At 70.4% G+C, this 57348-nt stretch carries 48 protein-coding genes, 1 tRNA gene and 3 pseudogenes (1 of these 52 cut by a window edge); 26 read left to right on the top strand and 26 right to left on the bottom strand.

Annotation, left to right across the window (positions count from 1 at the left end; translation table 11 throughout):
- The 5 genes and pseudogenes from thrC to OHB13_RS25890 all read right to left on the bottom strand — a co-directional run.
- Positions 1-204, bottom strand: partial view of a threonine synthase gene (thrC, locus tag OHB13_RS25910; protein WP_266853055.1) — the start only. Its footprint begins 870 nt before the window's first position; 204 of the gene's 1074 nt are visible here — the first part of the coding sequence; its start codon is at positions 202-204; the stop codon falls past the left edge of the window.
- Between the two features lie 6 nt (positions 205-210).
- Positions 211-1512, bottom strand: coding sequence for a homoserine dehydrogenase (locus OHB13_RS25905; protein ID WP_266853056.1), 1302 nt, complete (start codon positions 1510-1512; stop codon positions 211-213).
- 94 nt (positions 1513-1606) lie between these two features.
- Complete coding sequence (gene lysA, locus OHB13_RS25900) at positions 1607-2998, bottom strand: diaminopimelate decarboxylase (protein ID WP_266853058.1); 1392 nt, start codon at positions 2996-2998, stop codon at positions 1607-1609.
- Positions 2999-3010: 12 nt separating this feature from the next.
- The gene (locus tag OHB13_RS25895; RefSeq protein ID WP_328378666.1) at positions 3011-3940 is read right to left on the bottom strand and encodes a DALR anticodon-binding domain-containing protein; all 930 of its coding nucleotides are present in this window, start codon (positions 3938-3940) and stop codon (positions 3011-3013) included.
- A gap of 55 nt (positions 3941-3995) precedes the next feature.
- A pseudogene (locus tag OHB13_RS25890) lies at positions 3996-4497 on the bottom strand (response regulator).
- A 107-nt stretch (positions 4498-4604) separates the two neighbouring features.
- Here OHB13_RS25890 and OHB13_RS25885 point away from each other — a divergent pair.
- Positions 4605-4676, top strand: a tRNA-Arg gene (locus OHB13_RS25885).
- Positions 4677-4890: 214 nt separating this feature from the next.
- On the opposite strand, the gene OHB13_RS25880 is transcribed toward OHB13_RS25885, so the two are convergent.
- The 7 genes from OHB13_RS25880 to OHB13_RS25850 all read right to left on the bottom strand — a co-directional run bounded on the left by OHB13_RS25880 (position 4891) and on the right by OHB13_RS25850 (position 13466).
- Positions 4891-5565 (bottom strand): hypothetical protein, encoded by a 675-nt coding sequence (locus OHB13_RS25880; protein WP_266853062.1) that lies wholly within the window; start codon positions 5563-5565, stop codon positions 4891-4893.
- Between the two features lie 262 nt (positions 5566-5827).
- Entirely contained in the window at positions 5828-7036 is a 1209-nt protein-coding gene (locus OHB13_RS25875; RefSeq protein ID WP_328378665.1) for an IS701 family transposase, read from the bottom strand.
- A gap of 219 nt (positions 7037-7255) precedes the next feature.
- Positions 7256-9106: an MFS transporter gene (locus OHB13_RS25870; RefSeq protein WP_328378664.1), complete on the bottom strand. Its 1851-nt coding sequence runs from the start codon at positions 9104-9106 to the stop codon at positions 7256-7258.
- Between the two features lie 329 nt (positions 9107-9435).
- Positions 9436-10521 (bottom strand): hypothetical protein, encoded by a 1086-nt coding sequence (locus tag OHB13_RS25865; protein WP_328378663.1) that lies wholly within the window; start codon positions 10519-10521, stop codon positions 9436-9438.
- Positions 10522-10615: 94 nt separating this feature from the next.
- Positions 10616-11380 (bottom strand): VC0807 family protein, encoded by a 765-nt coding sequence (locus OHB13_RS25860; RefSeq protein ID WP_328378662.1) that lies wholly within the window; start codon positions 11378-11380, stop codon positions 10616-10618.
- Positions 11381-11569: 189 nt separating this feature from the next.
- Positions 11570-12706, bottom strand: a complete 1137-nt coding sequence (gene ku, locus OHB13_RS25855) for a non-homologous end joining protein Ku (protein WP_328378661.1) — start codon at positions 12704-12706, stop codon at positions 11570-11572.
- A 187-nt stretch (positions 12707-12893) separates the two neighbouring features.
- On the bottom strand, positions 12894-13466 hold the full coding sequence (locus OHB13_RS25850) for a TetR/AcrR family transcriptional regulator (protein ID WP_266853071.1): 573 nt from the start codon (positions 13464-13466) through the stop codon (positions 12894-12896).
- 135 nt (positions 13467-13601) lie between these two features.
- Between OHB13_RS25850 and OHB13_RS25845 the strand changes: the two genes are divergently transcribed.
- On the top strand, positions 13602-15068 hold the full coding sequence (locus tag OHB13_RS25845; RefSeq protein WP_328378660.1) for an FAD-dependent oxidoreductase: 1467 nt from the start codon (positions 13602-13604) through the stop codon (positions 15066-15068).
- A 46-nt stretch (positions 15069-15114) separates the two neighbouring features.
- Positions 15115-16005, top strand: a complete 891-nt coding sequence (ligD, locus tag OHB13_RS25840) for a non-homologous end-joining DNA ligase (RefSeq protein ID WP_328378659.1) — start codon at positions 15115-15117, stop codon at positions 16003-16005.
- A gap of 99 nt (positions 16006-16104) precedes the next feature.
- Here the strand turns inward: ligD and OHB13_RS25835 are convergent, their stop codons facing one another.
- A complete protein-coding gene (locus tag OHB13_RS25835) occupies positions 16105-16986 on the bottom strand; it encodes an NERD domain-containing protein (RefSeq protein WP_328378658.1) in 882 nt (293 codons plus the stop codon).
- Between the two features lie 100 nt (positions 16987-17086).
- On the opposite strand from OHB13_RS25835, the gene OHB13_RS25830 reads away from it, so the two are divergent.
- From OHB13_RS25830 to OHB13_RS25810, 5 genes are all read left to right on the top strand, one after another.
- Entirely contained in the window at positions 17087-17398 is a 312-nt protein-coding gene (locus tag OHB13_RS25830; RefSeq protein WP_266853078.1) for a zinc-ribbon domain-containing protein, read from the top strand.
- 166 nt (positions 17399-17564) lie between these two features.
- Positions 17565-18944 carry an FtsW/RodA/SpoVE family cell cycle protein gene (locus OHB13_RS25825; protein WP_328378657.1) on the top strand — a complete coding sequence of 460 codons (1380 nt, stop codon included), beginning with the start codon at positions 17565-17567 and terminating at the stop codon, positions 18942-18944.
- Positions 18941-20398: a penicillin-binding transpeptidase domain-containing protein gene (locus OHB13_RS25820; RefSeq protein ID WP_328378656.1), complete on the top strand. Its 1458-nt coding sequence runs from the start codon at positions 18941-18943 to the stop codon at positions 20396-20398. The genes OHB13_RS25825 and OHB13_RS25820 overlap by 4 nt, the downstream gene beginning before the upstream one ends.
- Positions 20399-20465: 67 nt before the next feature.
- Positions 20466-21593 (top strand): amidase, encoded by a 1128-nt coding sequence (locus OHB13_RS25815; protein WP_328378655.1) that lies wholly within the window; start codon positions 20466-20468, stop codon positions 21591-21593.
- A gap of 89 nt (positions 21594-21682) precedes the next feature.
- Positions 21683-24382, top strand: coding sequence for a SpoIIE family protein phosphatase (locus tag OHB13_RS25810; protein ID WP_328380390.1), 2700 nt, complete (start codon positions 21683-21685; stop codon positions 24380-24382).
- Positions 24383-24562: 180 nt separating this feature from the next.
- Here OHB13_RS25810 and OHB13_RS25805 read toward each other — a convergent pair whose 3' ends face one another.
- Positions 24563-25663: a ferritin-like domain-containing protein gene (locus tag OHB13_RS25805; RefSeq protein ID WP_266853086.1), complete on the bottom strand. Its 1101-nt coding sequence runs from the start codon at positions 25661-25663 to the stop codon at positions 24563-24565.
- Between the two features lie 127 nt (positions 25664-25790).
- On the opposite strand from OHB13_RS25805, the gene OHB13_RS25800 reads away from it, so the two are divergent.
- The 3 genes and pseudogenes from OHB13_RS25800 to OHB13_RS25790 all read left to right on the top strand — a co-directional run.
- Positions 25791-26723 carry an AurF N-oxygenase family protein gene (locus tag OHB13_RS25800; RefSeq protein WP_266853088.1) on the top strand — a complete coding sequence of 311 codons (933 nt, stop codon included), beginning with the start codon at positions 25791-25793 and terminating at the stop codon, positions 26721-26723.
- Positions 26724-27371: 648 nt separating this feature from the next.
- Positions 27372-29135, top strand: coding sequence for an RICIN domain-containing protein (locus tag OHB13_RS25795; protein WP_328378654.1), 1764 nt, complete (start codon positions 27372-27374; stop codon positions 29133-29135).
- A pseudogene (locus OHB13_RS25790) lies at positions 29126-30043 on the top strand (class I SAM-dependent methyltransferase); the annotation flags it as partial. The gene OHB13_RS25795 and the pseudogene OHB13_RS25790, both read left to right, overlap by 10 nt.
- 93 nt (positions 30044-30136) lie before the next feature.
- Here the strand turns inward: OHB13_RS25790 and OHB13_RS25785 are convergent.
- Positions 30137-30670 carry a PadR family transcriptional regulator gene (locus OHB13_RS25785; RefSeq protein WP_266853099.1) on the bottom strand — a complete coding sequence of 178 codons (534 nt, stop codon included), beginning with the start codon at positions 30668-30670 and terminating at the stop codon, positions 30137-30139.
- A gap of 101 nt (positions 30671-30771) precedes the next feature.
- Between OHB13_RS25785 and OHB13_RS25780 the strand changes: the two genes are divergently transcribed.
- Together OHB13_RS25780 and OHB13_RS25775 are read left to right on the top strand one after the other, a co-directional pair.
- Complete coding sequence (locus tag OHB13_RS25780; RefSeq protein WP_328378653.1) at positions 30772-31572, top strand: alpha/beta fold hydrolase; 801 nt, start codon at positions 30772-30774, stop codon at positions 31570-31572.
- A 308-nt stretch (positions 31573-31880) separates the two neighbouring features.
- Positions 31881-32441, top strand: a complete 561-nt coding sequence (locus tag OHB13_RS25775; protein ID WP_266853103.1) for a DUF3291 domain-containing protein — start codon at positions 31881-31883, stop codon at positions 32439-32441.
- Positions 32442-32636: 195 nt separating this feature from the next.
- Here OHB13_RS25775 and OHB13_RS25770 read toward each other — a convergent pair whose 3' ends face one another.
- Positions 32637-33293 carry a class I SAM-dependent methyltransferase gene (locus OHB13_RS25770; RefSeq protein ID WP_328378652.1) on the bottom strand — a complete coding sequence of 219 codons (657 nt, stop codon included), beginning with the start codon at positions 33291-33293 and terminating at the stop codon, positions 32637-32639.
- Positions 33294-33679: 386 nt separating this feature from the next.
- On the opposite strand from OHB13_RS25770, the gene OHB13_RS25765 reads away from it, so the two are divergent.
- The 3 genes from OHB13_RS25765 to OHB13_RS25755 all read left to right on the top strand — a co-directional run bounded on the left by OHB13_RS25765 (position 33680) and on the right by OHB13_RS25755 (position 36087).
- Complete coding sequence (locus OHB13_RS25765; protein WP_328378651.1) at positions 33680-34336, top strand: DinB family protein; 657 nt, start codon at positions 33680-33682, stop codon at positions 34334-34336.
- 124 nt (positions 34337-34460) lie between these two features.
- Positions 34461-34955 carry a hypothetical protein gene (locus tag OHB13_RS25760; protein ID WP_328378650.1) on the top strand — a complete coding sequence of 165 codons (495 nt, stop codon included), beginning with the start codon at positions 34461-34463 and terminating at the stop codon, positions 34953-34955.
- A gap of 754 nt (positions 34956-35709) precedes the next feature.
- Positions 35710-36087, top strand: a complete 378-nt coding sequence (locus OHB13_RS25755; RefSeq protein WP_328378649.1) for a DUF6193 family natural product biosynthesis protein — start codon at positions 35710-35712, stop codon at positions 36085-36087.
- Between the two features lie 107 nt (positions 36088-36194).
- On the opposite strand, the gene OHB13_RS25750 is transcribed toward OHB13_RS25755, so the two are convergent.
- On the bottom strand, positions 36195-36932 hold the full coding sequence (locus OHB13_RS25750; protein WP_328378648.1) for a dienelactone hydrolase family protein: 738 nt from the start codon (positions 36930-36932) through the stop codon (positions 36195-36197).
- A gap of 246 nt (positions 36933-37178) precedes the next feature.
- On the opposite strand from OHB13_RS25750, the gene OHB13_RS25745 reads away from it, so the two are divergent.
- Both OHB13_RS25745 and OHB13_RS25740 read left to right on the top strand, forming a co-directional pair.
- Entirely contained in the window at positions 37179-37925 is a 747-nt protein-coding gene (locus OHB13_RS25745; RefSeq protein ID WP_328378647.1) for a hypothetical protein, read from the top strand.
- Positions 37926-37948: 23 nt separating this feature from the next.
- A pseudogene (locus tag OHB13_RS25740) lies at positions 37949-38308 on the top strand (ATP-binding protein); the annotation flags it as partial.
- 85 nt (positions 38309-38393) lie between these two features.
- Here OHB13_RS25740 and OHB13_RS25735 read toward each other — a convergent pair.
- Positions 38394-39620 (bottom strand): 4-hydroxybenzoate 3-monooxygenase, encoded by a 1227-nt coding sequence (locus tag OHB13_RS25735; RefSeq protein WP_328378646.1) that lies wholly within the window; start codon positions 39618-39620, stop codon positions 38394-38396.
- Positions 39621-39781: 161 nt separating this feature from the next.
- On the opposite strand from OHB13_RS25735, the gene OHB13_RS25730 reads away from it, so the two are divergent.
- The 3 genes from OHB13_RS25730 to OHB13_RS25720 all read left to right on the top strand — a co-directional run bounded on the left by OHB13_RS25730 (position 39782) and on the right by OHB13_RS25720 (position 42525).
- Positions 39782-40513, top strand: a complete 732-nt coding sequence (locus OHB13_RS25730; protein ID WP_328378645.1) for a TetR/AcrR family transcriptional regulator — start codon at positions 39782-39784, stop codon at positions 40511-40513.
- A 181-nt stretch (positions 40514-40694) separates the two neighbouring features.
- Positions 40695-41084 (top strand): hypothetical protein, encoded by a 390-nt coding sequence (locus tag OHB13_RS25725; protein ID WP_405753830.1) that lies wholly within the window; start codon positions 40695-40697, stop codon positions 41082-41084.
- 163 nt (positions 41085-41247) lie between these two features.
- Positions 41248-42525: a C40 family peptidase gene (locus OHB13_RS25720; protein WP_328378644.1), complete on the top strand. Its 1278-nt coding sequence runs from the start codon at positions 41248-41250 to the stop codon at positions 42523-42525.
- A 131-nt stretch (positions 42526-42656) separates the two neighbouring features.
- On the opposite strand, the gene OHB13_RS25715 is transcribed toward OHB13_RS25720, so the two are convergent.
- Genes OHB13_RS25715 through OHB13_RS25695 form a run of 5 tightly spaced genes read right to left on the bottom strand, consistent with a single transcriptional unit; the run spans position 42657 to position 47970 of the window.
- Positions 42657-43892 carry a styrene monooxygenase/indole monooxygenase family protein gene (locus OHB13_RS25715; RefSeq protein ID WP_328378643.1) on the bottom strand — a complete coding sequence of 412 codons (1236 nt, stop codon included), beginning with the start codon at positions 43890-43892 and terminating at the stop codon, positions 42657-42659.
- 14 nt (positions 43893-43906) lie between these two features.
- Positions 43907-44533, bottom strand: a complete 627-nt coding sequence (locus OHB13_RS25710; RefSeq protein WP_266853121.1) for a GTP-binding protein — start codon at positions 44531-44533, stop codon at positions 43907-43909.
- The gene (locus tag OHB13_RS25705; protein WP_323183639.1) at positions 44514-44903 is read right to left on the bottom strand and encodes a DUF742 domain-containing protein; all 390 of its coding nucleotides are present in this window, start codon (positions 44901-44903) and stop codon (positions 44514-44516) included. The genes OHB13_RS25710 and OHB13_RS25705 overlap by 20 nt, the downstream gene beginning before the upstream one ends.
- Positions 44900-45385, bottom strand: a complete 486-nt coding sequence (locus OHB13_RS25700) for a roadblock/LC7 domain-containing protein (protein ID WP_266853123.1) — start codon at positions 45383-45385, stop codon at positions 44900-44902. Before OHB13_RS25700 ends, OHB13_RS25705 begins: the two co-directional genes overlap by 4 nt.
- A complete protein-coding gene (locus OHB13_RS25695; protein ID WP_443062969.1) occupies positions 45382-47970 on the bottom strand; it encodes a sensor histidine kinase in 2589 nt (862 codons plus the stop codon). The genes OHB13_RS25700 and OHB13_RS25695 overlap by 4 nt, the downstream gene beginning before the upstream one ends.
- A 376-nt stretch (positions 47971-48346) precedes the next feature.
- Here OHB13_RS25695 and OHB13_RS25690 point away from each other — a divergent pair, with 376 nt between their 5' ends.
- Positions 48347-49129 carry a protein phosphatase 2C domain-containing protein gene (locus OHB13_RS25690; RefSeq protein WP_266853126.1) on the top strand — a complete coding sequence of 261 codons (783 nt, stop codon included), beginning with the start codon at positions 48347-48349 and terminating at the stop codon, positions 49127-49129.
- Between the two features lie 30 nt (positions 49130-49159).
- On the opposite strand, the gene OHB13_RS25685 is transcribed toward OHB13_RS25690, so the two are convergent.
- Positions 49160-49642: a MarR family winged helix-turn-helix transcriptional regulator gene (locus OHB13_RS25685; protein WP_328378641.1), complete on the bottom strand. Its 483-nt coding sequence runs from the start codon at positions 49640-49642 to the stop codon at positions 49160-49162.
- Positions 49643-49889: 247 nt separating this feature from the next.
- Here OHB13_RS25685 and OHB13_RS25680 point away from each other — a divergent pair, with 247 nt between their 5' ends.
- Positions 49890-50717, top strand: coding sequence for a lysozyme (locus tag OHB13_RS25680; protein WP_266853130.1), 828 nt, complete (start codon positions 49890-49892; stop codon positions 50715-50717).
- Positions 50718-50844: 127 nt separating this feature from the next.
- On the opposite strand, the gene lon is transcribed toward OHB13_RS25680, so the two are convergent.
- The gene (gene lon, locus OHB13_RS25675) at positions 50845-53247 is read right to left on the bottom strand and encodes an endopeptidase La (protein ID WP_266853132.1); all 2403 of its coding nucleotides are present in this window, start codon (positions 53245-53247) and stop codon (positions 50845-50847) included.
- Positions 53248-53353: 106 nt separating this feature from the next.
- Complete coding sequence (locus OHB13_RS25670) at positions 53354-54100, bottom strand: rhomboid-like protein (protein ID WP_328380389.1); 747 nt, start codon at positions 54098-54100, stop codon at positions 53354-53356.
- 137 nt (positions 54101-54237) lie between these two features.
- On the opposite strand from OHB13_RS25670, the gene OHB13_RS25665 reads away from it, so the two are divergent.
- From OHB13_RS25665 to OHB13_RS25655, 3 genes are all read left to right on the top strand, one after another.
- Positions 54238-55038, top strand: a complete 801-nt coding sequence (locus OHB13_RS25665) for a spermidine synthase (protein WP_328378640.1) — start codon at positions 54238-54240, stop codon at positions 55036-55038.
- A 132-nt stretch (positions 55039-55170) separates the two neighbouring features.
- Positions 55171-55908: a response regulator transcription factor gene (locus OHB13_RS25660; protein WP_266853138.1), complete on the top strand. Its 738-nt coding sequence runs from the start codon at positions 55171-55173 to the stop codon at positions 55906-55908.
- A gap of 83 nt (positions 55909-55991) precedes the next feature.
- Positions 55992-57083: a HAMP domain-containing sensor histidine kinase gene (locus tag OHB13_RS25655; protein ID WP_405756072.1), complete on the top strand. Its 1092-nt coding sequence runs from the start codon at positions 55992-55994 to the stop codon at positions 57081-57083.
- Positions 57084-57348 lie beyond the last annotated feature (265 nt).

The following is a 57348-nucleotide window of genomic DNA, read 5'->3' as shown; positions in this document are numbered from 1 at the left end:
CCGGTCCTTGAAGGACCCCGTGGGGTTGGCGCCCTCGACCTTGAGGTGTACCTCGCAGCCGGTGCGCTCGGAAAGGACCTGCGCGGGGACGAGCGGCGTACCGCCCTCACGGAGTGTCACGACCGGTGTCGTGCTCGTGACCGGGAGACGGTCCCGGTACTCCTCGATGATGCCGCGCCACTGGTGGGTGCCCTTGGTGGTCATGGGTCCTTACTCCCCTTCAACACGCATGATGCTGGCGACACCGAGCACGGTGTCGAGCTTGCGCAGCGCCTCGACGGTCCCTGAAAGGGCGGCGTCGGGCGCGCGGTGGGTGACGACGACGAGGGATGCCTCGCCGCCTCCGTCCTGCCGGCCCTGCTGGCGTACCGTGTCGATCGATACGCCCTGCTCGGCGAAGACCGTGGCCACCTGGGCGAGAACGCCCGGTTTGTCGGCCACGTCGAGGCTGATGTGGTAGCGCGTGACGACATCGCCCATGGGACTCACGGGCAGCATCGTGTACGCCGACTCGCCGGGCCCGGTGGCCTCGTTGAGCCTGTTCCGGCAGACCGCGACCAGGTCGCCGAGGACCGCGGACGCGGTGGGTGAGCCGCCGGCGCCGGGGCCGTAGAACATCAGCTGCCCGGCGGCCTCGGCCTCGATGAACACCGCGTTGTACGCCTCGCGCACCGAGGCCAGCGGGTGGCTGAGCGGGATCATCGCGGGGTGGACACGGGCGGTGACGGACTTGCCGTCGGCGGCGCGCTCACAGATGGCGAGCAGCTTGACGGTGCAGCCCATGCGCTTGGCGGACGCGATGTCGGCCGCGGTGACCTCGGTGAGGCCCTCGCGGTGGACGTCGTCGAGCCGTACCCGCGTGTGGAAGGCGATTCCGGCGAGGATCGCGGCCTTGGCCGCCGCGTCGAACCCCTCGACGTCCGCCGTCGGGTCGGCCTCGGCATAGCCGAGCGCGGTGGCCTCGTCCAGCGCCTCCGAGTACCCGGCGCCGGTGCTGTCCATCTTGTCGAGGATGAAGTTGGTGGTGCCGTTGACGATGCCCAGGACGCGGTTCACCTTGTCGCCCGCGAGCGATTCGCGCAGCGGGCGGACGAGCGGGATCGCACCGGCCACGGCGGCCTCGTAGTAGAGGTCCCTGCCGTGTCCCTGGGCGAGCGCGTGCAGCGCGGTGCCGTCCTTGGCGAGCAGCGCCTTGTTGGCGGAGACGACGCTCGCGCCGTGCTCGAAGGCGGCGGCGATCAGCGTACGGGCGGGCTCGATGCCCCCGATGACCTCGATCACGACGTCGATGTCCCCGCGTTTGACCAGGGCCATCGCATCCGTGGTGATGAGCGAGGGGTCGATGCCCTCACGGACCTTGGAAGGGCGGCGGACGGCCACACCGGCGAGCTCGACGGGGGCGCCGATGCGCGCCGCGAGGTCGTCGGCGTGCGTCGTCATGATGCGCGCCACCTCTGAGCCGACGACTCCACAGCCCAGCAGCGCCACCTTCAGCGGACGCGTACGCATCATCCGACCTCACTTCTCATACTTCTACGTTTGGACCAGTCTCACTCACCGGACGGGGGTTTCTGTCCCCCGTCCGGATTCTGAGATGACTATTTCACTAGCCGACATCGAGGCGCAGGAGATCTTCCTCCGTCTCACGCCGGACGATCACCCGGGCCGCACCGTCCCTGACGGCGACGACGGGCGGGCGCAGGGCGTGGTTGTAGTTGCTCGCCATGGCGCGGCAGTAGGCGCCGGTGGCCGGGACGGCCAGCAGATCGCCCGGCGCGAGGTCCGCGGGCAGGAACGCGTCCTTGACCACGATGTCGCCACTCTCACAGTGCTTGCCCACGACCCGGGCGAGCATCGGCTCGGCGGTGGAGGTGCGGGAGACCAGCGCCACGCTGTACTCGGCGTCGTAGAGGGCGGTACGGATGTTGTCGGACATCCCGCCGTCGACGCTGACGTAGGTGCGCAGCCCTTCGAGCGGCTTGATGGTCCCGACCTCGTACAGCGTGAAGGCGGTGGGCCCGACGATGGCGCGCCCCGGCTCGACGGAGATACGCGGGGTGGCGAGACCGGCCGCCTCGCACTCGCGGCTGACGATCTCGCCGAGTGCCTTGGCGATCTCCTGCGGCTCGCGGGGGTCGTCCTCCGAGGTGTACGCGATGCCGAGGCCGCCGCCGAGGTCGATCTCGGGGAGCTCCACGCCGTGTTCGTCGCGCACCTCGGCGAGGAGCTGCACGACCCGGCGCGCGGAGACCTCGAAGCCCGCCATGTCGAAGATCTGCGAGCCGATGTGCGAGTGGATGCCGATGAGTTCGAGCCCGTCGAGCTTGAGCGCCCTGCGCACGGCTTCGGCGGCCTGGCCGTCGGCGAGCGCGATCCCGAACTTCTGGTCCTCGTGGGCGGTGGCGATGAACTCGTGGGTGTGCGCCTCGACGCCGACCGTCACCCGGATCTGGACCCGCTGGCGCACTCCGCGGCTCTGCGCGATGTGGGCGACCCGGACGATCTCCTGGAACGAGTCGAGCACGATACGGCCGACTCCGGCCTCGACGGCCCGCTCGATCTCATCGGCGGTCTTGTTGTTGCCGTGGAAGGCGATGCGTGCGGCGGGCATCCCCGCGGCGAGCGCGGTGGCCAGCTCGCCGCCGGAGCAGACGTCGAGGTTGAGCCCCTCCTCCTGGAGCCACTTCACGACGGCGCGCGAGAGGAAGGCCTTGCCCGCGTAGAACACGTCCGCGTCTCGCCCGAAGGCGTCGGCCCAGGCCCGGCACCTGGCCCGGAAGTCGGCCTCGTCGAGGAAGTAGGCGGGGGTGCCGAACTCCTCGGCCAGCCGGGTCACTTCGATGCCGCCGACGGTGACGACCCCGTCCGCGTTACGGCCGACCGTACGCGACCAGACCTTCTCGTCCAGGGAGTTGAGGTCATCGGCGGGGGCGGAGTAGTGGCCCTCGGTGTAGACATCGGCGTGCCGGGGTCCGGCGGGGTGTGCGGAACGGCTCATCTCTTCGCTCTTTCAGATGTGTTCGGGTGCGCTGATACCGAGCAGGGACAGGCCGCCTGCCAGCACCGTCCCGGCGGCCTCGGTGAGGGCGAGCCGGGAGCGGTGGGCGGCCGAGGGTTTCTCGTCCCCGACGGGGAGCACCCCGATGTGGAACGCCAGGAAGGCATCGGCGACCACGACGAGCTGCCGGGCGATCCGGTGCCCCGCGCCGAAGGACGCGGGTGCGGTACGGGGGGTCTCGCGGGGGCCGGGGCCGGTCGCGGACTCGACGGCCGCCGGGTAGTCGGCGAGGGCGGCGACCAGCGCGGCTGCCTCGCGGTCCCGCTCGCAGGCCGCGTCGTACTCGGTTCCGTACGCGGCACGGAAGCCGAGGTCACGGGCGTTGCGCAGCAGGGCGCGGCTGCGGGCGTGGGCGTACTGCACCCGGAACAGCGGATTGCTCTCGCGCCGCACCAGCAGCCCGGCGCCGGCGCCGCCGAAGAGGGCGCCCCAGCGGGCGGCGTCGAGGCGCGGGTGGTCGGTGGCGGTGGCGGACGTCCCGCGGGCCGGGCCGCCGGTGCCGGCCGGGGCCGTCGCAGGGTGCGGCTCCGTCCCGCTGCTGCCCGTCCCGTAGCCGGCGCCCTCCGCGAGCACCGTGCGTACGACCGTGCCGGAGCCGTCGGGCACCAGCGTGAAGTTCAGAAAGCCCGGGCCGGTGATCTCGACCCGTTCGATCCCCCGCGTACCGGCGATCCGCTGCCGCAGGGCCTCGGCCACCGCGCGGGGGGCCATCCCGGCGGGGCCGGCGAGCTGGAGCGCCGCGCTGGTCGCGTAGTCGCCGCGCCCGCCGGGCCTGGGCCGCTCGACCCTGACCCGCTCGGGAACGGGCACGGACAGGGCACCCTCGTCGACCGCGCGGCGCACGGCGCGCGCGACGGTACAGGAGAGCTCTGCGGGAGTCACAGGTCCAGCGTATGGGAGAAGGGGGGCCACTCCGCGAACCGGTTTCGCCATCCGGTCAGCCGAGGGTGCTCCCGGCCCACCCGGCGGGCCTGCTGCCGCCGGGATTGCTCCGGTCCGGCCCGCCGGCGGGTGACTGCCGGCGCATCAGCCCGCCCACCAGCCGGACCAGGTCGGCCGGCTCGAAGGGTTTGGCCAGGAAGGCGTCGACGCCGGAGGCGAGCCCGCTCTCCACCTCCTGGTGCGAACAGGCGCTGATGATCGCGAGCGGGAGCCGGCTGGTCCGCGGGTCGGCACGGAGCCGGGCGGCGGTGCGCAGACCGTCGAGACGGGGCATGACGACGTCGAGGGTGATCACATCAGGGGAGACCCGGTGGACGACTTCCAGACATTCGGCACCGTCGGCCGCGGTCACGACCTCGAAGCCCTCCAGTTCGAGATTGACCCTGATCAACTGCCGGATGACCTTGTTGTCGTCGACAACGAGCACCCTGCCGTACGTGCCTGACACACCCACGAGCGTAGAACCGCGGCCACCACCGCGTCCGGGTTTTGCCCACTTCCACCCCGTGCGGGCACCGAACGCCGGTCACCGCCCAAACCTGTTCCTGGTCACCCCCGCTGAGCTGGTAGGGTTCTACCCGTCGCCGCTCAACGCAGCGACAACGCCCCCGTAGCTCAGGGGATAGAGCATCGGCCTCCGGAGCCGGGTGCGCAGGTTCGAATCCTGCCGGGGGCACCGTGTTTCAGGTGCCAAATAGGCCCTCTGATCAGGCAATATGTCTGACCAGGGGGCCTGTGGCGTATGTGGCGGCGCTCCACCGGAACCACCCCCTGACTTCTGCCGTTCGACCCGGGCAGCCAGGGCGTTGTGCGGTGGCACCGTTGCTCACATGTGTCCGGCGGGCGCGGAGCCGGCACCGCCCGCGCCCCGGCTTCTGTGCAACAGGCGCTCACCGCACCGGCGGGCACTGCCGTCCCATGGCCGCGCAACGTGCTTCGAAGCCCGGGGGCAGCCAGTCGCCCTGGAGCAGACGGGGGTGCGCGGGAAAGGCGGCGCGTGCGGCCAGGACGAAGACCAACGAGGCCCAGAGCGTGTGCAGTTGTACGGTCATATAGCCGTTGCCGTACGTGTCCTGGAAGCTGCACTGGACGATCTCGGGCGCGATCAGCTCCACCGAGTCCAGGCCCGTCCAGCCCAGGTCCAGCGGGTTCTGCTGCTGGCCGAAGACCGCGCGGCGGTCGGTGACCGTGAGTTCGCCGGGGCCGTCCGGTATCCAGCGGGGTTGCGCGTCGGCGATCGCCCTGTTCCTGCGGGCCGCGTTGCCCACCGCCGAACCGACCATGCTGCCGATCACGAAGGAGGCGGAGCCGAACGCGACCGTGCTGCTGTTCACGTACGAACCGTTGCCCAGGGCCCGCCAGGTCGAGCGGGCGGCCGGGCCGACCGCCAGGGACAGTTCGCCCTGGTGGAGCCGCGCCCTCGTGGGAATCGGCGCCCGCCCGCCGATACGGCCCGCTCCGAGGTCGTGCACCAGGCCGCAGGTGTACAGCAGGTGGTCGTCCAGCACGTTCCAGCCGTGCTGCTCCGTGATGTCCGGGCCTTCCCCGCGCCACTTGGATCCCATGGTTTCCCCCGATCTCCCGTTCCCGGCCCCCCCTTTCCGGCCGGTGACTGACATCGTAGAGATCGTTCCGTGGCCGCCGCCCCATGTTTCGCCGGGGACCCGGCCGGCAAGCCGGGTCCCCGACCTCACAGGGCAATACACCTAGTAGGGCTTTGTTAGGTGGTGTCGTAGGTCTGCCATGGGGTGGGTTGTCGGCAGGTGGGGCAGGTTCCGGTCCAGGTGGCTAACAGGTGTTGGAGGAGTGCCAGGGCCTGGTAGAGGGTCAGGCCCTGGCAGGGGCTTTTGGGGAGGACCGCTGTTCGGTCAGGAAGAGGTGGGCGGCGGTGACGAGGGTGACGTGGCGGTGCCAGCCGGTGAATGAGCGGCCCTCGAAATGGTCGAGTCCGAGCGTCGTTTTCAGCTCGCGGTAGTCGTGTTCGATGTGCCACCGTAGTTTCGCGAGGCGGACGAGGTCCCGGGCCGGAATGTCGGCCGGAAGGTTGGAAATCCAGTACTTGACCGGCTCGTTCTCCCCTTCGGGCCACTGCGCGATCAACCACCGAAGAGCGATGGCACCGTCCGGGGCGGGTTTCGGGCGGCGGCCGGCTAGGCGGACGCGCAGGAACACGAAGCGGGCGGACATGGCTGCTTTGGAGCCCTTGCGCCAGGTGACCGTGACCGCTCGTGCACGTCCGGCGGCCAGGACGTGTTCGCGCAGGCTGATGGGCCGGGTCCGGTAGCGGGGCAGCGGACGCGGTCCGAGCCCGCCGTAGGGCGGCTGGTGTGGCACGGCCGATTCGGTATGGGCGGTCATCTCGCCCTTGACCTGCAGGGCGTAGGCGAGGCCGCGGTCCTCCAGGCCGTGGCGGAAGTCGGCGTTCGCTCCGTAGCCGGCGTCCGCGACCAGCACCGCGGGCCGCAACCCCAAGGCCGCCAGTTCGTCGAGCATGTCCAGCGCGAGCCGCCACTTCGGCCGGTGCTGTTGCTCATCAGGAATGCGGCAGCGGGCCCGACGGCCGGCAGCTTCGGCCCCGTCCCAGCTGCCGGGCAGGAACAGACGCCAGGACAGTGGGCACGACGCGGTGTCGGACGCGGCGTGGACGCTGACCCCGATCTGGCAGTTCCCGACCTTGCCCAGGGTGCCGGAGTACTGCCTGGCTACCCCGGGCGAGGACGTCCCGTCCTTCGGGAACCCGGTGTCGTCCACCACCCACACCTGCGGACGCACCACCGCCACCGCCCGGCGGGCCAATCCGGCACGAACCGTGTCCACCGGCCAGGTCGACGACGTCATGAACTGCTGCAACTGCTGATGGTCCACCCCGAGTCGCCCGGCCATCGGCTGCATCGACTTCCGACGCCCGTCCAGCAACAGACCCCGCAGATACAGCCCGCCCTTCACCCGCTGATCAGCACGCGCCAAAGGCGCGAACACCTCCCCAGCGAACTCCTCCAACCGGCCCCGGCACGCTGCGAGTTCATTCGCCCTCATACCAGCAGGAAACCACCAACGCGCCCACTTGCCTAGAGACGTAACAAAGCCCTACTAGGGGCTGTCCGGCGGATCTTCGTGGATCAGGCCGCGGCGTCTGGTGCCGTGCATCGCAAGGCGGAGAATCATCCGCGTACTGGACGTACTCGGGTGATTCCGACAACACGGCGAGGTGCGGTACCAGGCGTCGCGGGCCCGCGAAGATCCGCCGGACAGCCCCTAGGCGCGCGGTGGGCCGCCGCGCCCCGCCGAGGTCGCCCCGCGCCCGGGATCTGCCGACCGGGTGCCCTCACCGTCCGGTACGACCGGCTCGCTCAGGCCCAGGCCTGCGCCTCCGGAGACACCGGCCATCTCGGAGCCCAGCGACTCCGGCGACAGCACCCGGTGCTTGCGGCCCACCCTGCCCGTCAGCAGCGAGGAGAGCGCGGCCACCAGGCAGGCCGCCACCGCGAACCAGAAGGCGATGACCAGCCCCTGGTGGAAGGGGCCGGAGATCAGATGCGGGAAGAACTCCTTACTGGTGAGGTGCTTGCCGCCGTCCGGCAGCTTGGTCAGATGGTCCCCGAGGAGCTGCTGAAGGGGGTTGTAGCCGAGGAAGGCCGCGAAGAGCACGGCGATCGGCGGGAGTTGGGACACCTGCGTGGCCTCGGCGCCGGGCACGCCCTGCGACACCAGACCGTCGTGCATCGCGCTCGGCAGGCTGTGCGAGAGGCCCGCGATCATCAGGCTGAAGAAGATGCCGATCGACAGGACCATCGCGGAGTTCTGGAAGGTCGCGGTCATCCCGGATCCGGCGCCGCGCGACTCGGCGGGGACGGCGTTCATGATCTCGGCCCGGTTCGGTGAGGCGAAGAGGCCGGAGCCCACGCCGTTGACCACCAGCAGCAGCGCGAAGATCCAGTAGTGGAAGTCGGTGGGCAGCGTCATCAGCGCCAGGAAGCTCACCGCGGTGAGCAGCGCGCCGCCGACCGTGAAGGGCCGCGCCCCGAGCCGGTCCGAGAGCCAGCCCGAGAGCGGGGCCGAGAGCAGGAAGCCGACGGTCAGCGGGATCATGTAGATACCCGCCCAGAGCGGGGTCTTCTCGAAGCTGTAGCCGTGCAGGGGCAGCCAGATCCCCTGGAGCCAGATGATCAGCATGAACTGGAGGCCGCCGCGCCCCAGCGCGGTCAGCAGGCTGGCGATGTTGCCCGCGGTGAAGGCCCGCAGCCGGAAGAGCGAGAGCCGGAAGAGCGGCTCGGCCACCTGTGTCTCGATCCAGACGAACGCCCCCAGCACGACCACCCCGCCGATCAGCGCGGCCAGCACCCACGGGTTGAGCCAGCCCATGGTGCTGCCGCCGTAGGGCTGGATGCCGTACGTGATGCCGACCAGTACCGAGATCAGCCCGACGGCGAACGTGACATTGCCCCACCAGTCCATCCGCGCCTTGGCCCGCACCCCGGTGTCGTGGAGCTTCAGATAGGCCCAGATGGTGCCGAAAACGCCGAACGGCACCGACACAAGGAAGATCATCTTCCAGTTCACCGGGGCCAGCACACCGCCCAGGATCAGCCCGAGGAACGAACCGGCGATGGCGGCGATGGAGTTGATGCCCAGCGCCGTACCGCGCTGGTTCGCCGGGAACGCGTCGGTGAGGATCGCCGTGGAGTTGGCGAAGAGCAGCGCACCGCCGACCCCCTGCGCGATGCGCCAGCCGATGAGCCAGAGCGCGCCCGCGCTGCCGTCCATCCAGGTGACCGAGAGCATGACCGAGCAGAGCGTGAAGGCGGCGAAGCCGAGGTTGTACATACGGACCCGGCCGAACATGTCGCCGAGCCTGCCGAAGGTGACCACCAGCACCGCGGTGACCACCATGAAGCCCATCAGCATCCAGAGCAGATAGCTGGTGTTCGCGGAGTCCAGCGGGTCAAGATGAATGCCGCGGAAGATGTCCGGAAGCGCGATCAGCACGATCGACTGATTGATCATCACCATCAGCACGCCGAGCGTGGTGTTCGACAGCGCGATCCACTTGTAGTGCTCCCCCGGTCCGGCCGGGGGCGACGACTCTGCGGGTATTCGACCGGTCATGCCCACGATGCACGTTCCCCTCTGCGCGCGCCCCTGCCCGCCGACACCGGTGGACACGGGTCGTTAGTTGACGCAAGCAATCTAACTCTTGTAGGTGGCATCCACATTTCGTGGCGGCGGGAAGATCCGCTCGCAGGCCGGGGCGGTGCGCCCCCCTTACCCCTCGCGCCCCAGAGGCCACGAGCAGCGATGCGCGGGCGCGCAGTCCGGAACCTTCAGCAAAGATGCACGTCAGGCGGTGCGCGACCCGGCGCTCCATGGATTCGGCGGGGGCGCGGGCGCAGGGCGCACGACCTTGCCATGGATCGTACGCATATTCGATTTATGACTCAGGTCACAGATCTGCCATAGCGGGCGGCCATCGCATGGAAGACCTCCTTGGGCTCCCAGCCGAGTCCGGCGTACGGCGAGTCCGGAGCCCCCGCAGCCGAACCCCCCGGAGCGGTACCCCTGGCAGCTGAACCGCCGAGCACCGGTGCATCCAGCATCTTCACCACGCCGTACGCGGCCATGTCCAGGTCATGGCGGGGGTCGTCGGGGCGGTGCGGTGCTCCGTAACCGGCGAAGCTGAACCAGAACGCCGCGTCGAAGCCCTCCTCTTCGAACACCGTGAGCAACTCGTCGAAGTAGCGGACCTGTTCCCCCTCGTCCCGGGTGTACTCGCCGTCGAGCGCGGGGGGTTGCGCCTGCTCGTCGACGATCGTCCAGCCGGTGCCGCCCCGCAGGCCCGCGCCCCGGTAGGTGCAGCAGCCGAACTCCGTTGCCACCACGGGCTTTCCGTGTGCCAAGTGCCCGCGGACCTCTTCCCGGAAGTGCTGCTCGTTGTGCGCGGCGCGGTAGGCGTCCACGCCCACGATGTCGAAGGGCGTCCAGTCGATCCGCTCCCAGGGGCCCGACGCATAACTCAGCCGGCCGCCGAAACGCGGCCGTACGGCTTCGGCCGTCTCCCGGAGGAACCCTCCGAGCTTCTCCATCGCCTCCGTGTACAGCGCGCGCCGGTCCCCTCCGGCGGCTCCCTTGAGCACCGCCATCCGCTCGAACAGGGTCGCCCCCGCGAAGAATCCGTGGTTGAAGAGGGTGATCTCGCAGCCGGTGACATAGACGGTTTCGGCACCGGTACGCCGTACCGCTTCCGCCCGGTCCGCGCAGTCGAGCAGGACGTCGTGCAGTGCGTCGGGCCGCAGACCGCAGGGGAAGGGTGCGAACCAGACCTCCAGACCGGCGGCGGCCGCGGCCTCCGCGGCGGTCGACAGCCGGTCCGGGTCGCCGCCCGAGACCCGGACCGCGTCGCAGTGCAGCTCGTCGGCGATGATCCGCATCTCGCGGCGGACGACGCCGGGGTCGAAGTCCTGACGTGAGATCTCCTCGCCGATCGGGGTGAATCCGGTGTCGTAGTTGATGCCGTGGCGTCGCATGGGGCTGCTCTCTCCGTCTCGGGGTCCGGTCTTCCAGCCGTGGGGTGGTGGGTGGCACCGCGTCTCGCTGCCTTGCCGTCTCGCCGTTCCGGCGTCAGGCCGCCTGCCCGGTGCCGGTGGCCGTGTTGATGCCCGTGGCGCCGGTGGAAGTGGGGTGCGCCTGCGCGGCAGCGCCGGTGGAAGTGGGGCGGGCCTGCGCGGCGGCGTCCGCTGTACGGGCGGCCACGTCCGCCGCCACCAGCTTCTCCATCGGACCCGCCGCGAGTCCGCCGCCCACCAGCATGGCCAGGACCACGAAGCAGCCCATGATCACGTTGCCGAGCCAGACCATCGTGTCGACCGGCAGGGAGTACACGGCGATCACCCGGACCACGCACTCGGCGAGCAGGGCGACCCCCCAGACCAGTGAGAACAGCGACTCCAGGCGGCGGAAGGGCCGGGATTCCACCGAAAGCCGTTCCCACGACGCGGCCTTGTCCTGGCTGCTCTTGACGAGCCAGGGCTTCAGGCCGGCGGACATCAGCGGCCTTCCGATCAGGACGGAGATCAGCACACCGATGCCGACCGCGCTGCTGCCCGCGCTGTCCTTGACGAGCATCAGCCGCGGGTCACCGGTGAGCGTGGTGAGCGACAGGCCGACGACGTTGACGAAGAGGATCAGGGCGGCGAGACCGTTGACCCGGCGCTCCTTGACGATGCCCCACACCGTACGCACGGCGGGCAGGGCGCTGCTCCAGGCGAGGGCGGCGACCGTGCCCATGCCCTCGTGCTTGAGGAGGTAGTAGGCACCCATCGGGATGACGATGTCCACGACCAGCGGACTCATGCTCTTCTTCGGGTTCTCCGTCGCGTTTTCCATGCGTACAGCTTCGCGAGCGGAGGGGGGTCCCCGGCAGATGCAGCTGTCCTCAACCCGGCAGGACATTTGTCAGTGCCGCGTCCGTGATTCGTCAGTGCTTCGCCAGTGCCTCGTCAGTACTTCGTCAGTGCCGGAGCATGACCCGGGACGGGCAACCAGCCCTGGCGCAGGGCCGGGTGACGCCGCGTGTCACGCCGATGCGCGCTTCTTCCCGCGCGTCCCTGAAGCCCCGCTGCCCGCCGCCGTCTTCTTGGAGCTGCTGCTCCTGGCCGACGTCCCGCCGGCTGAACTCTTCTTGGCTGTCGTCTTCTTCGCAGCGGTCTTCTTCGCGGTGGTTCTCTTCGCCGCGGCCTTCTTCGGGGCCGCCCGTCCCGAAGTGGCCTTCTTCTGGGCGGACTTGGGCTTGTCGGTCCCGGCCTTGGTGTGCGCTCCCCCGCCCCCGCCCTTCGCGTCCGCCTTCCGCCTGCCGCCCGGCCGCAGCTCCCGGACCTCGGCGTCCTCCCCGTCCCCGGTTCCTGCTGCCCCTTCCCCTTCTTCGCCCTCTTCGCCGCGCGTGGACTTGGCTGCCCGCACGCTCTTCTCCAGCGCCGACATCAAATCGATGACCTTGCCCGCACCGGCGTCCGCCGCGGGCTGGGCGGGGGTCTCCTCGCCGGATGTCTTCGCGGCGATCAGTTCCTCGACCGCCTCCCGGTAGTCGTCGTGCAGCGAGTCCATCTCGACCTCGCCCAGGGTGTCCATCAGGGTGTCGGCCAGGTCGAGTTCGGCGTCGCGCACCGTGACGGAGGTTTCCGGGGCGGCCCCTTCGTACGACCTGATCTCGTCCGGCCAGAGCAGGCCGTGCATCGCGATGGCGTCGCCGACGACCCGCAGCATCCCCAGCCGCTCCCGCCCGCGCAGTGCGAACTTGGCGATGGCGACCCGGCGGCTGCGCTTGAGCGCCTCGCGCAGCAGGGTGTACGGCTTCGCGGCCGTGGGCCCGCCGGCGACCAGGTAGTAGGCCGCGCCCATCTGCAACGGGTCGATCGAGTCCAGCGGCACGAACGCCACGATGTCGATCGTCTTCGCGGTCGGCAGCGGCAGCGCGGCCAGGTCCTCATCGGTGATCGGGATCATGGAGCCGTCGTCCGCCTCGTACGCCTTGCCGATCTCGTCGGCGGTCAGCTCCTCGCCGTCCAGCTCGCAGACCTTCCGGTAGCGGATGCGGCCGCCGTCGGCGGTGTGGATCTGCCGGAAGGAGACCGAGTGGTTCTCGGTGGCGTTCACCAGTTTGATCGGGATGCTGACGAGGCCGAAGGAGATGGCCCCGTTCCAGATGGATCGCACGATGGCTCCTGTCCGTCAGTACGGCACTGTCCTGCCCTGACCAGTCTCCCGACAGTGCGGCTTCTCTGCCACCGGCTCACTGCGGGGCTACTCCATGGGGGCGCGCGCCGGGCCTGACCGGCCCTGGGTCTTCCGTCCGGATCCGGCCTGATCCGGACGGAAGACCCCCTGATCCAAAACGCAGACCCTACGGGTGCTCGGACGTCAGGTAGCGGTGGACCGTCGGGGCGAGCCAGTCGACGATCTCGTCACGGGACATCGCCACCGCGGGCTCGATGCGCAGGACATACCGGGCGAGTGCCATGCCAAGGATCTGCGAGGTGACGAGCGCGGCACGGCGAGGGGCGTCGGCGGGGTCGGGGCAGACAGCGGCAGCCACCGGTCCGACCTGCCCGGCGAAGATGGCCCGCATCCGCTCGGCCCCCGCCTCATTGGTGACGCCGACCCTGAGCAGGCCCGTCAGCACCTCGTCCTGGTCCCAGCGGTCCAGGAAATGCCGGACGAGGACCGCGCCGATGTGCCCGTCCGGCAGTGCGGCCAGGGCGGGCAGCCGCAGATCGATCGTGCACGCCGCGGCGAACAGCCCCTCCTTGGAGCCGTAGTAGCGCATCACCATCGAGGGGTCGATGCCCGCGTCACGGGCGATGGCCCTGATCGTGGCGCGTTCGTATCCGTCGGCGGCGAACCGCTCCCGGGCGGCTTCGAGGATCGCCGCCTTGGTGGTGGCGGCAGATCGGCGCGGGACGGAGGAGTCAGACATGCCAACGAGCGTAGGCCAACAGGCGTTGACATGCCATCCCGGCCCGCTCTAACCTTGCCAACAAGCGTTGGCCCACAAGCGTTGGCCCACAGGCGTTGGCCAGCAAAGGTCGGCATGTGCCATTCGGAGGCCGCCATGACGGACACGCACAGCACCGGAGCGAACTGCACGGACACCACCGACGTACTGATCGTGGGCGCCGGCCCCACCGGACTGCTCCTGGCGGGCGACCTCGCAGCCCAGCAGCTGTCGGTCACCGTCATCGAGCGGCGCCCGCCCGGGACGGGCAATCCGACGCGCGCCTTCGCCGTCCACGCCCGCACCCTTGAGCTGCTCGACGCACGCGGTCTCGCCGATGCCCTGATCAGGACCGGCACCCGCATGGAACGGATGCGCCTCTTCGGCCGCGCCTCGCTCGACCTCACCCGGCTGCGGACGCGTTTCCCCTTCCTCCTGATCACCCCGCAGTACGAGGTCGAACACCTGCTGAAGGCCCGCGCGCTCAAGGCCGGCGTGGACTTCCGCTACGGAACGGAGCTGATCGGCCTCAGCCAGTCCCCCGCCTCTGACACCGTGACCGCCGACCTGCGCGGCGCCGACGGGACCCGCTCCACCGTCGAGGCCCGGTATCTCACCGGAACGGACGGGGTGCACAGCGCGGTCCGCCGGTCCCTCGGGCTGCCGTTCCCCGGCGAGTCCGTGATCAGGTCCATGGTCCTGGCCGATGTCCGGCTCACCGGGACACCCCCCGAACTGCTCACGGTGAACGGTGTGGGCGACGCCTTCGCCTTCATCGCCCCGTTCGGCGACGGCTGGTACCGCGTCATGGGCTGGCACCGCACCCGGCAGGCCGACGACAACGATCCCGTGGAGCTCGACGAGTTGCGCGAGATCGCCCGCCTCGCGCTCGGCACCGACTACGGGATGCACGACGCCCGCTGGCTTTCACGCTTCCACAGCGACGAGCGCCAGGTGCCGGCCTACCGCACCGGCCGGGTCTTCCTCGCGGGCGACGCCGCCCATGTCCACTCCCCGGCGGGCGGCCAGGGCATGAACACCGGCCTCCAGGACGCGGCGAACCTCTCCTGGAAGCTCGCGGCCGTCCTGCGCGGGCAGTCCGCGGACCCCGAGAAGCTTCTGGACAGCTACCACGCGGAGAGGCACCCGGTCGGGTCGCAGGTGCTGCGCGCCAGCGGAGCGATCATCCGTCTCGCCATGGCCGGGACGCCGTGGCAGCGGACGGTGCGCGCCGCCGTCGCCCACCTGCTCTCCGCCGTACGGCCGGCCTCGGACAAGGCCATCGGAAGGATCTCCGGCATCGGCATCTCGTACCCCGCCCCCAAGGGCAGCCACCCTCTGACGGGCACCCGGGCACCGGCCCTGCGCCTCGCCGAGGGGCACCTGCTGGAGTTGTTACGGGACGGAGCCTTCGTCCTGATCACGCCCCCGAACACCCCCGGACACACCGGGCCGGTCCCGCTCGTCCACGCGCACTGGACGGACGACCGCGCCACCACCCTGCTCGTCCGCCCCGACGGATACATCGCCTGGGCGGGTACGCGCCCCGCCCCGCAGACCCTGGACGCGGCACTGGGCCGATGACCGGTCGCCGATACTCACTCTCCGCATTTCGTGGGATTCTCGACATATGTCCCCGATCACCGAGGTGGAGGGGCGGCGCCTGGCACTCACTCACCTCGACAAGGTCCTCTATCCGGCCACGGGCACCACGAAGGGCGAGGTCCTGCACTACTGCGCCAGCACGGCGGGGGCGCTCCTCGCCCATCTGCACGGCCGCCCGGTCTCCTTCCTGCGGTACCCGGACGGCCCCGGCGGCCAGCTGTTCTTCACCAAGAACGTGCCGCCGGGCACCCCTTCCTGGGTCCATACGGCGGAGGTGCCGCGCTCCAGGAGCAGGGACGCGCGCCAGGTGCTGGTGCAGGACCTGGCGAGCCTGATGTGGGCGGCCAATCTGGTGGTCGAGTTCCACACACCGCAGTGGCAGGCCGACGCACCGGCCCTCGCCGACCGGCTTGTCCTCGATCTGGACCCCGGGGCCCCGGCCACCGCCGTCGAGTGCTGCACGGTGGCGCTGTGGCTGCGTGAGCGGCTGTCGGCGGACGGGCTGACCGCGTACGCGAAGACCTCGGGCTCCAAGGGGCTCCATCTGCTGACGCCGCTGGAGCCGACGCCTTCGGACGACGTGTCGGCGTACGCCAGGACGCTCGCGGTCGAGGCCGAGGCCGCCCTGCCCGATCTGGCCCTGCACCGGATGAAGCGGGCGCTGCGGCCGGGCAAGGTCTTCGTGGACCACAGCCAGAACGCGGCGGCGAAGACCACGGCGGCGCCCTACACCGTGCGCGCACGGACCGAACCGACCGTCTCCACGCCGGTGACCTGGGAGGAGATCGAGGGGTGCGCGGCCCCCGCCGACCTGGACTTCAGGATCGACGACATCGGCCCCCGGCTCCGGCGGTACGGCGATCTGCTGGGCCCGCTGATCAACCTCAACCGGGCCAGGCCACTGCCCCGCACCTGACCCGGCAGCCCGGCAGCCCGGCAGCCCGGCAGTCCGGCAGCCCGGCAGTCCGGCAACCCCGCACCCCCGGCCCGCAATTCGCAGCCCGCGCCCGCCCGGTCACACCCGCAGCCAGGTCCTCCGGTCGCGGGCCGTCGCGTACAGCGACTCGATGTCGGCCGGCTTCAGTACACCGCCGAGCCCGGCCAGCGCGCCCACCTCACCGTCCCGCAGCAGCCGTACGCCCACCTGCCCGCCGTCCCGCAGCAGCCACTCCTCACCCGGCCGGGCCCCGGAGGCGCCGGGGCCGCCGCGTTCCCCGGCGCCCCGCGCCGCCGTTTCCACCCGTGCCGCGCCGACGATCCCGAGCACCGGACGTACCGCCGTGGCCAGGGCCAGCGCCGCGCGCTCCGCCTCGTGGCGGGCCCAGCGCAGCTGTGGTTCCGGCTGTCCGCGCCCGGCCGCGACCAGCGGATCCGCGATCCGGACCGTCCGCTTCCTGGCGTACAGCGTCCGCACGGACAGCACCCCGGCCGGGCCGATCAGGAGATGGCCGATATGCCCGCCGCCGGGCAGCGGCACCGAGTGCAGCACCCGCCACCCCGCGCCCTCCAGCGTGTCCAGCTCGGCCCCCAGCGCCTCCTGGGCGGTGAGCGCGTCGAGCGCGGCGCGCCGGGGAGCCGGCCGGAAACGGGAGACGGCGATCCCCGCCAGGGCGGCGTGCAGCGCCTCGCCGGGCCGGTTGGGTGCGAGGTCGTCGTCGGGGTGCAGGGTGAGCAGCGCGAGTTCCGCCGGGGTGGGGACCGGCGGCGGGCCCACCTCGGGGTCCCCGCTCAGATAGGGCGCGAGGGCGTCGAGCACCTCGGCCCTGTACTCGTCCAGCACCAGGCTGACCTGGCCCGATTCCCGGTCGTACCAGGCAGCGGCCGGGCCTCCCGGCAGCGTGACGTACAGCCGCGTCCGGCCCTGGTACCGCCCCGGTGTCACCTTGAGTTCCGCCATGCCGCATCACCCCACCCCGACCATGGGAACAGCCCGGGCGCCGCAGGGGCAAGAACCCGGTTACGGTGTACCGCGATTACCGACCAGGAGGGGACCCATCATGATCATTTTTGGCAGCAGAGGCTATCTCTACCAACTGGCCATACTGACGCTGGTGTGCGGACAGTGCGGGAACCCGTCCGCGCACACACTCCGTAAGCGCGTCACCAAGTTCACGCTGTTCTTCGTGCCGCTCTTCCCGTTCTCCACCAAGTACGCGACGCAGTGCACCTTCTGCGGTGTCGAGAACCGGGCGACCAAGGAGCAGGCCGAGCAGCTTCTCGCACAGAGCGCAGGCCAGCCGCAGGGCCCGCAGCAGGGATACGGCCCGCCCACGCCGCAGCAGCAGGGACAGAACCCGTACCAGCGGTGAGCCGCGCCGCCGCCCGGCGCGGGTCCGGGCGGCCCTGACACAGCGTCACACCTGCGCCGTCCCGCAGCTGTCCGGTCACCGCCCCCGCCGCGCGCGGCACCGGCTCCCCATCGGCGCACGGTGACATTAACGGACATAGCGTCACCGTCTTGCTACGTTGCCTGGCATGACCGCAACGACGGCGGACGCTCCCCCGCCCGAACTACGTCTGCCGAAGCGTCGGGGCGTCGAACTGGTGCTGCTGATCGGCGCCGTACTGATCTCCGTCTACGGCTACATCGACGTCGGACTCGCCAAGAACGACGCGGTACCGGCGGACACCCTGAACTACGGTGCGGGTCTTGGCCTGCTGGCGCTCCTCGCCCATCTCGCCGTCCGCTTCCGCGCCCCGTACGCGGACCCGTTGCTGCTGCCGATCGCCGTGCTCCTCAACGGCATCGGCCTCGTGCTCATCTACCGTCTCGACCTGGAGACCCCGGGCAACAGCGCGGCCCCCACCCAGCTGATCTGGTCCACGCTCGCCGTGGCGCTCTTCATCTGCTGTGTGCTCTTCCTGCGCGACCACCGGGTCCTTCAGCAGTACACCTACCTCTCGGTCGCCGCCGCCCTGGCCCTGATGATCATCCCGATCTTCTTCCCGGCGGTGAACGGCGCGAAGATCTGGATCCGGGTCGGCGGTTTCTCCATCCAGCCCGGCGAGTTCGCCAAGATCCTGCTCGCGGTCTTCTTCGCCTCGTACCTCTCGGCCAACCGCAACGCGCTCTCGTACACGGGCCGCAGGATCTGGCGGCTCCAACTGCCCACCATGCGCGTGCTGGCACCGGTGCTGGCGATCTGGCTGATCAGTGTGGGCGTCCTCGTCCTGGAGCGCGACCTCGGGACCTCGCTGCTCTTCTTCGGCCTGTTCGTGATCATGCTGTACGTGGCGACGGGCCGGCTCAGCTGGATCGCCATCGGCATGGTGATGGCCGCGTTCGGCGCGTTCGTCGTGGGCAGCCTCGAACCCCATATCCGCGGCCGCGTCGAGGACTGGCTGCACCCCTTCGCCTCCATCGACGCGGGCCAGGGCGCCAATCAGCTCGCCCAGTCGCTCTTCGCCTTCGCGGCCGGCGGCATCCTCGGCACCGGTCTCGGCCTCGGCCACTCGATCCTCATCGGCTTCGCCGTGAAGTCCGACTTCATCCTGGCCACGGCGGGCGAGGAGCTGGGGCTCGCCGGGCTCTCCGCGGTCTTCCTGCTGTACGCCCTGGCGGTGGCCCGTGGCTACCGGGCCGGGCTCGCGCTCCGCGACTCCTTCGGCCGACTGCTCGCGATCGGTCTCTCCTCGATCCTGGCGATCCAGGTGTTCGTGATCGCGGGCGGGGTGATGGGGCTGATCCCGCTGACCGGTATGGCGATGCCCTTCCTCGCCCAGGGCGGCTCCTCGCTCGTCACCAACTGGGTGATCGTGGCGCTGCTCATCCGGATCAGCGACTCCGCGCGCAGACCGGATCCGGGGTTCGTGGAGACCGGGATCATCGCGCCGATCGTGGAGGACGAGTCGTGATCCGCTACATCCGGCGTGCCGCCGCCTGCTGTCTGCTGCTCCTGGTCGCGCTGCTGGCCAACGCCGCCAGAATCCAGGTGTTCCAGGCGGACTCGCTGGACAAGAACCCGGCCAACCGCCGCCAGACCATTGCCCGTTACCACGAGCCGCGCGGCAACATCCTGGTCGGCGGGCACAGTGTCACCGGGTCGAAGGACACCGGCCAGCAACTGCGGTACGAGCGCACGTACCGCGACGGACCGCTGTACGCACCGGTCACCGGCTACGCGTCGCAGACCTACGGCACCACCCTGATCGAGAACGCCGAGGACGGTATCCTGTCCGGCACCGACTCGATGCTCGCCCCCTTCCCGCTCTGGAACGAACTGACCCGCGCGCAGCAGCCGGGCGGCAGCGTGGCCACCACCATCAAGGCGTCGATGCAGGAGGCCGCGTACAACGGGCTCGGCGGCAGGCGTGGCGCGGTCGCCGCCGTCGAGCCGTCGACCGGGAAGATCCTGGCGCTGGTCAGCAGCCCTTCGTACGACCCGGGGGACCTGTCGGGCACCGGCCCGTCCGTCAGCAACGCCTGGTCGCGGCTGACCGGCTCCGCCGACCAGCCGATGCTCAACCGGGCCATCCGGCAGACCTATCCGCCCGGTTCGACGTTCAAGATCGTGACGGCGGCGGCCGCCCTCGACTCGGGCGTGGTCACCGATATGAACGCGGACACCGACACCCCCGATCCGTACACGCTGCCCAACACCACCACCGTCCTGCCGAACGAGGCGAGCGGCTGCGGGAACGCCTCACTCGCGTACGCCATCGAGGTCTCCTGCAACACCGTGATGGCCAACCTCGGAGTCAAGGTCGGGCTCAGCGGGATGGACGACGCGGTCGGGAAGTTCGGCTTCAACGACGCCGGCCTGAGGATCCCCTCCGGGGTGGCCAGGAGCAACTTCGACACCGACATGAGCAAGGACCAGCTGGCGCTCTCGTCGATCGGGCAGTTCAACACCTCGGCGACACCGCTGCAGATGGCGATGGTCTCGGCCGCCGTCGCGAACGGGGGCGAGCTGATGTACCCGCATCTGGTCGACGAGACCCGCGCCAAGGGCGGCCGGGTCGTCAGCCGTACGGGATCGAAGTCCTACCGCCGGGCGATGGACGCCTCCACGGCTGTCCAGCTCCAGCAGATGATGGTCGACGTCGTGACCCAGGGCACCGGGTCCAACGCGGCGATCCCGGGCGCGACGGTGGGCGGCAAGACCGGCACCGCGCAGAACGGGGTCAACAACGCCGGTACGCCGTATGCCTGGTTCATCTCCTGGGCGAAGGCCGACGGCGCGAGCCAGCCGGCGGTCGCGGTGGCCGTCGTGGTCGAGGACGCGTCGGCCCACCGTGCCGACATCACGGGCGGCGGCTTCGCGGCCCCGATCGCACGGGCGGTCATGCAGGCGGCACTGGGACACTGACGGCGAGGCCGGCGGGCGGGCACCGGCAGCCGGCGCGGGTGGGACGAGGGGGACGCAGGTGGTGGCGATGAACGCGGCGGTGGCGGAAGCGCTGGGACGGATCGCACGGCTGGACCCCGCGCTCAGCGCCTTCACCGAGGTCTGGCCGGACGCGCCGCCGGGCGGCCCATCGCCGGGCGGCCCAGCGGGCCACCCGGTGGACGGCGGGCCGCCGCGCTCCGGGGTTCCGCTCTCCGGGATGCCGCTCTCCGGGGTTCCGTTCGCGGTGAAGGGCCCGTCCGGCATCCGCGGGTACGCGGCCCGGCGGCTGCGGGCCGCGGGCGCCGTCCCGGTCGGCTCGACGGCGGTGCCCGGGCCCGGGACGCACTGGCAGACCTGGGGTCTCGGCGCACACGGTCCCACCCGCAATCCATGGCGCCCGGACCGTACCCCGGGCGGTTCGTCGGCCGGGTCGGCCGTGGCTGTGGCCACCGGCATGGTCCCGCTGGCCACCGGGAGCGACGGTGCGGGATCGGTGCGGATACCGGCCGCGTGGTGCGGCGTGCTGGGCCTCAGGACGACGGCGGGGCTGCTGCCGTCGCCGGACAGGACCGGGCTGGCGTCGGCGGGTGTCCTGGCGGCCGGCGCCGACGGGGCGCAGGCGTATCTGCGCGCGGTGACGGGCCGGTACGAACCGTCCCTGCCGGAGTTCCCGGTGCCCGCCGTATGGTCGGCCGACCTGGGCTTCGCCGCGGTGGACGACGAGGTGGAACGGGTCGCGAGGCGGGCCGTGGAGCGGATGGCGGCGGCCGGTCTCGTACGCCTCGACGCCACCTCGTACGACCTGCTCGACCCGTGCGACGCCTGGCTGGCGGTGCGCGGCGGGCAGCCTGACCTGGCCACGGCGGTCCGCGCGGAGAACGACCACCGGCTGGCGTCCCTCTTCGCCCGGACCCCGTTGCTGCTCACACCGGTGACACCGAATCGGCCGCATGGCCACGAAGGACCGGGCGAACGGTACTCGACCTCGCTGACCTGGGCTTTCAACCTCAGTGGCCATCCGGCGGCGAGCATTCCCGCAGGGTTCGGGCCTGACGGGTGCCCGGTGGGGCTGCAGATCGTCGCGGCACCCGGGCAGGACGCCTCGCTGGTGGAGATGGCGCGGGCCGCCGAGTCGATCACGGAAAGAAGCGCTTGGTCCGCTTCGCCCCACTAAGGGATCAATGCTATGAAACGAGGGTGACCGCACACCGCCGGAGCCCCGTGCCGCACCCGTCGCGCTGGGGGCTGCGCCGGAGCCTCGCCATGCAGGTGTTCGGTATGCAGGTGGTGCTGATCGTCCTGCTGGTCGCAGCCGCCGCTGCGGTGCTGGTGCTGCAGTCCAGGTCCGACAGTGTGCGCGGGGCGCGGAGCCGCTCGCTGGCCGCGGCCGAGGCATTCGCCCACGCTCCCGGGCTGCCGCGGGCGCTGCGCTCACGCGATCCGACGGCCGTACTGGAGCCGCTGGCGGAGGGCGCCCGCAAAGCGGCCGACATCGACTTCGTCACCGTGATGAACACCAAGGGGATCCGCTACACGGACCCCCAGCGCGCGCTCATCGGCAAGCGGGCCTCAGGTGATCTGAGCAGGGCCGTGGCGGGGCACCCCTTCACCGAGGTCTTCTACGGGGCCCCGTCCGACGCCGTGCGCGCCGTCGCCCCCGTGCTCGACGGCCACGGCCGTGTGGTCGGCCTGGTCGCGGCCGGGATCGAGATCAGCAATGTGACGGATCTGGTCAGCCAGAGGCTGCCGCTCTTCCTCGGCACCGCCGCGGCCGCCCTCGCCCTGGCCACCATCGGGGCGGCGCTCGTCAGCCGCCGGCTCGGCCGCCAGACACACGGTCTGGGACCCGCCGAGATGACCCGGATGTACGAGCACAACGACGCCGTTCTGCACGCGGTGCGCGAGGGCGTGCTCATCATCGGCAGCGACGGGCAGATCCTGCTGGCGAACGACGAGGCGCGCCGGCTGCTCTCCCTGTCGCCCGATGCCGAGCTGGACCGGGTCGCGGACCTCGGGCTCGCCCCGGCCATGGAGCGACTGCTGACCCGGGGCGAGGCGGTGACCGACGCCGTACACCTGACCGGGGACCGGCTGCTGGCGGTCAATATGCGGCGCACCCGGACCCGCGCCGGACTCGGCAGCAGAGTGGTGACCCTGCGGGACACCACCGAACTGCGCGCCCTGACCGGCCGCGCCGAAGTGGCGCGGGAACGGCTGCAGTTGCTGTACGACGCGAGTGGGCGGGTGGGCACATCGCTGGACGCCGTGCGGACGGCCGAGGAGCTGGCGGAAGTGGCCGTGCCGCGGTTCGCCGACTTCGTCACGGTGGATCTGACGGAGCCCGTGCTGTCCGGCGGGGAGCCCGGCGGCGCCTTCACCTCGATGCGGCGGGCTGCCGTGCGCGGTGTCCGCGACAGCGATGCGCTGGACCCGGCCGGCACCCGGATCGACGTGGTGCCCGGCACCCCGCTGGCGCAGTATCTGGCCTCCGGAGAGCCCACTCTGGAGGTCGATCTCCCCGGGGCGTACGACTGGCGGCAGCAGGACCCGTCCGGCGGCCTGCGCGCCGTCGACGAGGGGTTCGGTTCGCTGATCCGGATGCCGCTCACGGCGCGCGGGGTCGTGCTGGGTCTGGTGAGCTTCTGGCGCGCCGTGGAGCGTGAGCCGTACGAGGAGGACGACCTCTCCTTCGCCGAGGAGCTGGCCCTGCGGGCGGCGCTGAGCGTCGACAACGCCCGCCGGTTCACCCGCGAGCACACCACGGCGGTCACCCTCCAGCAGAGCCTGCTCCCCCACGATCTGCCGGAGAACCGGGCCCTGGACGTGGCCCACCGCTATGTTCCCGCCCGGACCGGGGTGGGCGGCGACTGGTTCGACGTCATCCCGCTGCCCGGCGCCCGGGTCGCGCTGGTCATCGGCGATGTCGTGGGGCACGGCCTGCACGCCGCCGTGACCATGGGCCGGCTCCGTACGGCCGTCCACAACTTCTCCTCGCTGGATCTGTCCCCAGACGAGATCCTGGGCCATCTCAACGACCTGGTCCTCACCATGGACGAGGGGAACAGCTCGCTGGGTGACGGCACGGTCGTCACCGGGGCCACCTGTATGTACGCGGTCTACGAGTCCGTGTCGGGCCGCTGCACGGTGGCCAGCGCCGGCCACCTCGGCCCGGCGCTCGTCGGCCCCGACGGAACGGCGCGGTTCCCGGCCGTCCCGCTGGGTCCGCCGCTGGGCACCGCCAGCCTGCCCTTCGAGACCGCGGTGCTCGACCTGGCCGCCGGGAGCAGCCTGGTGCTGTACACCGACGGCCTGGTGGAGGAGCGCGGCCGGGACATCGATGTGGGCCTTGAACTGCTGCGCACCACCCTGGAGGAACAGGCCGGGCTCGACACGGAGCCGCAGGAGATGTGCCGGAGCGTGTTCGACGCGCTGTCGCCCTCGCACCGGGAGGACGACGTCGCCCTCCTCGTGGCCAGGACCCGGCTGCTCGACCCGTCGTCGGTCGCGGACTGGGAGCTGGAGGCCGATCCGGCGGCGGTCGCCACGGTACGGTCCGAGGCGGCCCGCAGACTCGGCGAATGGGGCCTGGACGAGATCGCGTTCAACACCGAGCTCATCCTGAGCGAACTGCTCACCAACGCGGTCCGCTACGGCACCGCCCCGATCCACGTGCGGCTGCTCCACAGTGCGACCCTGACCTGCGAGGTCGCCGACAGCAGCAGCACCTCACCGCATCTGAAGCGGGCGGCGGCTATGGACGAGGGCGGGCGCGGGCTCTATCTCGTCGCGCAGTTCGCGGAGCGCTGGGGCACTCGGTATCCGCCGCACGGAAAGATCATCTGGGCCGAGCAACTCCTCACCGGGCCACAGGCGCAGCCCCAGCAGTGGTCCGTGGACCTGGACGATCTGGATGACCTCGATGACCTGGAAGGCCTGGGAGGCCCGGAGGGCTCTGGCCTGTGACGGGAGACGGGGACGGCGCCGACGCCGGCGCGTAACGGGATACGGGATACGGGATACGGGGACAGCACCGACCCGTAACGGGACACGGGAACAGCACCGGCCCGAACGGGACACCGGAACAGCACCGGCCCCGCGTCGGCGGAGCGGCGGCAACAGCACCAGCGCCGGAGCGGCAGCGCCTCAGGCTCCGTCCGCGATCGCCGACTCCACCTCGGCGACCCGCTCCTGCTCCTCCTGCGCGAACCGCTCCCGGTCGAGCTGCTCGGCTATCTCCTCGTCCTGCGACATCAGCAGGTCCAGGTTCGAGTTGCCCATCTCGAAGACGCCCATGTCGACGTACGCCTTCTGCAGCCGCTTGCCCCAGAGGCCGATGTCCTTGACGCACGGGACGATCCGACTGAACAGCAACTGCCGGAAGAGCGTGAGGAATTCGGACTGCTCCGAGAGCTCCTCGGCCTCCTTCTTCGCGATGCCGAAGTTCTCCAGGACCTCCACGCCGCGCAGCCGGTCGCGCATCAGGTAGCAGCCCTCGATGACGAACTCCTCACGCTCCCGCAGTTCGGCGTCGGTCAGCTGCTTGTAGTAGTCGCGGAGCGCCATCCGCCCGAAGGCCACGTGGCGGGCCTCGTCCTGCATCACGTACGCCAGGATCTGCTTGGGCAGCGGCTTGTCGGTGGTGTCGCGGATCATGCCGAAGGCGGCGAGCGCCAGACCTTCGATGAGGACCTGCATCCCCAGGTACGGCATGTCCCAGCGGGAGTCGCGCAGGGTGTCGCCGAGCAGGGCCTGGAGATTGTCGTTGATCGGGTAGAGCATCCCGATCTTCTCGTGCAGGAAGCGGCCGTATATCTCGGCGTGCCTGGCCTCGTCCATGGTCTGGGTGGCCGAGTAGAACTTGGCGTCCATGTCGGGTGCGGACTCCACGATCCGGGCCGCGCACACCATCGCGCCCTGCTCACCGTGGAGGAACTGGCTGAACTGCCAGGACGTGTAGTGCTTGCGCAGCTCGCCCCGGTCGCGTTCGGTCATCTTCGCCCAGTGGGGCGTTCCGTACAGGGTCATCGCCTCGTCGGGCGTACCGAGCGGGTCGTACGGGTCCACTTCGAGCGACCAGTCGATGCGCTTCGCGCCGTCCCACTGCTTGTCCTTGCCCTTCTGGTACAGGGCGAGGAGCCGGTCGCGCCCTTCGTCGTACTCCCAGCTGAACCGGGCCGAACCCGACGCGGGTATCTGCCAGTTGGGCTCGGCCGGTCCCTTGGTATAGAGCTCATGCGTCGACATACCTGGCAGGCTCACACGTTGGTAGACGCCGGGTCAACAAGTCGCGCGCAAGGGATTGACCATCTTACTGACAAGCAGTCTTATAAGAGGTGACCACCGGTAACCCCAAGCGCGAGGTACCTCAGAGATGACGACAGCGACCGAACGCGAAGTGCTCCGTGACGCCCTCGGCCTGCTCAGGGACCGCGAACAAGTGGCCGAGCGCCTCCTCGAATCGTCCGCCAAGCACTCCTTCGACCCGGACAAGGAACTGGACTGGGTGGCCCCCGTCGAGGACGGCAAGTGGTTCTGGCCGCCCGAGCTCGTATCGCTCTACGACACCCCGCTCTGGCGGAAGATGTCCGAGGACCAGCGGATGGAGCTCGCCCGGCACGAAGCGGCCTCGCTCGCCTCGCTCGGCATCTGGTTCGAGATCATCCTGATGCAGCTGCTCGTCCGGCACATCTACGACAAGTCGGTGACCAGCAATCACGTGAGGTACGCGCTCACCGAGATAGCCGACGAGTGCCGGCACTCGATGATGTTCGCCAGGATGATCCAGAAGGGCGGGGCGCCGTCGTACCCGGTCCCGCGGATGTACCACAACCTGGCGCGGGTACTGAAGACCGTCTCGACCACCCCCGGTTCCTTCGCGGCGACCCTGCTGGGCGAGGAGATCCTCGACTACATGCAGCGGCTGACCTTCCCCGACGAGCGCGTACAGACCCTGGTCCGCGGGGTGACCCGGATCCATGTGGTCGAGGAGGCGCGCCATGTCCGTTACGCACGGGAGGAGTTGCGCCGCCAGATGGTCACCGCGCCGCGCTGGGAACAGCACTTCACGAGGCTCAGCTGCGGCGAGGCGGCGCGGGTCTTCTCCACCTGCTTCATCAACCCCCAGGTGTACACGAACACCGGCCTGGACCGCCGCGAGGCCGTCGCCCAGGTCAAGGCGAGCGGCCACCGCGCGGAGGTCATGCAGAGCGGCGCCAAGCGGCTGACGGACTTCCTGGACGACATCGGCGTACTGCGGGGCGCGGGGCGCAGGCTGTGGGTCAGCTCGGGGCTGCTGGCGAAGTAGGGCGGCCGGGGCCGGGCCGGGCACGCGAGGGCGTCATCGGGAGGCGCGGTGAGCGGCGTGGGATTCCCGCTCGCAAGAGATCGATTTTCGGTCAGTTCCGTCCCCGGACCCAGGCTTTCACCTCACACACCCTTCACAACCTTCTCACAGCTAATCCGTAGTGTGCGCACGGGAGTTACCCGTTCACAGAGGTCCATCTACTCGCTGATGCGATCGAGTCAACGCCGTAGTCATCGCTTGCAGCAGTCCGTTGACCTGTGCCTATGGCGCGTTCCGCGCCTCGGCGGGGATCTTGACGCACCCCGCCGGTGGCGTTGACCGAACTGGCATTCCGGGGGGGGTGCCGCACACAGCGCCTGAGGAGGCCCGCTTCTTCCAAGCGCGGTCCCTCCTGCCTCCCTTCGGTGTGCCCATCACCTCCGAAGGGATACTCCGTTGCGCCCAGGACCGTGGTTCCGTATGCCCGGATTTCGAAGATCCGGAATCCTGACCCCGGTGGTCACGTCCGTGGCCGCCCTCGCCGTTCTCGGCGGACTGACCGTGCGCCCGGACCTGCTGGATCTCGGACGGAGTGCCGAGTCGGCGAGTGACTCGTACGACTAGTACGAGGACACGGTTGCCGAACAGCTCCGTCAGGACCAGTGCTTGATGGGCGATGTGCTGCGTCTGGGCGGCCCGTCGATGGCCAAGACCACACAGGGTGGCCTCAACCAGACCCCGGACCAGCTGCGGGTACTGGCCGACCGGCAGTACTGGCAGAAGACTCCGCTCGCCACCGCGTACACGGCGGACCGCGAGGCGGCGGGCAAGGAACTGGACACCCTTGGCGCCCGGCCGGGCGCGTGGCAGAAGCCGCTCTCGGGCCTGGAGAGCCCGGCCGGTTTCACCGACGCCGACTTCCAGTGGCCTCCGGGATCACCCGGGAGCGGGACGGACGACTTCTACTCCCAGACGGGTCTGAGCCCCTGGATCGCCGACCGCTTCTGGAAGAACGAGAGCGACTTCTACCAGGACTCCACCCCCCAGGCCGATGCGAAGACGCTGAAGGCAGTGAACGCCGTCGGCGCTCCGCTCTACGGCAAGGACCCCGACCCCACCGGCCTGTCGAAAGACGACTGGGACCGTGCGGTTGCCGAACACGATGTTTTCGAATGGCTGCAGGGAGAGCCGGCCGGGAGCGCGGGCGCGGACGACGCTCGCATCTTCCTTGCGTCCGGCGGCTTCCCCCACACGGCTCCGCAACCGGGAAGCGCGGAGTACCGGATCGCCGTCGAGGATCTGAAGTCCCGGTTCGCCGGCTGTGCGTGGCGTGACCCGGTCGATCCGGACAAGGTGCTCGGAGGCATATCGGCCACTGCTGCCGCGGAGTGGCAGCAGGAGATCGCCTCCCAGCAGGTGCAGCGCAACCAGGTCCTGGACGCGAACGCCGCCCTCGCCACCGGGGCCAAGGCGCTGGGCGAGCTGCTGGGCCAGTCCTGGATCGCTGACCATCTCGCCCGCTGGCAGGACTACTGGTCGCCGGGCGGTGCCGGATGGATCGGCGACGCCCCGGGGGTGATCGAGGTGCACGCGGCGAAGGGCAAATGCCTGGACGTGCAGAGTGCCGCGAAGACCGACGGCACCCCGGTCCAGGTGTACACGTGCAACGGTTCCGCGGCGCAGGCGTGGCGGGTGTACGGCGACGATGTGGGTCTTCACCTGCAGAACGTGAACTCCAACAAGTGCCTCGACGTGAACGGGAACGCCGCGGTCAACGGCACGCAGATCCAGATCTGGGGGTGCCACGAAAACCCGGCGCAGACCTGGGAGTACAACCGCCACGCCACTACGAGCCTGAAGAACGTCGGTACCGGCAAGTGCCTCGACCTGCACACGTTCGCCGACGGCCTCAACTCGCAGCTGTACACGTGCAACAACACCGCTGCGCAGCAGTTCGACATCAAGCCGTCCGGGCACACCGGTCAGGTTCCGCCGAAGGCACAGTTCGACCAGGCCACCAAGGGCGTCACCGACGCCCAGGCGGCCGCGAAGAAGCAGCTCGCCGCCCTCAAAGTGCAGGCCGCAGCGGCGAAGACGGCCGCCACGACCTCGGACACGGCCGAGACCGACGCGTACGCCGTCGCGGACAAGAACGGCGCGCCACGGGGCCGTGGCCTGCTGGTCGGAGAGCAGAAGGCGCAGGTCACCCAGGGGGCATCTGCCGCTCTTGCGGCGATGGTGAAGGCGGGCGAGACCGCCGAGGCCGCCACCCGCGCGTCCGGTGGGGACAGCGAGACCATCGCGCAGCGGGCGCTCGCCCAGGCCGCGCAGGTGAAGGCGGAGTTCCGTAAGGAAGCGGCGCACAGCGCCGAGCTGCAGGCCAAGGCCGCAGCGGATGCGGCGAAGGTCCACCGGGACAACGCGCGGATCTGATTGACGACCCGGGCACCAACGCGGTCGCGCACCTGCACCGGCTGCGTGGCCTGCTGCTGGAACAGTGCGATCGCGCCGCTGCCATGGTGGCAGCCATAGACACGGAATTGAGGGCACGGGCGATGGGTGTCAGGACGACATCAGAGGACCAACTCAGGTCGTTCGGGGCGCATTTGTACGAGGTCATCGGGTCCGCTTACCCGGCGACGCGGCGCACCGAGCCGCGGATCGCCGCGCGGGTATGGGACGCACTCGGGGACGCACGGACCGTACTGAACGTCGGGGCCGGCACCGGCTCCTACGAGCCCCCCGACCGCAACGTGACCGCGGCGGAACCGTCGGCGGCGGTCATGCGGACACAGCGTCCCGTGGGCGCGGCGCCGTGTGTGGCCGCCGGTGCGGAGAACCTCCCGTTCGAGGACCAGTCCTTCGACGCCGCGATGGCCTTCAGCACCGTTCATCACTGGCACGACCCGATCGCCGGGCTGTGTGAGATGCGGCGCGTGGCCCGCCGCGTAGTGGTGTTCACACACGACGCCAGTGACAACGGCTGGCGTCACCGGTTCTGGCTCACCCGCGACTACCTGCCTGAGGTCGCCGGCCTCGTCGCCGGCCGCCCCTCGGTTGACCAGCCGGCCCGCTCGATCGGAGCCCGCATGGAGCCGGTGCTCATCCCGTGGGACTGCGCCGACGGCTTCCTGGAGGCCTGCTGGTGCAGGCCCGAGGCGTATCTGGACGAACATGTGCGCCGCGCGGTGTCGGTGTGGACCAGAGTCGGGCCGGAGGCAGAACAGCGGGCCGTGAACGGGCTCCGCGACGACCTTTCCTCGGGCCGGTGGGCCGAGCGCAACAGTGACCTCGTCGATCTCGACACGGCAGAGCTCGGCCTCCGCCTGCTCGTAGCCTGAACGCCTGTTCGTCGCCTGAACCATCGTGGGCGAACGCCGTCAGAGGTGCTGACCCGCCGGAATCAGCAGACGGTGCCGCTGCCTCACGAGGCCCTACCGAGTGGGCTGTGCCAGCTCGGCGATGGTGCGCTCCAGCCAGGCGTGGTCGGCCTTGCTGGTGGCGTGGGCGAGTTGGAGCATCCCGCGGCGGAAGCGGTCGGTCATCTCGCGGGCGCGCAGCGGGCGGCCGTCCTCGTAGAAGTAGCTGCCGGGCTCGTCCATGAAAGCGAGGCGTCGACGTAGTACGTGCACCTGGTCGGCGGGGCTCGGCAACTGGCCGAGGAAGGCGAGCAGGATGAAGAAGGAATTGCGGTCGGTGACTTCGAGTTCGGCGGGCTCGCGCAGACGGCGCATGAGTTCGGCGCGGCCGGATTCGGTGAGGGAGAGGACCTGGCGAGGAGTGGCCCGTTCACCGGGCTCGGTGTGGCGGGTGAGGTGTCCGGCGGCTTCCAGGCGCTTGATCGCGGGGTAGAGGGCGCCGTCGCTCACGGGACGCACGTGGCCGCTGAGCCCGGAGATGCGGGCACGCAGGTCGTACGCGTGAAGGGGCTCCTCGTTGAGGAATCCGAGGATGCAGAGGGTGAGCACCGGGCCTCCGGGGTGCGTACTTCGCGGTCGTCGTGGCTGCCCAGGGTAGCCGCATCGGGAACTTTAACTCGAATAGAGTTACCTCTGTTAGAGTCAAAACCATGACGACGGCAACCACGCGGCACTTCCACACTCCGGACGGCATACGGCTCGCCTATATCGACCTGGGCGGCGCAGGCCGCCCCGTCCTCGCACTGCACGGCGCCTACGGACGCGGCCGTTCCATGCTCGGGCTCGCCACCCACCTCGGACCCGGCTACCGGCTCATCGCACTCGACCAGCGCGGACACGGCCTCTCCGACCACCCCGACGACCACGGTCGCGATGGCTACATCGCCGACGCGGCAGCGCTCGTCGAACACCTCGGACTCGGCCCCGTCGCGGCCGTCGGACACTCGCTGGGCGGCATCACCGCATACCAACTGGCCGCGAGGCGACCGGAACTGGTCTCGGCCGTGGTCGTGCTGGACTTCCCGGCGGAATACCGGGCATCGCTGGGCGACGATCAGCTGCGCGCGCTCCCGACGCACTTCCCGAGCATGTGCGCGATGCTGGACGCGCTCGCGTTCGTGGACGAGCCCCGGCACTTCACCGAGAGCGCGGTGGAGGAACCGGAGGGCTGGCGATTCCTGTGGCGGGCCGACGAGATCCAGGCCGCCAAGGCCGCGGTCCGAGGCGACTGGTGGGACGACTTCACCGGCGCCAAGCAGCCGCTGATGGTCGTACGGGGCAGACACAGCGCGGTCGTCCCGCGCCGGCACGCAGAGGAGATGATCCGTCGCCGGCCCGGCACGGAAGTCGTGACGATCGACGGCCACCACGACTTCTACATCACGCATCAGGCTGAACTGGGCGCGACAGTAAGGACCTTCCTCGACCGCAGGGCCCCACTGGCGGGGTAACGCCTGCACTCGGCCACTTCCGTCTGTACTCGACCACTTCCGTTCCAGCGGCCGTCGCGACACCCACCCCAGTTCCCGTAAGGACGTGTGCACGGAGCCACTTGGACGGGGAAAGCGCAACTTCGACATGGACCGCAGAGGCAGCTACCTTCACCTGGTCTTCAGCGGTCGCCCACGGCCGCACAGGGGTTCCTTCAGGCTGAGCCACCCGTGACGCGACGAGTTGGTCATGCCCCACGATTCCCCGCCCCCATGCGTAAGGCACCGAACCGGGCCCACACCAGGCACCCCCAACCAGGGAGAGACGCATGCCCCATCTTGTTCTGTACACATTCGGCGTCCTGAAGTCACCTCTCGCCGATCCCACCCCCCTCACGCGCGAGTTCTACGACATCGGTGAGGCCGTCTACCGGAAGATCAGTCAGCACCCCGGATACCTCGCGCATGCCGAAGCGGCAAACGGCGACCTGGGCGAGCTCTTCGGGGCGGACTGGGGTATATGGGGAGAGTTCGCTGTACCGACCTGGTACGGCAAGGGCCATACGGTGGAAACCACCGCCCTGGCCGCGACCCTCTCACTCTGGACCGACCTGCACCCCGCCTTCGACGCCATCTATACCGGTCTGCACCGTGAGGCGCTGAACAGGCGTTACGACTGGTTCGAGAGGACAGGACACCCGAGTCACGTGCTCTGGTGGGTCTCCGACGGCGTGACACCCACCTGGCAGGACGGGGTTTCCAGGCTGGAACACCTCCACGACCACGGCTCCGCGCCGCACGCCTTCACCTTCCACCACGCGTACGCCCCGGACGGAACTCCGGCCAGGATCAACGGCATCGGGCCGAAAGGCGACCAGGTTCACCGATAGGGAAGCCAGATCGACCGGGTTCGCTGTCAGACGCCTCGATCGAATGACGGCGAACGGCAGTGACCGAACGGGGTCGGCGAGCGTAGGACGTCCTGTCCTGCGTGGTCGTTCTGCCCGGCGTGGTCGTTGAGCCATATCGCATATCGCCGCGGTCGAGTCGAGGATGCGCTGCATGACGTGGGCGCGGACGCCGGTCTAGTGCCGGTGCCATACCAGCGTGTAACGCCAGAACAGTCGTCGGCGCAGTCGTGAACCGGGTAGCGCCTCGTGGGCGCCGCGAACGATATCCGCAAAGGTCATAGTCGCCGGGCGGGTGGGGGCGGTCATGGAGGCTGGTCGCGGCGCCCTGCGGCCCTTGTTCTTGATCCAGGCCATGGCGACGTTCGCCGGAATGGCCACGGCGTCGATCAGGTAGTCGCTCCGAGGTTGCGGGCGATAGACGCCGACGACGACCAGAGTTCCGCCGGGCGCCAGGTGCTGGCGGAAGCAGGTGAGGGCGTCGCCGAACGGCATGTGGTGGATGGTGGCGACGCATGTGATGACGTCGTAGGGGCCGGGCGGCACCTCCTTCAATGCGTCCCCGACAGCGAAGGTCACCGGGGCGGCGGGGTCTGTGAGCTCCCGCGCGCGATCGACGATCGTGGGGTCGGCGTCGATACCATGCACTGTTCCGGCCTGTGAGGCCAGGAGTCTGGCGAGGTCGCCGCTGCCTGATCCGACATCCAGAGCCCTGTTGATACGTCTGGGGAGCCGGCGCAGGATCCATCGGTGGTAGTGGGCGTTGTGGTCCCAGGGATGGGTGGCATGGAACTGCTCAAGTGCTCGCATGATGCGGGGCAGCAATGTCGTCATGGCATGAGTCCATCAGCCCCTCGGTCGCCCGCGAAACCCCAGCCGAGACACATGCGAGCCGGCCGGGGCGCCCGGCCTGGAACAACCGTCAGCCGCGCGGCTGTCCAGACTGCTCACCGTTCACACAACGGCGATCACGTATTGCGACGATCCTTGGAATCCGCCGCCCAACCGGGATCCATGCACTGAGACCGCCTTTGGGGGATCGGCCCGGGCTCGCGGGGCCGGCACGCGCTCCCTAACGCCTCCTCTACGCGTCCTCTGCGCCTCCTGGAAGAGTTCGGCACCGGGGAATCGCCGGGGCCGAGTTCGCCGGGTTGCGCGGGCCGTGATCAAAGACAGGGCGTGGCTCCCTCGACTCCTTCAAGCCGGGATACGGTCCTGCCATGTCCCGATCAGCCGAGATTGGCCCTTCCCCGTCCCCCGTGACCGCGGACGACCTCGACCTTGCCGTGCAGCTCGCTCTGGCGGTCCTCCGCAAGGCGCCCCCAGCCGTGTGGGACGAGAAGGCGGGTTCGCTGGAATGGAACTGCTGGGAGACCGTCGAGCACCTCAGCGACGACCTCTTCGCATACGCCGCACAACTGGGCCCCAGAACACCGCCCTTGGATGGCGAGGTGCCTTTCGTGTGGGAGAGCCGGCGGCCCGGCGGCCCGGCGAACGCCATTCACGCGGACCGTGAAGCGGGGCCCACGGGACTGTTGCAGGTGCTGGAGGCGAGTGGCGCACTGCTGGTCGCCATGGTCCGCACAACTCCTCCAGAGGTCCGCGCCCACCACGCATTCGGCGTCTCCGACCCCGAGGGCTTCGCCGCGATGGGCATCGTGGAGACCCTGGTGCACACGCATGACCTGACCCAAGGGCTCGGGCTTGCCTGGAACCCACCCGCCGATCTGTGCTCACGGGTACTAGCCCGGCTGTTTCCGAACGCCCTGGAGTCCACGGATCCCTGGCCGACCCTGCTGTGGGCCACCGGACGCGCCGAACTGCACGGACGCCCGCGTCTGACCTCATGGCGCTGGGACGGCACACCCCGGGCGTAGCCCGAGCGACGTGCTCCGGCGCCTACGCGGAGCCGGCAGGTGGCACGGCTGAAGGCGGCCGGTGGAGCAGAGAGAAGTAATCCGAGTGACAAGAGCTGTGTCGGCAAGCAAGCGGGTCATCCGAATGGTTCGCGAGAACGAGGGCGCCACGAACCACGGTGACGGCTGCGACGCGAGGACGCTTGCCACCGCGGAGCGCAAGCCCGGCCCCGTGTTCCCGCCGTCCTACAGCCTCGGCGACGCGCACCTGCGCACCTGGACTCTGCGCTTCACGGCCCTGCTCGCAGCCGACACTCAGGATCAGCTTGCCTGGCTGGGTGAGCGAGAGCTGGAGACGAAGGACGTCGTTGAAGAGGTGGAGTTCCTCTGCCACGTCTCCGAAGGACTTGCGGAGCGCGGAGCGTTCGACCCCACGGATCTACGCGATCTTCGAGCTATCGGCCGTCGCCTCGGCAAGATCGATACCGCCTGCCGCGTCGGTCTCTGGGCCAACGCCCTGGCCACAGATCCGGAATGGGACGACATACGTTCCCTCACCCGCCAGTTCCTTCTGGCGAAGCTGGGCGACTGGCGTCAGCCACTGCCACACCCCGTGCGGGCGCACACGGACGACCGCTGAGTACGTCCAGCCGCCTGTGCGACTCACGGCCCTTCCGCTGACTGCTGGACTGTCCGCCAGCGCGGGGCATCGTCATCAGGGACGTTCGGGGAAGCGAAGGGGAACGGCACACCAAGGTGGCTGGCCAGCGCCTGGCCGGCCTTGGTTGCGGCACCGCCAGGGGGAGCGCCGTCGCGGCCGCGGTATACGGTCGCGAGGTGCCCCTCTCCGTCTGGGGAGTCCAAGACTGCGACCAAGAGCACGAACCAGTCGTGCACGGTATCGCCGTCCCACAGCGCCTCCACTGCCGCCACACGGCCAGGAAGAACCGTGGCACGGGCTACGAGCGATGGGAGATCGAGCGGATCAGGAGGCGTGCGCTGCACCCGGTCACCAGGGACCTCGTATCGCGCATTGACCACCTGCTCGGCCTCGTGCAGACCCACCCCCAACGGAACGCAACGCCTCCCAGACAGACGTGATCGCGGGTAGCCGACGATCCCGCACCACGTCGGCGTCGACCTCCTGGCAGGTCCGTTTCTCCAGATAGGCCCACCAGCCGCTCACTGGGCCACCAGTCGGCACTTCAGGGTGTGCGTCATGGTTCGAACGTACGCCAGGACCTCGGAGTCGGGCCCGGATGTCCCGTTGGTAATGCTGTCGATCTCAGGTTCTGGCTCAACTTCTGTGGAAGTCGGGGTGCTCATGCCTGAGAAGGTCGAAGGACTCGATACCTGCTGTCTCGGCGGGCGAGCCGCTCTGACACCCTGCGCTTATGGACGCACGGGGCGCGGCAGAGGGCATCATCGAGGCGGAGTGGAAAAGGCTGCTCGGCTCGGATCGCGTGGACAGTTGCGTGGTGCGCGCCGCCTATGCCGATCCTCGCCTGCGGCAGCTCTTCCCCTGGGTCGGCATGTGGGAGCTGCACTTCAGCCGGTGTCCCGAATACCCCTGGACGTGGGACGTGCCTTACGTCGCTCCGCGACAGGGCGGGGGATTTGCAGTAGCCGGGCCGTCCAGGGTGGAGTACGTCGGTGAGGCTGGCACGGCTGAGGCAGCCGTGGCGATGGTGGCTGACCGCCTCCCTCCCAGCTGTGGTCGAGCCGCCGTTGGCAACCGACACGACCTCGCCATTCCGGAGCAGGAAGCCTGACCGCAATCGAGCATCTTCCCATTTGCGGTTCTGCTGTGCGGACTTGAGGGGAGGGGACTGTCAGTGCCCGACGCCGACCAGGCCAGGCGCCACCGTGTTCGCCTGGGTCATACCCCCAGGCCCTCCGTCACGGGCAGGCACTCGGCGAGCAGGTCGACGACGTCGCGCCAGGCTCGCTGCGCGTGCTGTGGGTGGTAGCCGACGCCGGGGACCATGGGGTGGTCGACCGGCGGGTGGTGAAAGGCGTGCAAGGCGCCGCCGTAGACCGAGAGGCGCCAGTCGACGCCCGCGGCCTGCATCTCGGCGGTGAACGCGTTCCGTTGCACGGGCGGCATGATCGGGTCTTCCGACCCGACCCCGGCCCACACCGGGCAGCGAATGCGCGCCGCCTCGCCCGGTCGGCCCGTGGTAGTTGCGTTGACTGTCCCGATTGCGCGCAGGTTGACGCCGTCGCGCCCGAGTTCCAGCCCGATGGCGCCCCCGGTGCCGTAGCCGACGGCGGCGATCCGGTCGGGGTCGGTCCGCGGTTCGGTGCGCAACACGTCGAGCGCCGCATGGCCGATGCCCCGCATCCGGTCGGGATCAGCGAGCAGCGGCAGGCAACGGGCCAGCATCTCCTCGGGGTCGCCCAAATAGTGCCCGCCGTGAAGGTCGAAGGCCAGCGCTACATATCCCAGCTCGGCGAGAGCATCGGCCCGGCGGCGCTCGACGTCGCTGAGCCCCATGCCCTCCGGCCCGAGCAGCACCGCGGGCCGACGGTCGACACCGGCCGGGAGCGCGAGGTGCCCGATCATCGTCAAACCGTCGGCCGGATACTCGACCGGACGCGTCGTAATCGTCGTCATGAGACGGGACTGTAGTGATCGTCGAGCCCGGTCCGGCCGGTGTTCTGCCGCTGGCAGAACAGCGCGCGTGTCCGTCTGAAATACGGGGGCCGAGCACTCACGGCTTCAAGATCATCTGGTTGCCCCTCTGGCGCGTACCTCGGTCACACCCCAGTGACGGTCGGGGGTCGACCACGACGCCCTTCTCCACCATCGTGTGGTCGTGGGCGTGGGCGCCAGCGAATACGCGAACGGAGCAAACCCCGTATGACTGCCGAAGAACCGCGTGACCTGCTGGTGCAGGCCCGGGGCGAACCATCTCCCTTGTACGAACCGCAGGCCGGTGGGTTCTACGACGACCTCGGTACGTTCACCCGCAACGTCCCTCTGGACGATCCCCGGCTGGTACTCCCGGCGAATCTGGCGGACGTGCTGCGTTCCTGGTCGCTTTCCCGGCCGCCGGAGGGCTTTACCTCCCGTCCCGAACTGCGCAAGCACGTCAAACAGGGCCTGACAGCAGCCCGGCGCCTGGCCGGACATCTAGGGCCGTCGCGCGCCGTGTGCTACTGGGACGAGCGCCACAAGACCTCGAAGTGGGTGTGCTGGAGCTGCGACCGTCTCCACTGGGAGCGCGACAGCCACGGCAGACCACCGCCACCTCCCGTGCACATCACGGTCGAGGGCGAGTTCAAATTCGGTCCGCTGCGCGCCGAGGGATTCGGTGACTTCGCCCCCGACGATCCCGCCGCCGCGCTGGCCCTGTCCGACGATCTCGTCGCCGGTCTGTACACGTGGGCGAAGAACATCGACACCACGTTGAACCTGGACCTGCGGGACCGGGAGGAAGGCAAGTACGACGACGAGTGGCAGCGGCTGTTCCGCGAGGGACATGACCTGGCACAACAGGTCGCGCACGAGCTCGGCCCCGAACGGACCGTGACCTACAAGGGCCTGGCGAATGGTGGCCCAGCGGCGCTGAGGTCAGTCACCTGGCAAGGAGACCAGGAGCTGTAGACCCGGCTGAAGGCGGCCGGCGGATCGGAGGGAAGCACTCCGGATCTCCGTTCCATCGGCTGACCCGCCTCCCCCCCACCCGCCGGAGCGCGAGGCTCGCCCGGCTGCTCGCCGTCGCTCATCTGCGCGCCTGGGGGCTGCCGTCGGAGTCTGCCGCGCACATTGTTGCCGAGCCGGCCACCAACGCCGTCGTCCACGGCCGGGTACGGGGCAGGGACTTCCGGCTGGGCCTGGCCGTGCACGGCGACACGCTTCTGCGGATCGAGCTGACCGACACCCGGGGTGACCGCCTTCCGCCCGTCGGGCCCGGCAACACCGCCCCGCCAGCCGACGACTCCGAGTCCGGGCGTGGTCTGCTGATCGTCGAAGCGCTCGCCGACCGCTGAGGCGTGGTCCTGGGGCCCGTCCCCCGCAAGGTGGTGTGGGCAGAGACCTACCTCGTACCGTGACTGCGCCGGCCATCCGCGGTCACCGCCCGCCTTCCTCCCCCATGTACTGCCCCGCGAACGCCCTGGCCGCGGTTCCGGATTCCAGGATTCGCCCCAGCCGGGCCCGCGCCGTGCCCGCACGGAAGCGGTCGCCCGACGATGCCCCGTGCAGTACGTCCGAGAGCCACTGCGAGAACTCCTGGTACTGCCAGACGCGCCGCAGAGCCGCCTCCGAGTACCCGGCGAGCCCGGCGCCGTTGTCATCGTCGTCGGAGTCGCCGCCCGGGGTGGCCGCGATCAGCGCGTCCGCGAGCAGCAGCGCGTCGTGGATCGCGAGGTTCATCCCCTTCGCCGCGATCGGTGCGACCAGATGTGCCGCGTCGCCCGCGAGATGGAGACGGCCGTGGGACATCGGCTCCACCACGTAGTTGTGCATGTCCAGGACCACCTTCTCCACGAGCGTTCCCTCCGTGAGCGGACGGGCCCCGTCCGCGGCGAGGCGGGTGTGCAGTTCGTGCCAGACGCGCTCGTGCGGCCAGTCGTCCGGGGTGTCGCCGGGCGGGACCTGGAGGTAGTACCGGGTGACCTCGGGGCCGCGGGCCATATGGGCGCCGAACCCGCGCTCGTGGATGCCGAAGACCACGCCGTCCGCGGACGGCGGTGCCTGGGCGAGCAGCGCCAGCCAGGCGACCCCGTCGTCGCGGCGGCTGACCGTGACCCGGCCCTCGGGTATCGCGGCCCGCGCGACTCCCCGTGCGCCGTCGCAGCCCGCCACGTAGTCGCACACGACGCGGTGCCGCGAGCCGGTCAGCGGGTCGGTGTACGAGACCACGGGCCGGTCGCCGCCGATGCCGTCAAGACGTACGTCCCGGACGCCGAAGCGGGCGTCGCCCGCTCCCTTGTCCGCGTACGAGGCGATCAGATCGGTCACCAGCCGCGGCTGCGGATAGACGAAATGCCGCCGGCCGGACAGCTCGGCCGTCGGCACGGTGTGCCGCTCGCCGCCGAACCGGAACTCGAACTCGCCCTGGGTCTCGGCCTGGACGGCTATCCGCTCCGCGAGGCCGTGCTCGGCGAGCGCCCGTACCGCCCACTCCTCCATGAACCCGGCACGCGGCCGGCGCTCGATGAAATCTCTGCTCTCCGCTTCCAGCAGCACGCAGTCCACGCCGCTGTCGTGCAGCCGGTTCGCCACCACGAGCCCGGCGGGACCGGCCCCGATGATGACGACGGAGGTGTGCGTGAGGACGGGAAGAGCCGAGGACACGTGGGGGTTCCCTTCGGTTCGGGGCGGGGCCGGAGACCGGGCGAACGCCGGCCGGAATCGCGGAACGATCACTCGCAGTATGGCGGTGGCGCCGCGGCGGCCGGATCCGGGGCGCTCCCCGGAACGTGCCCCGCCGTGAACACCGGGATTACGCTGCGGTCATGACCCCCGCAGCGATCCCCGCGTACCGACGCCTCAGCGTCGAGGAGCGCCGTGTCCAGCTCCTCGACGCGGCCCTGTCGCTCTTCGCGCACCGGGCGCCCGACGAGGTCTCGCTCGACGACGTCGCCGAGGCGGCCGGGGTCTCCCGGCCGCTCGTCTACCGCTACTTCCCCGGCGGCAAGCAGCAGTTGTACGAGAAGGCGCTGCGCTCGGCGGCCGACCAGCTCGAACTCTGCTTCGCCGAGCCGCAGACCGGCCCGCTCACCGTACGGCTGGCACGGGTGCTCGACCGCTATCTCGCCTTCGTGGACGAGCACGACGCCGGGTTCTCGGCGCTGCTCCAGGGCGGCAGCGTCGCCGAGACGTCCCGCACCGGGGCGATCGTGGACGAGGTGCGGCGGGCCGCGGCCGAGCAGATCCTCGTCCACCTCGGGGTCGGCGCACCGGGTCCGCGGCTGCGCATGATGGTGCGGACCTGGATCGCCGCCGTCGAGGCCGCCTCGCTGATCTGGCTGGACGAGGAGAAGCAGCCGCCCGTCGGTGAGCTGCGCGACTGGCTGATCGACCATCTCATCGCGCTGCTGGCGGCGACGGCCGGGACGGACCCTCAGGCCGCGGCGGCCGTCAGGACCGCGCTGGCCGACGAGCGGCCCGAAGGCGCGGTCGGAGTCCTGGCCAACCGGCTGCTACCCGTGGTGGACGAGGCCGCGCGGCTGCTGGGCGACGCCTGACGCGGGCACCGCGTCAGCAGGGGGCGCCTCAGCGAAGAGGCGGGCGCCGTCCGTGGCGGCCGGGGCTCTGCTTCAGTGGCGGCCGGGCCGCCGTCCGCGACCGCTGTCCTTCCGCTACGGCTGTCCTTCCGCTACGGCTGTCCGTCGCGGGGCTGCCGGGGTGCTGCGTCAGACTGGCCCGGTGAAGAGCGAAGAGACCCTGTTCGAGGGCGGTCCGCTGGACGGGCGGATCCTGCCCGTCCTGCTCGGCCCGACCGGTCAGCCGCCCAAGGTGTACGAGGTTCCCGTCCCGGACGCCGGGGGCGGGCCGCCGACCGTACTCGTCTATGTCCGCACCCCGGCCGGCCATACCAGGCGTCTCGGGATTCAGCGCGGCTGGAAGTACGCGTACGCACCGGACGGCCGGCCCCGCACGCTGAAGTGGCCCTGGTCGAAACCGGACGTGCAACCGGACGTGAAGCCCGACGTGAAACCGGACAGGACATCGGACAGGACGCCGGACAGGAAGCCGGACGAGGGGCCTGATGCTGATGCCGAGTCAGGCGGTGGGCCGGGCAGCGGTTCCGGGTGAGCCGGCGGCCCGCCGGGTGGTATCGGGCCGGTCCCCGCAACCGGATCCAACCTGTCCGGGTGACCGGATTGGGCCGATTCGCCCACCCGTGAGGTGACACTGCCGGCTTCACCGCAGGCTCGGTCCGGGGTGGACGGTCCACTCCGGAAGCAGAGGTGATGTGGTGTCAGGAAGACTGCTGCGGTTCATCTGTACGACGGCACTGGCCACGGTGGTCGTCGGTGCGACCCCCGCACTCGCCGTTCCGGTCGGCCTCGGCAGCCCCGTCCCGGAACCGGGCCCGGCAGCCTCGCCCGCCCCCACCGGTCCCGCCACTCCAGCCACTCCCGCCGCACCAGCCGCTCCCGGCGCCGCCGACGGCCGGACCGGGGCCACCGGCACCGGTAGCCCGGCCGCCCCGGGTGACGCCGCGGCCGATCCGGGCCTGGGCGAACCAGGCCTGTCCGGCCCCGGAGTGACCGACCCGGCCCCCGGCGCGCCCGGAGTCGCGCCCGCCGCTCCCCGTACCCCGGCCGAGGCCACCCTGACCCGGCTCCGGACCCTCTACCAGCAGTCCGAGCAGGCCGGGCAGACCTACCGCGCCACCACGGAGGCACTCAAGCGCCAGCAGGCCAAGGCGAACAGCGTCGGCGCCGGACTGGTGAAGGCGCGGATGGAGCTCGCCCAGAGCCGGAACGCCGCCGGCCGGCTGGCGCGCGAGCAGTATCAGGAACAGTCCGGGCTGTCCCCCTATATCAGCCTGATGCTGGGCGGCGACCCCCAGCAGGCTCTCGACGCGGGCCACCAGATCCAGCGGGCATCGGCCGATCTGATGGCCAAGGCCCGCCGGCTCCAGAAGGCCGAGGCGCATGCCGGGAAACTCGACACCGCGTCACGTGCCGCACTGCAGAAGAAGCAGGCACTCGTCGCCCGGCAGAAGCAGCAGTACAAGACGGCCCAGGCCCGTCTGCGCGAGGCGGAAGCACTGCTCGCCGGGCTCTCCCCCGGCGAAGCGTCCGACGTACAGGCGCAGGACGACGCCGATACGACCGCCGCCCAGGGCGCGCTGGACGCCTCCGGGGCGCTGAGCGGACCGCAGGCTTCGGCGTCGACGCGCGGCGCCCGGGCCGTGGCGTACGGACTCGCCCAGGTCGGCAAGCCGTACCTCTGGGGCGCCGAGGGTCCCCGCTCCTTCGACTGCTCGGGGCTGACCTGGCGTGCCTGGGCGCACGCCGGGCGCACGATTCCCCGGACCAGCCAGCAGCAGTGGCGCCGGCTGCCCAGGGTCTCGCTGCGATCGCTGCGCCCCGGCGACCTGATCGTCTACTTCCCGGGGGCCACCCATGTCGCGCTGTACATCGGCGGCGGCAAGGTCGTCCAGGCACCCCGCCCCGGCGCCGACGTGAAGGTCTCGCCGATCGCGTCGAACCCGATCCTCGGCGCGGTCCGCCCTGACGCCTGAAACGCCGGACCGCCTGCACGGGAGCGCGCGAGGCCGGGGCGGTGCACCGGGACGGTGCACCGGCGCCGGGCCCAACTGCGGTCAGACGGCCACGCGTTACGGCGTTCCCGGCATTCCCGGCGTTCCGGCTGTCAGGCCCCCGCGACCGAGGCGAGATACGCGTTCGTCTTCTCCGGGTCGAAGAAGAAGTTCTCGAAGTCGGCCGGGTTGTTGAACCCGTTGGCGAAACGGTCCGCCACCGGCTGGAGCTGGCCCGCCGCCCCGATGAGGTTCAGCACGTGCTCCGGGGGGACGCCCAGCATCGCGTTCGTCCACTTGGTGACGTGCTGCGCCGTCTCCCAGTAACGGTCGAACGTCTGCTGCATCCACGCCTCGTCGAACGGCTGGTCGCCCCGCTCGACGATGGAGGAGAGGTAGGCGGCCGCGCACTTCGACGCCGAGTTGGAACCCTGGCCGGTGATCGGGTCGTTGGCCACGACCACGTCGGCGACGCCGAGGACCAGGCCGCCGCCGGGCAGCCGCCCGATGGGATTGCGGACCGTGGGGGCGTACCGGCCGGAGAGGGTGCCGCCCGCGTCGGTCAGTTCGACCTTGGTGGCCCGCGCGTACTCCCAGGGCGTGAACTTCTCCATGAGTTCGAGCGTGAGGGCCAGGTGCTCGGAGGGGTCCTTGATGCCCTGGAAGGCGTCCAGCGGGCCGCCGGGCACGCCCTCCCAGAAGAGGATGTCCGCGCGGCCGCTGTTGGTGAGGGTGGGCATCACGAAGAGCTCGCCGACGCCCGGGACCAAGTTGCAGCGCACCGCGTCGAATTCGGGGTGCTCGGGGCGTACGCCCATGCCGTGCACATACGACACCGCAAGCGCCCGCTGCGGCACGCTGAACGGCGAGCGCGCCGCGTCCCGGCCGAACATCGAGACCAGCTCGCCCTTACCCGCCGAGACCATCACCAGGTCGTACGTCCGGGCGAAGAAGTCCAGGTCGGAGACTGCCGCACCGTGGATGACCAGCCGGCCGCCGCGCTGTGCGAAGGACTCCATCCAGCCGGCCATCTTCACGCGCTGGTCGACGGACTGGGCGTAGCCGTCGAGCTTGCCGACCCAGTCGATCGCGCGGGAGGAGTCCGGGGCGGCCACCGAGACGCCGAGGCCCTCGATCTTCGGCGCCTGGGACTCCCAGAAGTTGAGCTGGAGGTCGCGCTCGTGCTGGAGCGCCGTGTGGAACATGCACTGCGTGGACATGACCCTGCCGGAGCGGATCTCATCGGACGTGCGGTTGGACATGAGCGTGACTTCGTAGCCCTGGGTCTGGAGGCCAAGAGCCAGCTGGAGCCCGGACTGGCCGGCTCCGACGATGAGTATCTTCCGCATGGCGGGTTGTTCTCCTATTCGGGGGTGGTGTCGAGTGCGTGCCCCACCAGGGCAAGCAGTGACTCGACCACCGTCATTCTGTTACGCGCGTCCATGATCAGTACAGGCACGTGCGGGGGAATCGTCAGAGCCTCCCGCACGTCCTGCGCCTCGAAGCCGGGTGTGCCTTCGAAGTGGTTGACCGAGACGATGTAGGGGAGCCCGCAGCTCTCGAAGTAGTCGAGCGCGGGGAAGCAGTCGGCGAGCCTGCGGGTGTCCGCGAGCACTATCGCGCCGATCGCCCCGCGCACCAGGTCGTCCCACATGAACCAGAAGCGCTGCTGCCCCGGTGTGCCGAACACGTACAGCACCAGGTCGTCGTCGAGCGTCAGCCGCCCGAAGTCCATCGCGACCGTGGTGGTCAGCTTGTCCGGCGTGGCGCTGAGGTCGTCGGTCTCCTCGCTCGCCTGGGTCATCAGGGCCTCGGTCTGGAGCGGGGTGATCTCCGAGACAGAGGTGACGAAGGTCGTCTTTCCCACGCCGAAGCCGCCCGCCACCACGATCTTGGTGGATATGGGGGCCCGGGTGCGGTCGTTCTGCCAGGCCTGGACGGACTCATTGGCCTCGGCGGGGATCAGCGTCTCAGAGACGGCGGAGTCCACTCAGCACCCTTTCCAGCAAGGCGCGGTCGGGCTGGCCTTCGCCGTGCCCGGTACCGTACACACGGATCTTTCCCTGGTCTGCGAGGTCGCTGAGCAGGACGCGGACGACGCCCAGCGGCATCTTGAGCAGCGCCGAGATCTCCGCGACGGTGCGCATCCGGCGGCAGATCTCGACGATGGCGCGCATCTCCGGCATGAGGCGCGCGGGGCCGTTGGCCAGCTCCGGGCGCTCCGGGGACGCTTCGATCGCGGCCACGAAGGTCTCCACGAAGAGGATGTGGCCGAATTTGGTGCGGCCGCCGGTGAGCGAGTACGGGCGCACTCGCGCGGGGCGGCGGTCCGGGTTACGGACCGGGAGGGCCGGGGTCACTGGGCGCTCTCCATCGATTTGCGCAGCTCGCTGCGGAGTTCGGGGGTGAGGACATGACCGGCACGGCCGACGAAGAGCGCCATGTGGTACGCGACGACGCTCATGTCGCAGTCCGGTGTGGCGTGGACGCCCAGCAGCGATCCGTCGCTGATGGACATCACGAAGACGCTGCCCTCCTCCATCGCGACCATCGTCTGCTTGACGCCTCCGCCGTCCATCAGCTTGGCGGCGCCGATGGTGAGGCTGCCGATGCCGGAGACGATCGTGGCCAGGTCGGCGGACGACCCCTTGGGGCCGCTCTGCCGGACGGGCCGGGCCTGACCGGCTGCCGAGACCTCGGGGTCCGACGAGAGCAGCATCAGCCCGTCGGACGAGACGACGGCGATGGAACGGAGCCCCGGGACCTCCTCCACGAGATTCTTCAACAGCCAGTGCAGGTTCCGGGCTTCACTGCTGAGTCCGAATGTGCTGGGCGCAGTCAACTGCGTGCCTCCTCGACACTGTCCCCCGCGTCATCGGTAGGTACAACATCCGATCTCTGCTCCGAGATCTCCGTTTCGACGTCCTTGCGGCCGTCCTTCGCTCCTTGGTGGAAGCCGCCGAGCCTACTGCGCAGGGCAGCGGCGTCCACACTGCCGGTGCGCTGCTTCGGGGCCGTGCCGGCGGGCTTGGTGACCTTGGGAACGCGCTTGGGCAGGCCCTTGTCGGTGATGCGCCCGGCCCCCTGCTCCGGGATACCGCCGGCGGCGGGCTCCGGGTCGGGTTCCGCGGCCGCCGGGCCGGGCCGGTACGCGGGCTCGGCCACGGGCTCCGGTCCGGGTACGGGCTCCGGCTCCGGTACGGGGCGCCGCATCGTGAAGGTCGGCTCGTCCACCTCGTCGGGGGTCCGCTCGTGGGCTTCGGGCTCTATCTCGTAACGCGACCTGGTCGGGATCGTGTTGGAGTTGGCCTCGGCCATCGAGCCCGGCAGGCTGATGACGGGTGCCGCGCCGGGGTCGGGGACGAAGTGCGACGGTGCGACCGGCGGTCCGTCCGGCAGCAGCGCGCCGGGCAGCACGACGACGGCGGCCACTCCGCCCTGCTTCTGCTCGCGCAGCTCGACCCGTACGCCGTGCCGCTTGGCCAGCAGCGAGGCCACGTGGAGTCCGAGTCCGGACTGCTCGTCGCCGGGTGCGCCCGGACGGGACGCGTCGGGGTCGGCGAGCAGCGCGTTGAGTTCGGTGCGCCGGCCGGGCGACATGCCGATGCCCTCGTCCTGCACGGAGAGCATCACCTCGCCGCTCTCCAGGAGCCAGCCGGAGAGCTGGACATGGGCTTCCGGCGGCGAGAACGCGGTGGCGTTCTCCAGCAGCTCGGCCACGAGGTGGCTGATGTCGTCGGCGGCGAAGCCCGCGATCTGGGCGTGCGGCGGCAGGGACTGGATGGCGACGCGTTCGTACCGCTCGATCTCACTGACCGAGGCACGCAGCACGTCCACCAGGGGTACCGGCCCCGAGCCCTGTCCGTGGCCGTGCTCGGTGCCCGCGAGAACCAGCAGGTTCTCGCTGTGGCGGCGCAGCACGGTCGCCATGTGGTCGAGCTTGAAGAGGGTGGCGAGCGCCTCGGGGTCCTGTTCGCGCTCCTCCAGGCCCTCGATGACGGTGAGCTGACGCTCGACCAGGCCGAGGGAGCGGAGCGAGAGGTTGACGAAGGTCGCGCGGACGGTGTGGTGCAGCCGGTCGAGGCGGGCGGTGACCTCGGCGGTGTCCGCCTCCAGCATGGCGCGCTCGGCGTCGAACCGGTCCCGGCCGCCGCGCAGATCGCGCTGGTCGCGTGCGAGGGCTTCGGCGCGGGCGTCCGCGGTCAGCACCCTGGTGTGCAGGGCGTTGATGGACCGTACGACCTGGGCGAACTCGTCGTTGCGGCCGGTGAAGACGATCGGCTCCTCCGACTCGGGGGCGCCGGCCAGGCGCGCGGCGCCGATCCGGAGCACCGCGAGCGGGCGGGTGAGCGTACGGGCGACGGCGGCGCCGACCCCGATGGTGAGGAGCAGCAGGAATCCGGCGAGGGCGATCCGCAGTTCGAGGGCGGTCACGGCGTCGTCGCGGAGCGCGGCGATCCGTTTGGCCTGCCGGGTGGCGAGCGAGGCCTCGACGCCGCGCATCTGGTCGGTGCGCGCCGCGAGCGCGGCGCCCGCCTTGGCCGGGTTGGTCTTGAGGTCGGCCGCGGAGAGCGTGGGCTGGTCGGCCAGGCGTGAGAGATAGCCCTCGGCGGTGCTGACCTCCGGGCCGGAGACCGTGGAGGCGAGCGACTCCTGGTCGGCGGGGTCCGCGGCCTGGTCGAAGTCGGCGAGGGCGGCGAGTTCGCGGACCCTGGCCTGCTGGGCCGCCGCGCTCAGCGCGTCCCGGGTGCGGCCGTCCGCGCCGCCGGTGTCAGCCGACTTCTGCACGTAGGTGCCGGTCACCGGGTCGTACACGGAGGTCGTGACGGGGCGCGGGACGGCCAGCGCGCCGAGCAGCAGCCCGCGGGTCTGCGAGGCCTCCCCGACCGCGTGGCCGAGGTCGGCCGCTGCGCGGGTGGCGGCCGCGTCCTCGGGCGGTGTGCGGTCGGCGAGTTGGCCCGAGGTCTCCTGGACCTTCTCGATCAGGTCGGAGTACGCCTTGTTGGCTTCGAGCGCGCTGCTCTTGTCGGTCAGGGCCGTCCTGCGGACGGAGGGCAGGGTGGCGAGGTCATGCCGGAGATCGGCCGGTGCGGAGGCGCCGATCTCCTCGATGTCGCTGTCGACACGGGTGGCCCGGTCGGCTGCCAGTTTGTCCTTCTTGGCGCGTCCGCCCGCGATGTAGACCGTGACGTCGTCCCGCTCGTCCGCGAGGTCGTGCGCCAGCGAGACGGTCTGCTGGTCCAGGTCGGAGAGGGTGACCAGCCGCTGGGCGTCGGTCAGTTCGGCCGACGCGCTGTAGACCGAAGGGGCACTGGCCGCGAGCACGGCGAGGCCGACGACGGCCACACCGGCGACCAGGCGCCTGCGTACCCGGGTGGTGCGCTCGGGTGGCACGCCTCTGTTGCCCCGAAGCCGCTTGTTCTGCACCGGTGCTCACAATCTTGACTCGTCCACGCATGACGCCGAGATGATGACTGATCACGAGGATGCACTCCCACCTCTGGTACGGCTTCTGACCATTCCAGTGGTTTTGGGAGGGGAGTGTGCATCACCAGGTCAGCCACCTGAACGAGTGAACATCAACAGCAAGTTGGCGAACAACTCTGCGACCCGCGCACGCGGGGCGCGCACGGGGCGCCGGTTGGAACTTCCGGACCGGCTTTGGCAGGATGCGCGCCCGCAGCGGGCCGACAGAGTTACGGAGTCGTACATTCCGTGCCAAGTTCCCCGGCCCGCACGGCGGTCCGTACCTTTCGCCCGTGCCTGTGCGCCCCCCGTGAAGGCATCGGGCAGACTGACCGGTATGCGGATCGAACTCGCCTCCACCCCCGGCACCCCCGAACGCCCCAACGAGGACTGGACCGGTGCCGTCCTGCCTGCCTCGGGAGGGGGTGGACTGCTCGTACTGCTCGACGGCGTGACTCCGCCCGCGGGGAACGACGGATGTGTGCACGGCGTGCCGTGGTTCACCACGCGACTCGGCGGCTCTCTGGTCGAACTGTCCGGTTCGCGCCGGGATATGAGCCTGCGTGAGGTGCTCGCGGAGGCGATTCGCCTTACCGCTGAAGCGCACGGCTCAATCTGTGACCTTTCTCACGTGCGTACCCCGCAGGCAACCGTTGTCATGGCGCGCTGGTCCGCCGAGACCGTCGAACACCTGGTGCTTTCCGACTCGGCCCTGCTGGTCGAGGACGCCTCGGGGGCGGTACGGGCGGTACTGGACGACCGCCTGGACCGGCTGCCGCGCGAGGTGCTGGCGACCGAGGCGACGGCCGACGCGGCACGGAACCAGGAGGGCGGGTTCTTCACCGCGGCCGCCGATCCGGCGGTGGCGGCGCGCGCGGTGACCGGGCGCACGCCCCTGGCGGAGGTACGGGCGCTGGCCGCGCTCAGCGACGGCGCGAGCCGCTGGGTGGAGGTCTTCCGCGAGGGCGACTGGGCGGAGTGCCTGGCGGTGCTGCGCAAGGAGGGTCCGCAGGCGCTGATCGGGCGGGTCCGGGCGCTGGAGGACGCGGACACCGACCGTGCGTTCCTGCGGAACAGTAAGACGCACGACGATGCGTCGGCCGTGCTGGTGGAGCTGTAGGGGGCCGGCGCCGGCCCCCTGTTCCTCGGCTCAGTCCTCCGACCGGGCGTTCAAGTGGTGCAGCAGACGGGCCAGTTCCGCGACCTCGGCCCGGTCCCAGCCGTCCAGCCTGCGTACGTACTCGGCCCGGCGCGCGTCCCGCACCCGGCGCATCCGTTCGCGCCCCTCGACGGTGAGCTGCACCAGGAAGGCGCGCCCGTCGCCGGGGTCCTGCTCACGGGTGACCAGTCCGAGGACTTCGAGGGAGCGCAGTTGACGGCTTATGGTCGCCCGGCCGACTCCGATGTAGGCGGCCAGGTCGGTGGCCCGCTGCCCGCCCCACTCGTCGAGACAGACCAGCAGCCCGTAGGCGGCGGCCTCCAGATCGGGGTGGACGGCGCGCGACATCTCGCCGGACGAGGCCCGCGCGCGGCGCAGGAAGACGGCCAACTCACGTTCCAGCGCGAGGAATTCATGGTCCACACCACTTTCGGGCGGGACGGGGAGTTCACTTCCAGTACCGCTGTCGTGCACGTCAGCACCCCTTACGAGCTTTCCCGATCCTGAAAGTTTCTTTCAGCGTCTGCCATCGCCGCAGCTGGGCCAGTATTTCGCAGGAGTAGACCAACGGCAGCACCCAGGCCCCCTTCCGCCGTACGGGTCTACGTGCGTAGCGTCGTCATTGCTGACATGTCCACACCACACCATGTCGGTGATGACGGCGTACTCCGACGACGGAGTACGCCCAGCTCCCCCCACCGAGCCTTTCGGAGGCACGCACATGCCCGTGCTCAGATCCGGAACGGCCCGACGCGGACGCACCGCCGCAGTCGGGATCCTTCTCGCCTTTCTCACCTCCCTGCTGGCCCTGCCCGGCGCGGCCTCCGCGGCCGACACCCCCGCGCGCGGCACGGCCACCATGGGGATGGGTGTCATCGCGCACGACGGCCAGGGCGGCAGCCCTCGCAACACCCCCTCGGCGGTCCAGACCGAAGGCGTCGACGTCTCCGGCTACCAGGGCAACGTCAACTGGGCGACGCTGTGGGGCAGCGGCGTGCGGTGGGCCTACACCAAGGCCACCGAGGGCAACTACTACACGAACCCCTCCTTCACCCAGCAGTACAACGGCTCGTACAACGTCGGGATGATCCGCGGCGCGTACCACTTCGCGACCCCGAACGACTCCAGCGGTGCGAACCAGGCGAACTACTTCGTCAGCCACGGCGGCGGCTGGTCCCGCGACGGCAAGACCCTGCCCGGTGTGCTGGACATCGAGTGGAATCCGTACGGTGACGCCTGCTACGGCCTGAGCGCGGCATCGATGGTCGCCTGGATCCACGACTTCGCCAACACCTACAAGTCGCTCACCGGGCGTGACGCGGTCATCTACACCGCGACCAGCTGGTGGACGCAGTGCACGGGGAACAACAGCAGCTTCGGGGCCACCAACCCGCTCTGGATCGCCCGCTACGACTCGGCGCCGGGCGCGCTGCCCGCCGGGTGGGGCTTCCAGACGATGTGGCAGTACACCTCGACCGGACCGACGGTCGGCGACCACGACAAGTTCAACGGCGCACTGGACCGGGTGCAGGCACTCGCCAACGGCTGACGCCGCGAACTGCACCGCGTACCGCACGGAGAACTTCACCGCGGACTGCACCGCGGACTGCGCAGGGCCCCCGGCGTGCCGTCGGGGGCCCTGCGTGTGCCTGTAGGTCCTGTACGGCACCGGGCGGTCAGGCGGCCGCCGGAACCCGTACCTCCGCCGGGGACAGCGCGATCTCCAGGACCTGGCGTACGTCCGTCACCGGGTGCACCTCAAGCGTGTCGAGCACCTCGGCGGGCACATCGTCCAGATCGGCCTCGTTCCGCTTGGGGATCACCACGGTCGTGATGCCCGCCCGGTGCGCGGCCAGCAGCTTCTGCTTCAGACCGCCGATCGGCAGCACCCGTCCGGTCAGCGACACCTCGCCGGTCATGGCCACGTCCGTTCGGACCTGCCGGCCGGAGAGCAGCGACGCCAGCGCCGTCGTCATCGTGATGCCCGCGCTCGGGCCGTCCTTGGGCACCGAGCCCGCCGGGAAGTGGATGTGCACCCCGCGCTCCTTCAGGTCCGCGACGGGCAGCTCCAGTTCGGCACCGCGCGAGCGCAGGAAGGAGAGCGCGATCTGTGCCGACTCCTTCATGACGTCGCCGAGCTGGCCGGTCAGGGTCAGCCCCGCCGCGCCGGTCTCGGGGTCGGCCAGCGACGCCTCGACGAAGAGGACGTCGCCGCCCGCGCCGGTCACCGCGAGGCCGGTGGCCACACCGGGCACCGCCGTACGGCGCTCCGCCGGGTCCTGGGCGGACTCCGGCACATGGTGGGGCCGCCCGATCAGCGGCCGCAGCTCGGCGTCGGTGACGGTGAGCGGCAGCTCCTGCTCGCCCAGCTCGTGCTGGGCGGCGACCTTCCGCAGCAGTCTGGCGACGGCCCGCTCCAGATTCCGGACGCCCGCCTCGCGGGTGTACTCCCCCGCCAGCTTGCGCAGCGCGGAGTCGTCGAGCGTCACCTCGCCGGGCTCAAGACCCGCGCGCTCCAGCTGCCTGGGCAGCAGGTGGTCGCGGGCGATGACGACCTTCTCGTCCTCGGTGTAGCCGTCGAGCCTGACCAGCTCCATCCGGTCGAGCAGCGCCTCCGGGATGGCTTCGAGCACGTTCGCGGTGGCCAGGAACACCACATCGGACAGGTCGAGCTCGACCTCCAGGTAGTGGTCCCGGAAGGTGTGGTTCTGGGCCGGGTCGAGCACTTCGAGCAGGGCGGCCGCCGGGTCTCCCCGGAAGTCCGAGCCGACCTTGTCGATCTCGTCGAGCAGGACGACCGGGTTCATCGAGCCGGCCTCCTTGATCGCCCGCACGATCCGTCCGGGCAGCGCGCCGACGTATGTACGCCGGTGTCCGCGGATCTCGGCCTCGTCCCGTACGCCGCCGAGCGCGACGCGGACGAACTTGCGGCCCATCGCGTGCGCCACTCCCTCGCCGAGCGAGGTCTTTCCGACCCCGGGCGGCCCGACGAGCGCCAGCACGGCGCCGCCGCGGCGGCCGCCGACGATGCCCATGCCGCGGTCGGCACGGCGCTTGCGCACGGCCAGGTACTCGGTGATGCGCTCCTTCACGTCCTCCAGGCCCGAGTGCTCCGCGTCCAGGACTGCCTTGGCGCCCCTGATGTCGTACTCGTCCTCGGTGCGTTCGTTCCACGGCAGTTCGAGGACGGTGTCCAGCCAGGTCCGGATCCAGGAGCCCTCGGGGCTCTGGTCGGACGAGCGCTCCAGCTTCTCGACCTCCTTGAGCGCGGCCTCCCTGACGTACCCGGGGAGGGCGGCGGCCTCGACGCGGGACCGGTAGTCGTCGGACTCGTCGTCCGCCTCGCCGTTGAGCTCGGAGAGCTCCTTGCGGACGGCCTCCAGCTGGCGGCGGAGCAGGAACTCGCGCTGCTGCTTGTCGACGCCCTCCTGGACGTCCTTGGCGATGGACTCGGCGACGTCCTGCTCGGCGAGGTGCTCGCCCAGCCACTGGACGGCGAGCTTCAGCCGGGCCACCGGGTCGGCGGTCTCCAGCAGCTCGGTCTTCTGGGCGAGGGTGAGGAACGGTGAGTAGCCGGAGTTGTCCGCGAGGGCCGACACGCCCTCGATCTGCTGGACGCGGTCGACGACCTGCCAGGCCCCGCGCTTCTTCAGCCAGTCGGTGGCGAGCGCCTTGTACTCCTTGACCAGCGCGGTGACCGCGCCGGGCAGCGGCTCGGGGTCGGTCTCGTCGACATGGATGCCCTCGACCCAGAGCGCGGTGCCCGGGCCGGTGGTGCCGGCCCCGATACGGACCCGGCCGCGGCCGCGGACCAGGGCTCCTGGGTCTCCGTCGGAGAGTCTGCCGACCTGTTCGACGGTGCCGAGGACACCGGTGCTCGCGTAGCTGCCGTCGAGCCGGGGAACGAGCAGGACCAGCGGCTTGTTGCCGCTGGAGCGGGCGGGGGACGCCTGGGCGGCCTCCACGGCGGCGCTTACGTCCGCGTCGGAAAGGTCCAGCGGCACCACCATTCCGGGCAGCACGACCTCGTCGTCGAGCGGCAGCACGGGCAGGGTGAGCGGTGTGGACGTGTCAGCCATGATCTCCCCTTAGGCAGTGAAGTTGAGCTATGCACACTCAATGCCAGGAGAGGTGCTGGTGTTCCCGGGCGGCCGTTCGCTCTCAGCGATCGGACCCGCCACCAGGTCAGAAGGCCGTCGTGGAGGCGTCGGCGGAGCTGTCGGGAGAGGTCGCGGACGCGCTCGCCGAGGGGGTCGCGGTGGCTGAGTTCGCCGGTACGGGCGATAGGGGCGGCCCGGGTGCCTGAGGGGCACGGCCGGTCCTGGCGGCTTCCCAGCGGCGCACCAGCGGCCAGCAGGCCACCCCGATGGCGAGCGAGATCGGATGACCCCAGTCGGTGAGGGGGTCGTCGAGGGTCAGCAGCGCCTGTACGAGCGCCGTGGCGACGGCCGCCAGGAGGGGCCAGCGCAGCAGCGGCGGGAGCAGTCCGGCCAGGGCCCCGACACCGGCCATCAGTCCGAAGCTGATGCCGTAGTCCAAACGGTGGAGCGAGGAGTCGGGGAGATGGCCCGTGGCGACCGCGACACCGACCGGGATCTCGGTGGCCAGCGTCGCCAGGACGTGCCCCGCCAGGAACACCGCGCCGGTGCGCAGCGCGCCTATTCGGCGCTCCAGGGCGGTGAGGACGAGCAGGAAGCCGGCCGAGGACACCGAGAGCAGGCCGCCGGCTATCCACAGGGCGCTGCCCACCAGGACGAGCAGCGGGGTACGGGCCAGATGCGCCATGTCGGTACTGGAGCCGCGCAGTACGGCGGTGACGGTGTGCGGGTCGGCGTGCTCGGCGAAGAGCGAGGTGGCGACCAGCACCAGGACGTAGGCGAACGTGAAGGGCGTTCCGGTGGGGGTGGGCAGCAGGCGCAGCAGGGGCAGCAAGGTACGGCCGGTGCCACCGGCCGGGCGTCGTGTCCGCTGCGTGTGGTGCACTCTGTCTGTCCCGTCGGCCGTCGGTCTTCCCGTTCGACTCCACTTCCCCCAACGTTCACTCTCCGGGATAGCCTCCGACCGCGCCTATGACATCCACCACACGAAGCAACCCCCGCACCCCCCGCGGCGTCCGGGGGCGACCCGGGAGGAGAACCCCCATCGACACCGAGCACACCGGCGACACCGAGACCGTCCCCGTCCCCGTCCCCGGTACCGGCACCGGGGACGTACGCACGCTCGACAGGCGCGAGGGGCCGTACGGCGAGGTCGTACTGCGCGAGCGCGGGGAGCACTTCGAGATCATCGCCAACGGCTGCTTCCTGATGGACACGTCGGACGGCCGCTCGGAGCGGCTGCTGATCGACGCGGCCCTGGCTGCGCTGCCGCCCGGCCGCGACCGTCCCTCCGTACTCATCGGCGGACTCGGCGTCGGATTCTCACTCGCACACGCCGCGACGGACCCCCGCTGGGGCCGGATCACGGTCGTCGAGCGCGAGCAGGCCGTCATCGACTGGCACCTGGAGGGCCCGCTCGCCCGGATCTCCGGCGCAGCGCTCGCCGATCCCCGGACTGTGATCCTGCCCACCGATCTGGTCGCACACATGCACGGATCCTCATCGGCATATGACGCTTTGTGCCTGGACATCGACAACGGACCGGGGTGGACGGTCACCGACGACAACGGCGGGCTCTACACCGCCGACGGGCTCGCAGCCTGTATGGAACGGCTCAAACCGGGAGGAATCCTGGCCGTCTGGTCGGCTCAGCCATCGGCGACTTTTGAGGAAGCCTTGCGGAATGCCGGATTCATCGGGGTAAGGACCGAAGAGATCCCAGTTGCCCGGGGCGTTCCCGACGTGGTCCATCTCGGTGTTCGCCCTGCGTAGCCGGGACGGCGTCCGGGCATCTAGTCTGCTGACCGGCAGACGAGATCTGGACGCCTTGTCCAAGAGCGCAGCTGGGACACAGCCGCGTACGCAGCAGAACGCAGATCAACAGCGCACTTCCAGGGGCGGGCGATGGAGCAGACACACACCACCCACAACGGCGTCGCGGCCACCCCGGGCGCCCAGCGCCGGGTGCTGGTCGTCGAGGACGACCCGACAATCGTCGACGCCATCGCCGCACGGCTGCGGGCCGAGGGTTTTCAGGTGCAGACGGCAACGGACGGGCCGGCCGCGGTGGACGCGGCCCAGGGCTGGCAGCCGGACCTGATGGTCCTCGACGTGATGCTGCCCGGCTTCGACGGCCTTGAGGTCTGCCGCCGCGTCCAGGCGCAGCGGCCGGTACCGGTCCTGATGCTGACGGCACGCGACGACGAGACCGACATGCTGGTCGGACTCGGTGTCGGCGCCGACGACTACATGACCAAGCCGTTCTCGATGCGCGAGCTGGCGGCGCGCGTCCATGTCCTGCTGCGGCGGGTGGAGCGGGCGACCATTGCCGCCTCGACACCGCGCAGCGGCATCCTGCGCCTCGGCGAGCTGGAGATCGACCACGCGCAGCGGCGGGTGCGGGTGCGCAACGAGGACGTGCATCTGACGCCCACCGAGTTCGATCTGCTGGTCTGCCTGGCGAACACCCCGCGTGCCGTCCTCTCGCGCGAGCAGCTGCTCGCCGAGGTCTGGGACTGGGCCGACGCGTCCGGCACCCGGACCGTGGACAGCCACATCAAGGCACTCCGCAGGAAGATCGGCGCGGAGCGCATCCGTACGGTGCACGGTGTCGGGTACGCGCTGGAGACCCCGGCACCATGACCCGTCCGCGGTGCCGGCGGACCTGGAGCGGTGTCCGGCCCCGGGACCTGGGGCGGGAGCTGGGCCGGGATCTGAGCCGGCTGCTGACCCGGCCCCGGCCGTGGAACCGGCAGCGCCCCTTCCCGGTCTCGATCAAGGCCAAGCTGGGCACGCTCGTGGTGGTGTCGGTCTTCATCACCACGGGGCTGCTCCTGGTGGCGCTGCGCACCAAGACGGAGCTGCGGTTCATCACGGTGTTCTCGGTGATCGCCTCGATGCTGATCACCCAGTTCGTGGCGCACAGCCTGACCTCGCCGCTGGACGAGATGAACACCGTCGCCCGGTCGATCTCGCACGGTGACTACACCCGGCGGGTCAGCGGCGCCGACCGCAGGGACGAGCTGGGCGACCTGGCCACGACCATCAACCGGATGGCCGAGGACCTGGAGGCGGTGGACCGGCACCGCAAGGAACTGGTCGCGAACGTCTCCCATGAGCTGCGGACCCCGATCGCGGCCCTGCGGGCGGTGCTGGAGAACGTCGTGGACGGGGTGTCGGCCGCCGACCCCGAGACGATGCGCACCGCGCTCAAGCAGACCGAGCGGCTGGGCCGGCTCGTCGAGACGCTGCTCGACCTCTCCCGCCTCGACAACGGGGTGGTGCCGCTCAAGGCGGCCCGTTTCGAGGTGTGGCCGTACCTCTCGGGCGTGCTGAAGGAGGCGAATCTCGCAGCCGCTCAGCGCGCGGGCGCCTCGGGCTCCGGCGGCCAGCACACCCGGACGGACGTCCATCTCCATCTGGATGTCTCGCCGCCCGAGCTGACGGCGCACGCGGACGCCGAGCGGCTCCACCAGGTGGTCGCAAACCTGATCGACAACGCGGTCAAACACTCCCCGCCGCACGGCCGGGTCACCGTGCAGGCCCGGCGCGGCCAGCAGCCGGAGTCGCTGGACCTGGAGGTCACGGACGAGGGCCCGGGGATCCCCGAGTCCGAGCGGCACCGGGTCTTCGAGCGCTTCAACCGGGGCCGCGCCCCGTCCCCGCACGGTCCGGGCAGCGACGGCGGCACCGGGCTCGGTCTGGCCATCGCCCGCTGGGCGGTCGATCTGCACGGCGGGCGGATCGGGGTGGCCGAATCGTCCCGTGGCTGCCGGATACGCGTCACTCTTCCGGGCGTATCCAAAACACCAAGTTGACGTAAAGTCTCCAGCGGAAGCCCGCGTTCCGTACCGAACACGCGGGTAAGCGCGTCAGAGGGTGTCGGCCAAGGGGCGGCAGCCGTGATGCGCCATACCCGCATAACGCGGAACCACGCTTGTTTCCCGCCATTTCAAGCCCCGAAACCAGCTTTCGAGTGTGACTTACACGACGTTGGACCGCCCAGCCTGCGCCTCCAGGCCAGGGAGGCGTAGCCTTTATTTCCGCTGTCCATCACCTTGTGAAGCGGAAGAGGGCGGTTAA

It is taken from the genome of Streptomyces sp. NBC_00440, assembly GCF_036014215.1.
GTDB lineage: Bacteria > Actinomycetota > Actinomycetes > Streptomycetales > Streptomycetaceae > Streptomyces.
The sequence above is the reverse complement of the archived record's forward strand: the minus strand, read 5'-3'. Positions and strand labels throughout refer to the sequence as shown.

Bases quoted from the DNA above. Each gene is read 5' to 3' on its own strand.
- OHB13_RS25815 (WP_328378655.1), top strand. From the start codon at position 20,466: ATGAACGCGGCGGTGGCGGAAGCGCTGGGACGGATCGCACGGCTGGAC.
- OHB13_RS25830 (WP_266853078.1), top strand. From the start codon at position 17,087: ATGATCATTTTTGGCAGCAGAGGCTATCTCTACCAACTGGCCATACTG.
- OHB13_RS25825 (WP_328378657.1), top strand. From the start codon at position 17,565: ATGACCGCAACGACGGCGGACGCTCCCCCGCCCGAACTACGTCTGCCG.
- OHB13_RS25770 (WP_328378652.1), bottom strand. From the start codon at position 33,293: ATGACGACATTGCTGCCCCGCATCATGCGAGCACTTGAGCAGTTCCAT.
- OHB13_RS25870 (WP_328378664.1), bottom strand. From the start codon at position 9,106: ATGACCGGTCGAATACCCGCAGAGTCGTCGCCCCCGGCCGGACCGGGG.
- lysA (WP_266853058.1), bottom strand. From the start codon at position 2,998: ATGAGCCGTTCCGCACACCCCGCCGGACCCCGGCACGCCGATGTCTAC.
- OHB13_RS25690 (WP_266853126.1), top strand. From the start codon at position 48,347: ATGCGGATCGAACTCGCCTCCACCCCCGGCACCCCCGAACGCCCCAAC.
- OHB13_RS25780 (WP_328378653.1), top strand. From the start codon at position 30,772: ATGACGACGGCAACCACGCGGCACTTCCACACTCCGGACGGCATACGG.
- OHB13_RS25845 (WP_328378660.1), top strand. From the start codon at position 13,602: ATGACGGACACGCACAGCACCGGAGCGAACTGCACGGACACCACCGAC.
- OHB13_RS25755 (WP_328378649.1), top strand. From the start codon at position 35,710: ATGGACGCACGGGGCGCGGCAGAGGGCATCATCGAGGCGGAGTGGAAA.
- OHB13_RS25850 (WP_266853071.1), bottom strand. From the start codon at position 13,466: ATGTCTGACTCCTCCGTCCCGCGCCGATCTGCCGCCACCACCAAGGCG.
- OHB13_RS25800 (WP_266853088.1), top strand. From the start codon at position 25,791: ATGACGACAGCGACCGAACGCGAAGTGCTCCGTGACGCCCTCGGCCTG.
- OHB13_RS25775 (WP_266853103.1), top strand. From the start codon at position 31,881: ATGCCCCATCTTGTTCTGTACACATTCGGCGTCCTGAAGTCACCTCTC.
- OHB13_RS25660 (WP_266853138.1), top strand. From the start codon at position 55,171: ATGGAGCAGACACACACCACCCACAACGGCGTCGCGGCCACCCCGGGC.
- OHB13_RS25795 (WP_328378654.1), top strand. From the start codon at position 27,372: ATGGGCGATGTGCTGCGTCTGGGCGGCCCGTCGATGGCCAAGACCACA.
- OHB13_RS25665 (WP_328378640.1), top strand. From the start codon at position 54,238: ATGACATCCACCACACGAAGCAACCCCCGCACCCCCCGCGGCGTCCGG.
- OHB13_RS25750 (WP_328378648.1), bottom strand. From the start codon at position 36,932: ATGACGACGATTACGACGCGTCCGGTCGAGTATCCGGCCGACGGTTTG.
- OHB13_RS25860 (WP_328378662.1), bottom strand. From the start codon at position 11,380: ATGGAAAACGCGACGGAGAACCCGAAGAAGAGCATGAGTCCGCTGGTC.
- OHB13_RS25760 (WP_328378650.1), top strand. From the start codon at position 34,461: ATGGTTCGCGAGAACGAGGGCGCCACGAACCACGGTGACGGCTGCGAC.
- OHB13_RS25810 (WP_328380390.1), top strand. From the start codon at position 21,683: ATGCAGGTGTTCGGTATGCAGGTGGTGCTGATCGTCCTGCTGGTCGCA.
- OHB13_RS25745 (WP_328378647.1), top strand. From the start codon at position 37,179: ATGACTGCCGAAGAACCGCGTGACCTGCTGGTGCAGGCCCGGGGCGAA.
- OHB13_RS25835 (WP_328378658.1), bottom strand. From the start codon at position 16,986: ATGGCGGAACTCAAGGTGACACCGGGGCGGTACCAGGGCCGGACGCGG.
- OHB13_RS25765 (WP_328378651.1), top strand. From the start codon at position 33,680: ATGTCCCGATCAGCCGAGATTGGCCCTTCCCCGTCCCCCGTGACCGCG.
- lon (WP_266853132.1), bottom strand. From the start codon at position 53,247: ATGGCTGACACGTCCACACCGCTCACCCTGCCCGTGCTGCCGCTCGAC.
- OHB13_RS25805 (WP_266853086.1), bottom strand. From the start codon at position 25,663: ATGTCGACGCATGAGCTCTATACCAAGGGACCGGCCGAGCCCAACTGG.
- OHB13_RS25865 (WP_328378663.1), bottom strand. From the start codon at position 10,521: ATGCGACGCCACGGCATCAACTACGACACCGGATTCACCCCGATCGGC.
- ligD (WP_328378659.1), top strand. From the start codon at position 15,115: ATGTCCCCGATCACCGAGGTGGAGGGGCGGCGCCTGGCACTCACTCAC.
- OHB13_RS25880 (WP_266853062.1), bottom strand. From the start codon at position 5,565: ATGGGATCCAAGTGGCGCGGGGAAGGCCCGGACATCACGGAGCAGCAC.
- OHB13_RS25730 (WP_328378645.1), top strand. From the start codon at position 39,782: ATGACCCCCGCAGCGATCCCCGCGTACCGACGCCTCAGCGTCGAGGAG.
- OHB13_RS25905 (WP_266853056.1), bottom strand. From the start codon at position 1,512: ATGATGCGTACGCGTCCGCTGAAGGTGGCGCTGCTGGGCTGTGGAGTC.
- OHB13_RS25715 (WP_328378643.1), bottom strand. From the start codon at position 43,892: ATGCGGAAGATACTCATCGTCGGAGCCGGCCAGTCCGGGCTCCAGCTG.
- OHB13_RS25875 (WP_328378665.1), bottom strand. From the start codon at position 7,036: ATGAGGGCGAATGAACTCGCAGCGTGCCGGGGCCGGTTGGAGGAGTTC.
- OHB13_RS25680 (WP_266853130.1), top strand. From the start codon at position 49,890: ATGCCCGTGCTCAGATCCGGAACGGCCCGACGCGGACGCACCGCCGCA.